The following is a 57671-nucleotide window of genomic DNA, read 5'->3' on the forward strand; positions in this document are numbered from 1 at the left end:
CTCCTCCTCCGAAAACCTCTCCCTCGGCGTAGGCGCCTACCTCATCCACGTCTGGGATCCTTCCTCCGAACGCCTCCTGCACTGCTGGCGCGCCTTCTTCTCCGACTCCCTGGTCTGGTCTCCTGACGGCTCCCTGCTCGCTTTCAGCGGACCCCAATCCCTCGAGATCCGCTCCGTCCTCACCGGCCAGCTCCTCCTCCAGCTCCCTCTCGCCACTCCCTGTGCCTGGTCTCCCGACGGCTCCCTGCTCGTCTCCTCCTCCGACTTCTCTGTCGATCTCTGGCCTGTCGGTCGATTCCTGGCGGCCTGGCAGGCTTCTCCTACCTGATCATCAAGCCTCCTCGCAAGAGAGGAGAGGCTGGTGGAGAGCCTCCCTCCCTGACCTGGATCTCCCTCTCCACCAGCCCGCGTTCTCCCTTAAACTACTCAAGCTGTACAGGAAGAATGATCATTTCCATGGGACAGCCTCCAGCAGCTGAGCGAGATTCAGTCGAAACAGCTGCCCACCCGGGCCTCGCACCATGCCCCTGAGCATTAACCGGATTAGTTGCCAATCTTACCCCTCAACGAAGCACATAAAAAAGGCCGGAAGCCAGAAAGGCAAAATGCAACCATAAGAGCAGACCTTTAATCGCTCTCCTGGACAGAGAGAAGAGGAGTAATCAGATATAGCAACGGAGATTCAAGCAGAGCGGGTAGCCATTTGTTCTCACTGCCAGAGACAATCCTGCAAGTTGGAGAGACAAGTCAGGAAAAGCACTCCACAGCATCCCACCTGGCAACTATTTCATTTATCGATCTGCTATGCTAAACTCACCAGAAGATAGATCAATGAGAATATTACCAGCAACGTCTAGGGAGGAACTTATTGATCTACCTCAAAGCGACAATGGCAATGGTAGAAGAGCAACACACAGTCTGTCCTGTCCAGATACGGACAGCGCACAACTAGAGGACACATCCATGAGCGACCTGATCATCTTTGACCCGGCGAGCCTGCAGCAGGTCTCGCAGCATATCTCCTCGCAGACAGAGGCTCTCAAGCGGCAGACCCCCAGCCTGCTAGATCAGATCGATGCTGTCAGCCAGCAGCTGCCCCAGCCGCTCTACGATCAAGCCTTCTGGCAGATCAAGCGCATACAAGCCTTTCTGGACCGCTCAATGGAGATTCGCGATCGCCTGAGCACCTTCCTGCAGTTAGCTGCCAAGGCGGCCGAGCAGCTTGATCAAGAGATGGCCCAGACCTTCGGAGACCACCCCACCTCCGGCTAACCCTGATCAGATCTGCGGAAGGAGTGCAGGATGAGTCGCATCGAGTTTCAGAATCCGGTCATGCTCTTCGCCGAAGAGCTGGCCCGCCCGCTAGAGGAAGTGGCCCATCACTGGCGCGCACTTGCCAGCCAGCACGCCGAGGCTAATGACCTTCTTCTTCAACAGAGCCAATCGTTAACAAGTGTTCTGGGCAATCGCGCCTCCGTCGCGTTCGGAGGAACAGTCGTCAAGCAACACCAGTACACAAAAAACATTACGGACTCAATCAGGCAGTTAGCCGATCTCCACGAGCAAGGCGCACAGCTCGTGCGCGATGCTGCTCACCTGACCGACTCCCTCATTGGCCCCTATCTCACCCTGGTAAACCACATCATGGATCGACTCACGCCGGACCTGATCGTCCGCGAAGGGGAGTCACCCATTCACGCCGTCTGTGAGGATTTGCGCCGAACCGTTCACGAGATAGAGCGGACTGGAGGCCAATTCTTCAGTGATATCTTCCACCTCCACTTCAGCGCTGCCCTCACCGATGTCCAGCAGGAGGCGTCCGAGCTAGGCCACCTGGTTGGCGACGCACTGGCTGCTCTGGCAGCCGTCGAGCCGGTGCTGGCTCGCTGGGCCGCTCAGACCCAGGAAGAGGTTTTTCGCATCTTTAACCAGGGCGACCGGCTCCTCAATAGCATCATCGACCAGGTCTTTGGCATCAGTGACATCATGGGATCGGTGGCCATTCTCTGTGATCCCAATGCCTTACCCCAGGAGCGAGCGATGGCCATCGGCATGATTGCCCTGACGGCAGTCCTGGATATCACCATGTTCATCCCCGGTGCCGATATCGGCTCCCTGGCGATGAAGGGGGTCTTCAAACTGGCAGAGAAAACTCTCCTGAAGGACCTGTTGGAGACAGGGGTGAAGGACCTCCTCGAGAAAGGTCTACAAGAAGGCCTCTCGAAGCTACTAGGCAAGGCAGGCCCGGAGAGCGAGCACCTGCTCGACAGGCTCTTCAGCGGAGCCGAGGGCAAGGAAGCCACCAGGGTTGAGGAAGAGCTGATCAAAGATGATGCTAATGGTATAATTCACCTTGAGGGCGATGGCCCTCCGGGTAGGGGGAATGGCCTTCCCATCGGAAATGATGATAACCCCGGCTGGAAGTCCGCCCGGATGAACCCGCAGCAGATTCGCTATACACAGAGCACAATCAGGAGTCGGGGCCCGGGCTATACCGTCATGGATAATATCCAGGCAATTCGCCAAGGAACCTTGAATCCAGACGACTTACCTCCCATCCACGTCTTCCAGAAGACTCCAGAGATGAATAACTGGGGTCCTCTCCGGGGTCCTCATCCCCGCCGCGGTCCCTTCACAGGCAACCCAACTAACCTGGAAGATGGCCAGTGGTATACTCTCGATAATCGTCGTCTCTATACCTTCAAGGAGGCGAATGTAGAGGAGATCACTGTGCTCGTCCCCGATCTCGATACCAGTGATCAAGCCTTGAAAGACATACACGACCAGCGTTGGAAGTTCACCACTCCTAATAGAGGACAATCCGTCGATCTAAGATAAAACAAGAGGAGTGAAGCCTATCCTGACAGGCATGGGGAGGTACACTATGCTCGTGCTCGCCGAAAATCTCGTTCCTGTCCCCATCGAACTGGCCTCCTGGCTGGGCCTGCAGCGCTCGCAGGCTCAGGGCTGGCATTACTTAACCTTCGACCCGCCGCTCTACGACGCCTGGGATGTGCTCGGTTACCGCACCTTTGACGGCTCTTCCCCTCTTTTCATAGAGTTGCGCCTCTTGCATATCGATCTTGAGTGGCTCCCTTCCCCGGCGTCACTCTCTACTACCAGTGGCAGCCATCCCTCCTCTTTCCAGGCTGAGCAAGAGGCCGATGGGTATCTACGGCTGAATCCCCCACGCCTGGCTCTGCTGACTGGCTTTTTGGAGCGACTGCTCGCAGACGGGTCGACAGCCCAGGGTGAAGCCGACCTGACCAGCTTCTCTCCTCTTGGACGCGATGAGCTGCGCTTCTGGCACTTGCATGCTTCTCTCCTCGCTTATGAGCCCGAGATTCCTGCCTCCGCTGGTCCTCTGACCGCCCGTCCCTACTGGTACCGCTATGACCCTGAGCCTGGGGTCCGCTCTCGGGAAAGCCTTCCAGAGGGCCAGCGTTTGGTTGCCATACCCTGGTGGTCTCCCAGCGATGCGACTGGCGATCTCGATCATCTCGTGTTCACGCGCGTCTATCCTGAAGACCTGGGCAAGCCCACTTTCGAGCTAGAAGACTCCTCCCAGGGACGAGGCACGCTCGGCTTCAGCCAGGCAGGTTTGCGCGCACTCCTCGAGCTGCTCCACGCTCGCCTGGAGCGGCTGGGGCTGGCCAGCCGCCCACCGGCTTTTAGCCCTCTCTCAGAGCCTGCCACAGCCTCTTTCTCGGGAGATGGTCGGGAGCTTGCCAGCCCTCGCCTGCTGGGAAGCGCTGATCTGACAGCGGCGCTTCGCAGCGGGAGGCTTACTCCTGATGACCTGTTGCCCATCCGTGTCTTTCGCAAGGTTCCAGAGATGGATGCCTGGGGTCCGCTTTCCCGCGGCGGCTTGCGCGGAGACCCTGCCTATCTCGACAATGGAGCATGGTATACACTCGACAACCGGCTGCTCGCCGCGCTCAAGCAGGCCGGCATAACCGACACACCTGTCCTGGCCGCTGATCCGAGCGAGCTGGGAGCGGCCGGCCTCCGCCGGGTGTTCAGAACGCTCAAGTGCGAGCGCTGGAAGTTTGGCCGTCCACAGTAGCATTATCAATCAGGGCAGCGCGGCGTGGCCAGGCTGTAACCTGCCGGGGCCGACTTCTCGGTCCCGGCAAGAAAGGAGCATAGTCACAGCATGAACCAGGAAGAACAACTTGATCCCCTTTCCTCCGATGATATTGCCTTCTTCAGATTAGACCGCTCGCAGGCCCAGGGCTGGCGCTATCTGATTTTTAGCTCATCCCTTTATCTGGCGCATATAATGGACTGGACGGCTGATGTAATCGGCTACCGTCTGCTGGGACCCGCCAGTCCGCTCTTCGTCGAGCTTCGGCTCCTGCATCTTGACGAGGACCTCTTTGACGACGATCCCTCAGATCCCACATCGCTCTTCCTTCCAGAACAGGAAGGAGCTGGCTATCTCGCGCTTTCTCCTCACCGCCTCATGCTCGTTGTAGACTTCCTGGAAGGTCTTCTGCAGGAATCCGTCGCTTCACTTCCTTCCGCCCCCCTGTTCCATCCTCTCAGCTCTGAGGATCTCAAAGCCTGGCGGCTTGATCCCCTCTTCTTCCCCAAAGACCAAAACGGACAGCCATCACCCCCTATCTGGTATCGCTATGAACCAGAAGAGTCTGTCCGTCCCCTCGAGACCCTCCCCGAAGGGGTGCGCATCGTCCAGCTGCCTTCCTACGGCCCTGGGAAGACGAGCTACCGCCATGGCTATGGCGACTTTAGCTTGCGCTTCACCCGTGTCTATGAGACAGATCTGCACGATCCCTCCTTTAAGCTGGCAGATTCTTGTTGGGGCCGGGGAACCCACGGCTTCAGTCGCGCGGGCCTGCGCCAGTTCGTTGGGCTACTCAAAGCCGGCCCGGCCCGCGCCTGAGCCGCCATCGCTCTCCCCTGGTCAGACGGAAAGCCTTCAGCTAAAGCAAGGAGCCGGCCAGTGAGAGCTGGCCAGCCAATCCGACTCGTCTCGTGGCCGGGTCGACCAGTCGCAGCGATCAGGCGCCTTGGCCCACTTTCACCTCTAACAGCGCCACTGCAGCGATCTCCTGCAGGCTTGCCTTGAGGGGCGCCTTGTCCTGCGAGCAAGCAGGCGAGGCGGAGAGCAGCCTCAGTCCCCTCACCCCAGGCACTAACGAAATTCTAACGTTCCTCCCACACTCTTCTAACACAGCCTATGGCATCATATGTACCGTGGGGAGGTGTACCACCGCAGAGCGAGCGAACCAGGCCACGCACAAGACGACGCGAGAGAGCAAGCATCCCGGGGATCTGCGTAGCTAACATGGAGGTGTGCCATGCCAGTTGAAACCCATAAGGAAACGCTGGGCTTTCAGGCGGAAGTCAAGCAATTGCTTGACATAATGATCCATTCGCTCTATAGCAATAAAGAGATTTTTCTACGCGAGCTGATCTCAAACGCATCAGATGCCATTGACCGCCTGCGTTTTGACGCGCTTTCCAATCCTGACCTCTACGAGCGCGATGCCGACTTCAAGATCCGCGTTTCGTACGACCGTGACGCCCGGACCATTACCGTCAGCGACAACGGCATCGGTATGTCGCGCGAAGAGGTCGTGCAGAATATCGGCACCATCGCCAAATCGGGCACGCGCGAATTCTTCCAGTCGCTGACCGGCGACCAGCGCAAAGATGCCATGCTCATCGGCCAGTTCGGCGTTGGCTTCTACTCCTCCTTCGTCGTAGCCGATCGCGTCACCCTGCTGACGCGGCGCGCCGGCCTGCCCGCCGACCAGGGCGTGCGCTGGGAATCGGACGGCCAGGGATCCTACACCATCGAGACCATCGAGAAGCCGACCCGTGGCACTGAGGTCATCTTGCATCTGCGCGAAGGCGAAGATGAACTTCTCAACGGCTACCGACTGCGCTCGATCATCCGTAAATACTCGGACCATATCCAGTTGCCGATCGTCATGAAGGTCGAAGGGAAAGACGAGGAGGAGGTTGTCAACAAAGCCTCGGCCCTGTGGGCTCGCCCCAAGAGCGAGATCAGCGAGCAGGAGTATAAGGACTTCTACAAATACATCTCGCACGACTTCGCCGATCCACTGGCCTGGGTCCACAGCCACATGGAAGGCACCCACGAGTATACGCTCCTGCTCTTCATCCCCTCGCAGGCGCCTTTCGATCTGTGGCTGCGCGAGCGTCACCACGGCGTCAAGCTCTACGTGCGCCGTGTCTACATTATGGACGATATCGAAAACAAGCTCCTGCCGCGCTACCTGCGCTTCGTACGCGGCATCATCGACTCGGATGACCTGCCGCTCAACGTCTCGCGCGAGATGCTGCAGCAGAACCGCCTGATCGACACCATGCGCGCTACGGCCACCAAAAAGATCCTTGGCCTGCTCAGCGACATGGCCGAGAAGGAGCCGGGCAAATACGCTATCTTCTGGCGCGAGTTCGGGCGCGTCCTCAAGGAGGGCCTGGTCGAAGACAAGGCCAACCGCGACCTCATCGCCCGCCTGCTGCGCTTCTCGTCAACCACCAGCGGCCCGGAGCAGAGCGTCTCGCTGGAGACCTACATCTCGCGCAAGAAGGAGGGCCAGGACAAGATCTACTACCTGCTCGCCGAAAGCTACGAGGCCGCCAAAGACAGCCCATTGCTGGAGATCTTTAAGCAAAAGGGCGTCGAAGTGCTGATCTGGACCGATCCCATCGACCACTTCGTGCAGCACGAACTGCAGGAGTACAGTGGCCTGCCCTTCCAGTCGATCGCCCGCGGCGAGGTCGACCTGAGCAAGCTAGAGGACAAACAGGAGCAGGAGGAGCGCCAAAAGAGCGCCGATGAGGCGCGCGACCTGCTGGAGCGCTTCAAGAAGGTGCTCAGCGACAGGGTCAAGGACGTGCGCACCACCACGCGTCTGACCACCTCGCCCGCTTGCCTGGTGGTCGATGAGGGCGGCATCGACCCGAACTTGAAGCGCCTGCTACAGGCCGCTGGCCAGGCCGTACCCGCCGATAAGCCGATCATGGAGATCAATCCGCAGCACCCGATCATCACACGCCTGCGCCACGAGCAGGACGAGGAGCGCTTCGCCGACTGGGCCTGGGTGCTCTTCGACCAGGCCGTCCTTAGCAGCGGCGACCAGCTAGAGAACCCGATCAGCTTCGTCAATCGCCTCAACAACCTGCTTACGCGCCTCGGCGCAGAATGAGGCCACCTTGCCCATCCGCCCCAGCGCCCCGGCGCCCACCATCTCCCAGCCCCGGCCCGCATGGTGGGCGCCCCGCGGCCTGGCCTCACGACTCCTTCTTGCCCCCTCTCCCTGCACCTCCCCCACAGTTCTGGCGTCGCAGCACGGCCACCCAAGCCCGAGCTGGTGCAGCAGCGCCTCCAGCTCGCTCCAGCAGAGCCGAAGCCAGCCGTGGGGGTTCAGTCCCGTTGGCATCATCGACGTACAGCTCACGCCCCTTCAGACTCACAGGCACCTTCTGCGCTCTACCGGCCAGCCGCAGGAGCACCCACCTCCGCTCCGGCCCGACGAGGGCCTTCCTCATCGGAAAAGGTCCCCCATGCCCGGCCTTCCGGCTCCTGCCTGGCCTGGAGCGCCTGGAAGCTGGTCTTCATGGTCCCCGCCCTCTCGGCGGCCCCGGGCAGCGCGACCCGGCAGGAGACCCCCCCCTTCTGCCGACAGCGCCCCTCAATGCCCCGAGCAACTCATGCTCGCTCTTGCTCGCCGCGCAGGATCGCACTCGCACTATCGCAGCGCCTGGAACAGAGGGGACAATCTGACGCAGGCCAGGCGCCTGGCGCCGCCCTCTCAGGGCCGGTATCGTCAGCACGCCATGTTCCCAACGTTAAGCGCCTGCAATAAAGCCCCATCAGCGCAGCGCCTCCGCCCCACTCTCTTCGGCGCTCCCTACGCACGCAGGCAGGAAGATACGGACCGCCTATCCTGGCCTGGCCATCCGCTGAGCCTCACCCCCTCTTCTCACTGCAGGTCAGAGAGGCCAGCATCGGCAGTACCGGAACCGTTACACCGCCCGGTTGTATTTACGGACAAGTGATGTTAAACTGAACACTGAACGGAGCCAGAAAACCGCTGAGCTGGTCAACAAAAGGAAGACATCGCTTGCTGCGCAAAGATCGCGTCTTTGAAATCTTGCGCGCCATGTGTGCGGAGGCCGCTGCCGCCCCCGAAGGCACGGCGCTCAGGCGCAAGCGAGGGTTCAGCGCCGAAGAAGTCGCGGAACGCGCCGCTATCGATCGCACCAACGCCAGCCGTGACCTCAACCAGTTAGCCCAGGAGGGGAAGGTCGAACGCATTCCGGGCCGCCCCGTCCTATTTGCCGTCAGGAGCCTCTCCCCGCGACCGTCATCGTCGTCGGTCGGGCCACAGCCGGCACGGGAGTCGCAGCAGGTAGAGGCCGTCCCTCGTCAGCCGGACCTGCCGAAGCTGCTCAGGCCCGAGGCACCCAACAAGCTGCCGGTAGTGGTGGCCTCCATGCAGAGCGGAGCCGTTGTCACCAGTTTTGAGACGCTGGTCGGCAGCGACGAAGGGCTGAAAGTTGCCATCCAGCAGGCCAAGGCGGCCATGCTCTACCCACCGCATGGGCTGCACACGCTCATCTGCGGTCCCAGCGGCGTGGGCAAGACCACCTTTGCCCGCCTGATGCACGCCTTTGCCATTGAATTCGGGGCCTTGCCTCCCAACGCCCCCTTTGTCTCCTTCAACTGCGCCGACTACGCCGGCAATCCCCAACTGCTGATGGCCCACCTCTTTGGTGTGGTGCGCGGCGCCTACACCGGAGCCGAGCGCGACCGTCCTGGCCTCGTCGAGCAGGCGAACGGCGGCATTCTCTTTCTTGACGAGGTCCATCGCCTTCCGCCCGAGGGGCAGGAGATGCTCTTCTACCTGATGGACCGCGAGCGCTTCCGTCGCCTGGGAGACGTCGAAGAGCGGCAGGCCAGCATTCTGCTCATCGCCGCCACCACCGAAGACCCCAACGTCACCCTGCTGCCCACCTTCCGTCGGCGCATCCCCATGCTCATCACCCTGCCTGGTCTGGCCGAGCGCACCATGCAGGAGCGCTACGCCCTCATCCGTGCCTTCTTCACCACGGAATGCAGCAGCATCGGAGCCAACATCCACGTTGAACCCCAGGTCATCCAGGCCCTGCTGCTCTATGAATGCCCCGGCAACATCGGCCAGCTACGCACCGACATCCAGCTCCTGTGCGCTCGCGCCTACCTCGACTATCGCACCCACAACCTGAGCGAGCTGCACGTCGACGTCAGCATCCTGCCCGACCATGTGCGCCGCGGCCTGCTGCGCACCGCCGAGCTGCAGCGCTCGCTAGAGCCGCTGCTCGATGTCCTCAAGGTCACCCACATCTTCACTCCGACCGGCCTCAGCCTCGACGTGCTGCCGCACTCGGCGCGCGACCTCTACGAGACCATCAGCCAGGAGGTGCGCGCCCTGCGCCGCAGCGGCCTGACCGACAGTGAGGTCAACCGCCTGCTGCAGCTCGAGATCCAGCACTACTTCCAGCGCTTTGCTGACGAAGTAACGCGCGCCCGCCAGGAGGCGGCTCCCCATCTGGTCGACGAGCAGGTGGCCGCCGCCTGCCGCGCCGTCGTCGACTACGCCGCCCAACGACTGGAGCGCGACCTGCCCGAGAAGCTGGCCCTTGTCCTGGCCATGCACGTCACCAGCACTCTGGAGCACCTGGCCCGTGGTCACCAGGTGCCCGCCTCGGTCATCGAATCCGTCGCCGATACCTATCCGCGCGAATATGAGGTAGCGCGCGCCGCCCTGAGCCAGCTACGCCATTCGCTCCAGGCTCCTCTGCCCGACAGCGAGGTCGATGTCCTGGCCGTGCTCCTCGCCCATGCCGACAGCCTCCTCAGCAGCGAGCAGCCGGGCGTCGGCATCGTGGTTGCCGCCCACGGGCGCGGCATCGCGGCAGGGCTGGCCGAGCTGGCCAATACCCTGGTCGGTGTCAGGACCGTGCGCTGGGTTGAGCTGTCGCTAGAGCAGTCTCCCGACGAGCTGGTGGCTCAGGTAGCGAGCTGGGTGCGTGTCGCCGATCAGGGAGCCGGCGTTCTACTGCTCGTCGACTTTGTCTCTCTGCTCTCGCTGAGCGAGCTGGTTGAGCAGCAGACCGGCGTTCGCGTGCGCACGGTCTCAGACGTCAGCGCGCCGTTAGTCATCGAGGCGGTACGCCGCGCCCAGCGCTCGCGCGACCTGAGCCTCGACCAACTGGCCGAGAGCCTGACCCTGACGCGCGCCATCAGCAGCCGCAGCGGGAGTCGCGAGCGCCACACCGAGCCGCTAGCCACCGCCAGCCTGGCCAGCTCCAGCCGCAGGGCTGGGCGCGTGATCCTCTCGGTCTGCCTCACCGGCCTCGGCAGCGCCGGCAAGATTGCTGAGCTGATCAGCGAAGCGCTGCCCGGCTTGCACGAGCAGGGCATCGATATCCTGTGCATGGACATTACCCTGTCCTACAAGACACGCGAGGACATCCAGCAGCTTGTTGGTAACCGCCAGGTGATCGCCGTTGTGGGCACCATTAATCCCCATCTGGACGACTATCCCTTTATCCCGCTGACCGATCTGCTCTTCGGCGACGGCCTGGCCCGCCTGCGCACCCTGCTGGGCGAGACGCTTATCGATCCAGCCCTGTTGCAGGCCGGACGCGAGCAGGGGCCAGCCTTCACGACGCCGCTGACTCTGCCCCTGGTCAGAGCGATGGGAGCGGACCAGGTCCCCCCAGAGACGCCTGCTGGTAACGGCGACGGCCATGGGGCTTCTCCCGGCCAGGTTCAGCTTTTCTCGCGCCGCGCCGACCTCGTGCGCCAGCTCACAGAGACGCTCAGCCAGCGCATGGTTTTCCTCAATCCTGCGCGCGTCATGCCGCTGCTCGACCGCATGATCGAGCTGATCGAAGTCGAGGTCGGAGAGAATTTTCCGATGGAGGTCCTGGCCGGGCTGATGCTTCACCTGGCCTGCATTCTGGAGCGAGGCATTCCCTATAAAGGGATGCTGGTCAGCGAGTCAGTACGCCGCCTGGTCGAACAGCAATTTGCGCGCGACCTCTCGATCTGCCGTCATGCTCTACAGTTGCTCGGCGAGCAGGTAGGGCGCTTCCTCCCCGACGAAGAAGCCTACAACATTGTCTGTATCCTGCGCCAGCTCGATATTTTCGCCGCTCGCTCCTGACTTCTGCCTTCATCCCCTCACCCAGTCAGCCTGGCAGGAGGGCGAACCTGCCGGGCGGCCAGTGTGCAGGGCGGGCCTGCGCCATCTCCCCTGGAGCTACGTATAATAAGGGCAAAAGGGAGTAGAGTGCCAGGCGTCCTTAGTTAAGCAAGCGAGAGAAGGGAGCCAGGGGCGTGCCCGTGGCCGGTGGACCAGGCAGGCGGAGCAGCCGGGTTCTCCGCCAGCAAGCAGCGATGCAGGCCAGGGTGGCCCAATGTGAGGCAGCGCCAGCCTCCCGTCAGCCCACCCACCGCCTCCAGCCAGCAGGCAGGCGAGCCGCCCCACGAGTGTGCTATCTGTGCTACACAGATTTCTGGCATAGTTCTTGCAAGTAGAGAAGAGTGACCCCGCAGCGCGGTGGTAGGTCTCCGGGTTGGCCGCCCGACCAGCCTGCTTGAAGAGAGGGAGCTGGAAGGAGAGAACCGGCTACCAGCGTGCGGCGGGAAGGAGCGAGCATGATCCGAGTCCTGATTGTCTGCAGCTGGGGCATGTCCACCAGCCTGCTGGTGGAAAGCATGCTCGAAGCGGCAGCGGCACGTAACTACACACTCAGCGTTGAGGCTTTGAGCGCCGGGGAATACATGGACCGGCTAGACGAGTGCGACGTAGTGCTCATCGCTCCGCAGATTCGCCATCTGCGCAAGAGCATCGAGAAGCTGGCGCAGGAAGCCGGCAAGCCTGTGGCATTGATCGAGCCATTTCACTATGCGACGATGAACGGCGAGGCCGTGCTGGAGCAAGTGCTCTTGCTCCTGCAAGAGATGCAGGAAGGTCAGGCACAGCCATGAACGCGATGATCGAGAAGAGCAGCGCCTGGTTCGAGCGCTATCTGGTACCGCCGCTGAGCGCGCTAGCCAGCAACATCTACCTGCAGGCGATTCGCGACGCCTTCATTATCTTCACGCTCCCGCTCATCATTGCGGGCAGCATCTTTCTGATCATCGCCAATCCACCCATTCCGGCCTTTGCCCAATTTCTGCAGGCCCATCCTGGCATTCAGAACGCCATTTTGGTGCCCTTCAACCTTTCCTTTGGGCTAATGGCCCTCTTCCTGGCCTTCGGCGTCGCCTACAGCGTCGCCCAGTATCGGCGCACCGAGCCGGTTCAGCCGGGCGTGCTGGCGATGGTGCTCTTCCTGGTGGCCAGCATCCCTGTGACCAACCTCAACAGCCTGACGCTGGGCACCATTCTGCCCTACCTCGGCGGTCAGGGTCTGCTCATCGCCATCCTGATCGGCATCCTCACCAGCGAGGTCATGCGCTGGTTCCGCAGCTCCCGCTTCACCATTCGCCTGCCGAAGAGCGTGCCCGCCAACGTCAAGCGCGCCTTCGAGGCCCTGGTGCCCGCCGTGCTTTTGATCACGGCCATCTGGCTGCTCGAATGGTTCGTCAGCTCGCATACGGTGACGACCACCGATAGCAGCGGGCATCGCGCGACGCTGCAGTTAACGCTGCCGATCCTGCTGATGAAGGTCTTTGAGCCGCTGGTGGTGGTGCAGGACAGCTATCCGGCAGCTCTACTGGAGATCATCCTGATGATGCTGCTCTGGTCGGTGGGTATCCACGGCATGAACATCGTGACGGCCATCGCGGCCCCGTTCTGGTTCAGCACGCTGGCCGCCAATGCCGCCGCCGGTCCGGCCCACGCCCACGGCATCGTTACCGAGCCGTTCTTCCATATTTTCGCTCACCTGGGCGGCTCAGGCGCCACCTGGCCGCTGGTGATCTACATGCTACGCTCGCGCTCGGCCCAGTTGCGCACCGTTGGCAAGGTGGCCCTGGGTCCGGCGATTTTCAATATCAACGAGCCGGTCACGTTCGGGGTTCCAATGGCGCTCAACCCGCTGATGATGATCCCCTTCGTGCTGGTTCCCGTCACCATCGTCACCATCAATTACCTGGCCTTCTCTTTCGGCCTGGTCCATGTGCCGATGGTGATGCAGCCCTTCACCGTTCCCGTCGGGATCAGCGGGTTCGTGGCTACCGGAGGCGACATTCGCGGCAGCCTCCTGCAGTTCTTCGACCTCGCTGTTTCCGCTGTACTCTACTATCCATTCTTTAAAGCCTGGGAACGCATCTTGATCGCCCGCGAGGAGGCGGCTGCTCGCAGCGAGAGCGAGCGCGCCGCTGCGCCCGCCGCCACCGCGGCCAGCGGAGCCCGGCGCAGCGCGCTGAGCCGCTAACGCCAGCGGCAGCAGCGCGCTTCCCAGCGTGGCGAGATGAAAGGAGGTCGGTTGTCTCTCTCCTGCGCTCTCGCTGGAGACGTATGAGCACACAAACGGACAAACGCATGAGCATCACCAATGTGCTCATGCCCACGGTTCGCCGCCGCCCTCGAGTGGTCCGGCAGGCAGGACCGTGGAAGCAGCCGACGCCGGCTCCATCCACCTACCCCCTTGGGGGTTGGGGGGAGTCATTTGCAGAGAGGCAGGCCGCTCAGGTCAGCAAGCACTCCGCCGGGCCGGACCTGTCTCGCGACCGGGGCAATGAATGCTACAGATCTCATGGCATTGAGTTCTCTACGAAAGGATAGGGTGCGAACAATGCAGTTATTTACACGGCAAGGTCGATTGGTAGCTGTGGCAATCGCTCTGCTGCTCTCTTTCGTGCTGGCCGCCTGTGGCAGCGGCGGCGGCGGGAGCAATACGACGACCGCCGGCGGCAACAATGGCAAGGGATGTATGAAGATCGGCATCCTGCTGCCGGAGACCGCCACCTCAGAGCGCTGGGATGCCAAGGATAAGCCGGCCCTGATTAACGGCATCAAGGCTGCCCTCCCCGGGGCGACCGTTGACTACAACAACGCCGAGGGCAATAAGGACGAGCAGCTCAATCAGGCCGAGGCCGACCTGACACGCGGCGACTGCATCCTGGTGGTAGGTGCTGTCGATAGCGATGCCGCAGCCGCCATCGTGCTTAAGGCCAAGCAGCAGGGGGTTCCGGTCATCGCCTACGACCGTCTGATCCAGTCCAAGGATCTCTCTTACTACGTCTCCTTTGACAACGTGCGCGTCGGCTACCTGCAGGGCCAGTACATCGTCCAGCATCATCATAAGGGCGACCGCGTGGTGATGATCAACGGCTCGCAGACCGACAACAATGCCATCCTCTTCCGCCAGGGCGCGCACCAGGCCCTTGATCCGCTCTTCCAGAGTGGCGAGTTGAAGCTGGTCTATGAGACCTACACGCCTGGCTGGGACAACGATACGGCACGCACCGAGATGGATCAGGCCCTGACGGCCAACCAGAACAACATCCAGATCGCCTATGTGGCTAACGACGGTATGGCCAACTCGGTCATCGCCGCCCTCAAGGCCCAGCATCTCGACAAGAAGGTCCTGGTCACTGGCCAGGATGCGACCGTCGCCGGCATCCAGAACATTCTGACCGGCGAGCAGGCCATGACGGTCTACAAGGCCATCACCAAGGAGGCCAACGCCACCGCTCAGCTTGTGGCGGCGATCAGCAAGGGCCAGGATACCTCTTCTCTGGTCAACGGCCAGACCAAGACCAAGGACGGCGGCAACATTCCGTCGGTTCTGGAGACCCCGGTTGCCGTCGATAAGTCCAACATCGCTTCAACGGTTCTGGCCGACGGCTTCGTCACCAAAGAGCAGATCTGTCAGGGCCTCCCGGCTGGCACCGGCGGCATCTGCTAGCGTTTCCCTTTCCCTGGTTGCCTGCCTGCCGCTGGTTCCGGCTGCCAGCGTCCTGCTATATAATAGCAGTACAGACGGAGACAGATCTGAATCACCGGCAGGCGAAACGGGCATGATCACCAGCTCATCGGCGAGCAGGGGTGTCTACCCCGCCCGGCAGTTGGCCACGCGGGCCATCCGGTCCCTTTGCCTCCTCGGTGCTCGCCGATGAGCCGCGTGTGTGACTAGTTCACTCATTGTGGAGGCCACATGGCAGATAGTTCTATCAGCACGCCGACAGTTTCTGCGGCGCCCGGCCAGACGGGCGTGGCCGAGCCACGTCTGCGCCTGACCGGTATCAGTAAAGCCTTCGGGGCCGTGCAGGCCCTCTCGAATGTCGACTTCGAGGTCTACGCCGGCGAGGTTGTCGGCCTGGTGGGCGACAATGGCGCCGGCAAATCGACGTTGGTCAAGATTATCTCGGGCGTCGAACAGGCCGACAGCGGCGAGATCTTCCTGGAGGGGGCGCCGGTCAAGATCACTGGCCCCAGCGTGGCGACCCGCCTGGGCATCGAGACGGTCTATCAGGACCTGGCCCTCTGCGATAATCTCGACGTGGTCGCCAATCTTTTCCTTGGACACGAGGAGCTGGATCTCTGGCCCGTCCTCTCGGAGGTTGAGATGGAGCGCCAGGCCCTGCGCGTGCTGAGCGTCCTCGATGTCAAGATTCCTTCGGTGCGCGTGCCGGTCTCGCTCCTCTCCGGCGGCCAGCGCCAGTCGATCGCGGTCGCCAAGACCATCCTGCGTCAGGCGCGCGTGGTGCTCCTGGATGAGCCGACGGCAGCTCTGGGTGTGGCCCAGACGCGCCAGGTGCTCAATCTGATTAAGCGCCTGCGCGAGCAGGGCCTGGCCGTGGTGGTGATTTCGCATAACCTGGCCGATGTCTTCGAGGTGGTGGACCGCGTGATTGTCCTGCGCCTGGGCCGACGCGTGGCTACCTTCGATGTGAAGTCGGCAACCCCCGAGCGCGTCGTAGCCGCTATCACCGGCGCGGAGTTTGGTGCTGAGGTGGACGCGAATGGCTCGAATGGAGGAGGTTCACAGTCATGAGCGAAGCTGTGAAGCAGAAACAGCAATCGGCTCCAGCAACCAGCGTTGAGGTGCCCTCCAGGCTGCCGCGCCCTACTGTCGGCCAGCTCCTGCGCACCGATCTGGGCTTCGTGCCCGTGCTGCTAACGCTGCTGGTCATCGCCGCTTACTTTGCGCTGACAACCGGCGGCCTCTTTTTGACGCCGCGCAATCTCTCGAATCTGGTCCTCCAGATTACTCAGATCGGCGTCCTGGCTCTGGGCAGTACCCTGGTGCTGCTGCTGGGCGAGATCGATCTGTCGGTGGCAGCGGTCAGCACGCTGTGCGCGGTGGTGATGGGGGTGCTGGTCGAGCGCCACGGCGTCTCAGCCGGCCTGGCCATTCTGGCCGCTCTTGTCACAGGGGCTTTGACTGGCCTGATCAATGGCTTGCTGGTGGCCTTTATCCGCATTCCTTCCTTTATCGTGACTCTGGCAGCCTCTATCGGCTACTCTGGCTTGCTGCTCTACTTGCTGGCTGGACAGAGCACGCTGATTATTCACGACCCGTTCATCGTTTCGCTGGCCAATAACTACTTGCCGGACGTGCTTGGCGTCGGCCTGCCAACGCTGGCACTGGTGCTCTATATTGCTTTCGTGGTCTTCAATTATGTGCGTCGCCAGCGCGCCGGCTTGCGCACGCAGCCGTTGTCGCGGCTCTTACTGCAGATCGCTATCGTGGCGGTGATTGTCGAGGGGGCGGTCGTCCTCTTCGAGTCCTACCTGGGCGTCCCCCAATCGGTGGTTTTCTTGACCAGCCTGATCCTGCTCTGCTGGCTTCTGCTGACGAAAACGCCCTTTGGTCGCTATGTCTACGCCGTCGGCGGGAACGCCGAGGCGGCGCGCCGCGCAGGTATCAATGTGCCGCTGATTCGGGTGGCGGTCTTTACGATGTGTTCGACGCTGGCGGCTATCGGCGGCGTGCTGGCGGCTTCGCGTGGCCTGGCCGTGGCCAGCCAGATTGACCCGACGCTGCTGCTGGATTCGATCGCGGCGGCGGTGATCGGTGGCGTGAGCCTCTTCGGCGGCAAAGGCTCGGTCTGGTCTCTCATCCTTGGGGCTTTGATCATCGGCAGCCTGGAGAATGGCCTCGATTTGAAGAGCCAGGGCACCGATGTGAAGGAGATGGTGGAGGGCATTGTGTTGGTGATCGCTGTGGCAGCCGACGCGCTGATCCGCCGGGCTCAGGCCCGCCGCGGACGCTAGGTCTGGCCGGCTACCTGTCGCTCGCGCTGGCAGCCCCCTCTGATGAAGGCTCAGCCCAGAGGTTCACAGTCAGGGGCACCGCCTGCGACGGTCGCCTGGCACCTGAGCCGCTCTCGACCCTGGTCCAGCGACTACGCACGCCACCTCGCTTACTATGCTCGCTCGCTCCGACTCCAAGGCGAGGGGCAGGGCGCTGGTCCTGGGCCGCCTGGGGCCGAAGGGGAGCGACCTCTCACTCGTTGCTCGCCGTGCTGATTGCAAGGGAAGGAGGAAAAGAAAGGCGTGCTGCAAGGCCACTGGCAGTCGGTTGCTGAGTCTGGCACGGAGTCTCTGGCCCCAGCTATGACCTTGCTTGCTCCGCTGCTGCAAGAGGATAGCGCGCGCGCGACGGAGGAGGAGGCTCTGCTGCGCGCTGCGCCTGAGTGGCGCCTCTGGCTCAGTGAGGGTCTGGCTCGCTGCAATCCGGCGCTGACGCCTGATGCGCTCAACCGGGCAGCGCCGCTGCTCTTGGCTCGCCTGCTGTTTCTTCGCCTCTGCGAGGAGCGCGGTCTGGAAGCCCCACAGAGCTTGCGCCGACTGAGCGAGCAGCCGATGATCTATCCGCGCTTGCTGCGACGCTTCGAGCAGGCGGCGCGGCGTTATCCCGCCGGCCTCTTCGGCGCCAGACCTCCCACTCCGCTGGTAGCCCCTCTCCCTGGCTCGCCTGGCCCACGCCACAGCGAGCAAGGGGACCCGCTTTCAGAGCTGATCGTGGACGATGCGGCGCTGCGCCAGTTGCTGCTGACTCTCTATCCTCCTCTGGCTCCCTGCGATTTCTCTCGCCTGTCATCTTCTGTGCTCACCCGCCTCTATGAGCACTTTCTGGAGAAAACGCTGACAATGGATGCCAACGGCCGCCTGGTTTTAAGCGAGGAGCGAGCAGCGAAGAAGGCCGATGGCATCTATTATACTCCTATACCGGTTGTAGATTATATTCTTGCGAATAGCGTTATTATTCTACTTGAACGCGAGAAAGAGATCTCTCGGGCGGCCCGCCTTCGCTTCCTTGATCCCTGCTGTGGCGCCGGTTCCTTTTTGACTCGCCTCTATCGTCTCTTGCTACACTGGTTCCGCGAGCGGTATCTTGCCAGCGGGGCGGAGCGTTTCCCGCAGGCCCTGCGCCGCGACCGCCAGGGTCGCTGGCGCCTGACTCTGGCTGAGGGTCGCCGCATTCTCTGTGAACAGATCTATGGTGTCGATCTCGACCGCTGCGCGGTGGAGGTGACCCGTCTCTCGCTCTTCCTGCTCCTGCTGGAGGAGTGCGAGGGCAGCCCACGCCAGCAGGCTCAGACTCCCAGGCTGCTGAGGCGTCTCGAGGAGACGATTCGCTGGGGCGACGCTCTGGGCAGCTCCTGCGGGCCGGAGAGCACCCTCTTCGACTGGCAGGCCGCCTTTCCGCAGGTTTTCCGCACGCGGGGGACATCAGAGGCTGAGGGCTTCGATGCGGTCATCGGCAATCCGCCCTACCTGTTCGGCGAGCAGCGCCCACAGACGGCGCGCCCCTATCTGGAGGCAGCGTTTACTCTGGCTCGTCGCCAGTACGACGCCTGCTGGCTCTTCATCGAGCAGGGTCTCAAGTTGACCCGCCCTGGCGGGCGCTTCGCTTTCGTGGTGCCCGATGCCTTGCTGGCACGAGATGAGGCTCGCCAGGCCCGTGCTACCCTTCTACGCGAGGGCCTGCTGCGCGTCTACCACTGCGGCCCCGTTTTCCGCGCCTGCGTCTCCGCCGCCGTCCTGGTCGTCGAGCGCGGTGCTCAGCCCGCCACCATCGCCTGCGATCTGCCAGCCCCGACGTCTGGCTCTGAAGCCGTCAAAGGCCCGGCGATTCATACGCGCGCCCTGTGCAGCCGACGGCGCTTTCTGGAGGACGCGGGCTATCGCTTGCTGGTGCACGTGAGCGACGAGGAGGCAGCCCTGCTGGCCCGCCTCGAGCGCGAGGGGGAGCCGCTGGGCCAGCTCGTGCGCATCTCGCGCGGCGAGGAGATCGGGAAGCGCCACGTGGCCGCGAGGGGTCCCTGGCCTATCCTGGCCGGCAACGACGTGACACGCTACTATATCGCCCCTCCAACGCGCTTCGTCTCTCACCTGACGAAGCCCGCCAGCCTTTACAAGGCCCCCAAAATCGTGGTGGTGAAGACGGGTCGGCGCTGCGTGGCCGCGCTGGAGAGCGCCGGCCTGGCCACGATGCAGTCGCTCTACAACCTGCATCTGCTCGATGAGAAACTTTCCTACGAGGTCTTGCTGGCTATCCTCAATAGTCGTCTGATCGATTACTATCTCTATAAGACATTCACAGCCTACAAGCGCCTTTTTCCGCAGCTCAACCAGACGACGCTGGCCACTATCCCTCTACCGCGCCAGTTGGCCGGGCGGCAGGAGCCGCTGGTGGCTGCCGTGCGCGCCATGATGGCTCTGCAGGCGCGGCTCGCGACCAGCTCCAGCCCGGAGGAGCGCCAGATCCTCGACCAGCAACGTCAGCAGCTAGATGCCCAACTCAATGCCCTCGTCTTCCATCTCTACGGCCTCAGCGAGGCTGAAACTCGGATGCTTGAAAGCACGGTATAAAATAAGAGGGTGACGTCGGCAGGGCGAGGGAAGAGCAGGGGAGAGGGGCCAGGAGTGGATCTATCTGCCTCGCTATCCGGCTGCCTCCATTGTTGCGCCTGACGCTCTCTCGCCAGCCTGGCCAGGCTGGTCAGTCCCCAAGACCGTCGCAGGGGAGGGGCGACCTGCCCACCGCCCAGGGAGAGAGTGGCCTGATCAAACGACGTTGAACTGTTGTGGCACAGCTTGCGGCAACTTGACAGAGGAGCAGATTTTCGCGTACAACGATAGGAGTCAGGGCTTTTTTTGCGCCTGTCAGTCAGGACGCAGGGCGGTCGGGTCGGTCAGAGCAACGAGCCGAAACAGCGCGTCATCATGGACACGAAGGAGGAGCCATGTTAGAAGAGCAGATCACGGAGATCCCCCCCGAGACAGAGGGAGGGAAGATCGATCCCAAGAAATGTTATGTGTGTGGGGCCAAGGCGACAGCTCTATGTGCGCGCTGCCAGATGCCCGTGTGCCCTGAACATCAGCAGTCGACTCGCGACTACATCACCAAGCTGACAACGATCCTCTGCGATGACTGCGCAGACTACTATGAGGCCCTGATCAAGCCTTGAGCCTACAGAACAGGCCACGCGCATCTGCGTAGCCTCGCCTGGTCTGACGGCTCATCTGCAGAGAGAAAAGCCAGTACGGCCATCGCGCGTCTGAATCGGGATCGGACTTGACTGACTGCGACCGGTCCGCGTCCAGCAGCGACGATCGCTGTGCGGCACCTGGGGAATGGCCACTGCGCCGCAGAGCAACGAATGCCTGGCAGCCTGTTCTCTGGCTTCATCGCGCCTCCCCTGATCTTGTGGAGCGAGCCGGACAGAGTCCCGTTTGTCGACTTTACTGGCCTGTCGCTATGCCCTGAACTGCGTCGCCAGCCGGAGAGCCTTTGCGCTCTCCTGGGAGGTGACCTATGCCGACCGGGAGAGGTGCTCTCTCCGATCCCGCTCGGTCAGGCTGGCGTGGCGCCCCTGCTGTCTCCCAGCGCCGGCGGGCAGGTAGGCAGACCTATAGCTAGCTCAGGCCCTGCGGGCGTCGGGCAGGAGTGAGAGCCAGCAAGCCTGCAGGCCAGAGGATGGATAAGCGGCGCTTGGCCCCCGGCCGCATCAGCCTGCTCTGGAACCAGCAAACACCAGCTCCGCTGCCCTCGCCCGCCAACCAGTCCGTCAGCAGATAATAGCCAGTTTCGCTTCTCTCGCGGCGAGAGGCACCGGGAGAGCGAGCAGACCACTGGCAGACGGGAAGCGCGGAAACAAGGCAACAGGTCCAGCACGCCGGGAAGGCGCGCCAACCGGACAGACAACCGCCCGCCGCTCGCGCCCCACCCCGCGCGCTGGACCTCGCCTTCTCCTCGGTCATGGCCGCCTGCAGTCAGGCCAGAGCGGAGCCTCAGCCAGACCTAGAGCGGAGGATTCTGGCAGCTCGGATTGAGGACTGCCTGTACCTTTGGATCGTTCATATTGGCCTTTGTCAGAATGGTGACACCTGTGTCTTCGCTCTGGACCGTCGCGTGTTGACGCAGGATGCGCACCATAGCGTTGACGCTGTCGTAGCCCATCCTGAAAGGATTCTGGACCACCAGCGCCGAAATCGTGCCCTGCTGGACCCCTTTGACCTCATCGGGAGCCGCATCCCAGCCGATGATCGTGATCTTGCCGGCCTTGCCAACTCGGCGCACGGCCTCTGCCGCCCCCAGCACGCTCGGTTCATTGGCGGCAAAGATCCCGTTCAGATCGGGATGGGCTGTCAGAATATCCTCAGCCACACTCAGAGCCTGGTTGTAGTCGCTACGGCTGGACTGATCGGCCACGAGCTGGATACCGGGATACCTGGCCAGCTCCTGTTTGAAGCCCTGGACGCGCTCATCGTTGGTAGCGCTGCCCGGCTGGAACTCGATCAAGGCAACCTTGCCATGCCCGTTGAGCTGCTGAGCCAGGAGATCGGCAGCCTTGCGCGCCGAAGCCACATTATCGGTGGCAAAGAGCGGCACGTTGGCCGGCTGGGGATAGGTTCCCGAGTCGATATTGACCACCGGAATGCTGGCTTTGAGCGCCTGCTGCGTCACCTGGTAAAGCGCCCGCGCATCGGTAGCGGCATAGATCAAGCCGTTGACGTGCTGTGTGATGTAGTTGGTCAGCAGGTCGATCTGCCCGGTCACATCCGTCTCGGCAGTCACGCCGTTCCAGATCACCGTCACCTGCTGCTGCTTTGAGGCTGCGCACTCCGCTCCCTTATGCACCTGCTCCCAGAAGTCGAAGCCGATGGCTTTGGGGATGACCGCGATCCTGAGCGGTCCAGAGGCAGTAGTGTTGTTATTACTGCCTGATGACTGTACAGTCACGCTGCCACAGGCGCTCACCAGGCCGGTCACCAGCAACAGCCAGAGAGGAAAGAAGATATCCCGCACCAATCTGCGCAGAACGTGTCGCATCAGAAGAGCCTCCTTTGCCTTTGACCGCGGCACACCGCGGCTCTCGCGTTTCCTCACTGAAGCGGCGAGCAGGAAAGCTTACAGCCAGCCTTCCTCCGCCCGGGTCATCGTCCTTGATCGACGCAGCCGTCCATGTTCGTGCAGGCAGCATGCGGCCCTGCATGCCAGCCAGAAGAGCTAGCGGGTAAATAAAGACCGCGAGGACCACTTCACCCCCTTTCGCTCACTTACTCACTCACTCACTGACCTACTCACAGGCCGGCGCGGTCGGTGCTCGCTCGCTGTGGCTAGCGGGCGCCGGCAGCGAAACGGCGGCGGCGGAACTGATCCCAGATCACCGCCAGCCAGATAATGACGCCGATAATGACGCTCTGCGTAAAGGTATCGATATTGAGCAACACCGCCCCATTGCGGATCACCGCCATCAAGAAAGCGCCGATCAGGGTGCCGAGGATGGTGCCCTGGCCCCCGAAGAGGCTACAGCCCCCAATGACGGCGGCGGCGATCACATCCAGCTCTAGCCCATCGCCGAAATTGGGCTGGCCCGAGGCCACGCGCGACATCGCCACCATACCGCCGAAGCCGGCCAGGAGCCCCTGGAGCACATAGACGGCCACCAGATAGGCGCCGACCCGGATGCCCGCCAGGCGGGCCGCCTCCTCATTGGAGCCAATAGCGTAGGTGTAGCGTCCCAGACGGGTTCGGCTCAAGAGCAGGTGGGCAGCCACAGCCAGAACCACCAGCGTGATCAGCGGGATAGGCACCCCATCGATCATGCCCTGACCCAGCAGGCGGAAGGAATCCGGGACCCCGAAGACCGCCGTTGCTCCCGTAATCAGATTGACGAGGCCGCGCGCCACGCTCATCATGCCCAGGGTGGCAATGAAGGGAGCCAGACGAGCGCGCGTGATCAGCAGGCCGTTGGCCAGGCCAGCCAGACCCCCAACCAGGGTGCCGCCGAGCACCGCCAGCGGCCAACTCAGACCCCAATCGACCATCATCTTGACGCCCAGCACGCCAGCCAGAGCCGCCACCGAGCCAACCGAGAGGTCAATGCCGGCGGTGATGATCACGAAGGTCATGCCCAGGGCAATGATGGCCGTCACAGCGGTCTGCGAGACAATATTGAAGAGATTGTAGAGGGTGAGAAAGACCGGCGACGCGAGGGAGAGCGCGACGCAGATGACGATCAGCGCGCCAGCAGCGGCGAACTGAGAAATAAGGTCGGAGATCTGGCTCGGCAGCAGCCGGCGCCATGAGAAAGCGGCCTGCTCGCGCTCGCGCTTGCGCGCCTCCAGCGCTGACTCCGCGCCCGGTTCGGCTACGGTCTTCCTGCTCAGATATTCCTTCATGAGATGGTCACCTCGCTGGCCCCAGTTGCCAGGGCACTGATGCGCTCTTCGCTGAACTGTTCTCGCGTCAGGGTGCCAACAATCCGCCCCTCGCGCATGACCGCGATGCGGTCGCACATATTGAGCAGCTCGGGGAGATAGGAGGAGATGAGCACGATGGCGCGCCCCTCGCTCGCCAGCTTGCCGATGAGGGCGAACATCTCGGCCTTCGCGCCGACATCGATGCCGCGCGCCGGCTCGTCGAAAAAGATGACTCTGGCCTGCGTCTCCAGCCAGCGCGCCACGACGACCTTCTGCTGATTGCCACCTGAGAGCAGGCGAACCTTGCGACGGACCGAGGGAGTGCGAATATTGAGACGCTGACAGGCTTGCAGGGCAACGCTCCGCTCGCGCCGCAAGAGCAGCATGCCCAGGCGAGCGGGCAGACTGGCGAGCGTAATATTCTGATCAATCCCCAGGTCAAGGGCCAACCCCTCGCGCTTGCGATCCTCGGTAACATAGACCAGCCCGGCGCGAATGGCGTCGGCGGGACGCCGAATGTGCAGCTCCTGACCGGCAAGGAGGATGCGCCCGCTCTCCAGCGGGTCAGCTCCACAGACCGCCCTAGCCAGTTCGCTGCGTCCCGCCCCGATGAGACCAGCCAAACCCAGGATTTCGCCAGCGCGGACCTCGAACGAGCAGTCGTAGAGCAAACCTCGCCGGCTGAGACCCTCGACCCGCAGCAAGACCTCCCCAGGATGGGTCTCGGGCCGCGGATAGAGGTTAGCGATGGCCCGCCCAACCATCAACTGAACAAGCTTCTGCTCGCTCACCTCGGCCCGCGGCAGGGTGGCCACAACACGCCCGTCCCGCATAACGGTGACGCGGTCAGCAATCTGAAAAATTTCGTCCAGGCGGTGTGAGATGTAGAGCACGGCCACACCCTGGGCAGTAAGCTGGCGAATGACTGCGAAGAGGCGGGCGATCTCTTGCTCGGTAAGAGTGGCCGTCGGTTCGTCGAGAATCAGCACGCGCGCGTTGAAGCTGATGGCGCGGGCGATCTCCACCAGTTGCTGCTCGGCTACCGAGAGCGTAGCCACCAGGCGCCGTGGGTCCAGGTCGAGACCAACCTGAGCCAGGAGATGACGGGCCTCAGCCAGCTCCCGGCCCCGGCGAATGAAGCCAAAGCGCAGCGGCTCGCGCCCGAGAAAGAGGTTTTCGGCAACGGAGAGGTGCGGCGCCAGGGCAAATTCCTGATGCACCATAGCGACGCCGAGGGCCCGCGCATAATGTGGTCCATGGAAGCTGAGCGGCTCCCCGTTAAGATAGACCTGGCCAACGTCAGGACGCTCTACCTGATAGAGGATCTTCATGAGCGTCGATTTGCCGGCTCCGTTCTCGCCAGCGACAACGTGGACTTCGCCGGGATAGATGTCGAGGTCAACCTCGGCGACAGCGGTGACCCCCGGAAAGCGCCTGGTGACCTTGCGCAGGCGAATGATCGGTGACTGCTCCGTCTCCATCGAAGTCGAAGGCATGACGACCTCCCTGCGAGTGTGGCAGTGGCCTCATCGCCTCACCCACCCTTCCTTGGGCCCTGCCTCCCTGATCTCTTCTTCCGCGTTTCGCTCCGCTCCCCTCGCTCTCCCCAAGGCCCTCTTTTGTCCAGCCGGAGTCGGTCGGCTGCCTTTGCCTGTGGACCAACCCAGCCACGGTCGGGCGCTCTGACCATGCGGGCTGGCTCCCCAGATCTTGTGTATCCCTCGCCTCCTCGCCTATCCCTCCAACTACGAGGGAAGATGGCTTCCCTCAGCAAAAATGTCGGCAAGCACACCTTCTTTGGAGTGGCGAATGTGAGCCGCCAGGAGGGCCGCGGCCTCCTCGAGCTTGCCGGCCAGCAAGGCCCGCAGGATCTGCTCATGATCGTTGAGCGCGATTTCGATCCGGCGGGGATAGAAGCTATCGCGCATTTGGAACATGCAGAGCTGGCTACGCAGCTCTGAGAGACAGTGGATGAGACGTCCGTTGCGAGAGGCGCGCGTGATCAGGAGGTGGAAGAGCAGATCAACCTTGAGAAAGCGCAGGAAAGGATTGTTCGCCAGCTCTGCGCGAATGGCCTCTAGCTCGTCGAGCTGGGCCTGCAGCTCTTCACGCCTCAGATGTGGCGCGGCCAGGCGCAGAGCAAGCACCTCCAGCGCCTCGCGCAGGTCGTAGATCTCGTGGATGTCCTGGGCGGTAAAAGTGCGCGTCCAGTAGCCCCGCCGCGGGTCGGAACGCACCAGCCCCTCCTGGACAAGCCGCTCCAGCGCCTGGCGGACAGGCGTCCGGCTGACGCCCAGTTGCTCCGCCAGGGCCACGTCGGAGAGCCGTTGCTCCTCGCTGCCGCCAAGCAAGATGACTCGCTTCCAGAGTTGTTCGTAGGCGTAGTCGGCGACGGTAGGGGTGGCGGTGCGCTCCTGCCCCCAGAGCAGGTCAAAGAGTTCGCCGACAAAGCGCTCGTCAACGACGTCGGCCACCGCTGCTCCCTGCCAATGGTTGGTCTCCGCTTCAGATTGCCTCATACCTGCTCGCTCCTATCTTGCTCGCTTGCTTGCTGGTCTCCGCAGGCCCTCCCCCGCTCAGATCCCGGCTCTCTTTTCCACCAGGAAGAGGTTCAGGCCCCAGACGCCCCGCGGCTCCAACGGCTCGCCCTCCTCACCCACCCCAACCCGTTCTGGCCCGGCTCGCTCCTCGCCCACCCGCGGTGCGCTTCTCTATTTTGGCGCGCCCGCTCAGCTTTGTAAAGAGTGTGCTGTATTCTGAATACAGAATATAGTATACCCAGAAGCCAGGCCCAGGTCAAGGAGCGGGTTACCGCCCGGCTGGCTCCCCCACCCCCGTGGCAGGGAGCAGCACGCTACGGAGCTTTGCTCAACGATGGTTCTGCCACACAACGGTTTGCAACCTCTGTTACGCCCTGAGCGTAAAAGGGGTGGCCTATCAGGCTTCCGCTCTGGCAACGAGGAGGTGTCTCCCGTGAACGTGGTGTTTACCCCGCTTCCCCTGGTCCTACTGGCCGTCATAGCAGGCGGCCTGGTCGTCTTCGGGAAGCTTACTCACGGTCTCCACCTTTAGCCAGTTCAGGATGAGGCCATCAGGGTCAGCACCGGCCTAAGCCACTTCTCCCTCCAGCCCCCTTTTGTGGTTCGCTGGAAGGGGCTTTTGTGGCCTGGCTCGCTTGACTTCTGGGCTGGCTGTACTGTATTCTGAATACAGAATATAGTATACCTTCAGGTGAAGCAGCGTCAAGACAAGCGCTGACCTCTGCGTGAGCAGCCAGCGCTGCTGGCCTGGCGGCGACCGGTAGGGAGCGCACAGGCGGGAAAGAGGGAGGGAGGAGGACGAGGAGCGGATCTGGGGAGGGGAGGCGAGCCGGTCCGGGTCTGGGCTGGTCTATGATGCGTCAGCCAGGTCTGCCTGGCAGAGGTCCAGTGTTCTGCCAGCCAGGTAAAAAGGAGTGGTGTATTGACAGTCACCATCGTTGATGTCCGGGCCTATGACATTCGTTTCCCCACTTCGCGCACGCTGGCCGGCTCCGATGCTATGAATGCCGATCCCGACTACTCGGCGGCCTACGTGATTCTACGAACCGATCATCCCGGCGGGCTGGAGGGGCACGGCTTTACTTTTACCATTGGGCGCGGCAACGAGGTGTGTGTGGCCGCCATTCGGGCCCTGGCGCCGCTGGTGCGCGGGCACGCGCTGGAGGAGTTCACCGCCGACATGCGCGCTTTTTGGCGCCACATGACAGGCGACAGTCAGTTGCGCTGGATTGGTCCCGAGAAGGGCGTCATCCATATGGCCACGGCGGCCCTGGTTAACGCCGTGTGGGACCTGTGGGCCAAGGTTGAGGGCAAGCCTCTCTGGAAGCTGCTGGTGGATATGTCGCCCGAGCAGTTGGTGGCCTGCATCGACTTTCGCTATCTCAGTGACGTGCTTTCGCCCGCCGAGGCTCTGGAGATGCTGGAGCGCCTGGCGCCAACGCGGGCCGCACGCGAGGCGGAACTGCTGCGGCTCGGCTATCCCGCCTATACGACTGGCGCCGGCTGGTCGGGCTACAGCGACGAGCAGCTACGGGTCCTCTGCCGCCAGGCCCTGGCCGAGGGGTGGCGCCATTTCAAGCTCAAGGTCGGCCTTGGCCTGGAGCGCGATCGCCAGCGAGCCCGCATTATGCGCGAGGAGATCGGTCCCGCGTGCACGTTGATGATGGATGCCAATCAGGTATGGGAGGTGGAGGAGGCTATTGCGGCCATGCAGGAGCTGGCGGAGTTCCAGCCCCTGTGGATCGAGGAGCCAACCAGTCCCGACGATATCCTTGGCCATGCCGCTATCGCGCGCGCTATTGCCCCCGTGCGAGTGGCAACGGGCGAGCACGTGCAGAACCGCATTATATTCAAGCAGCTCTTCCAGGCTCAGGCCATCGGCTTCTGCCAGATTGATGCCTGTCGCCTGGGCGGGGTCAACGAGGTGCTGGCCGTGCTGCTGCTGGCCGCCAAGTATGGGGTGCCGGTCTGTCCCCACGCTGGCGGCGTGGGCCTCTCCGAATACGTTCAGCATCTGGCAATCTTTGATTATATCGCCGTCAGTGGCTCGCTGGAGGGGCGTATGATCGAATATACGCCCCACCTGCACGAGCACTTTGTCCACCCGGTGGTGATGCGCCAGGCGCGCTACCTGCCACCGCTGGCCCCTGGCTATAGCGCGACGATGCACGCCGACTCGATCGCCGCCTATTCGTATCCCGATGGACCGGTCTGGGCGGCTCGCCAGGTCGAGGCCCAGGCCGACGCCGACAGGTTGAGGAACAATTGAGTGAGGCTCGCCAGCAACCGGTCCTGAGCTGGCGGCAGGCTTTCCACAGCCCTACCGCCCGCGCTACAATAACAGGAGGATTGCCAGCTATGCGCAGAGTCGGACAGATCATCGGTCTCAAGCCAGACGCCATCGAGACCTACGAGCGGCTGCACGCCGCCGTCTGGCCAGAGGTGCTGGCTACCATTCATGCCTGCAATATCCGCAACTATACGATTTTCCGTCACGGAAGGTTGCTCTTCGCCTATTACGAGTACATCGGCGACGACTATGAGGCCGATATGGCGAAGATGGCCGCCGACCCGAAAACTCAGGAGTGGTGGAAGCTGACTGATCCTCTGCAGGAGCCTGTGGAATCGCGTGCCCCTGGGGAGTGGTGGGCCCTGATGCGTGAGGTCTTCCATACGGACTAGAGCCTCTCTCGGCTCGGAGAAAGCGGACGGTTGTTCCCTCGGGAGGAGCTTCACGAGAAGCGCAGAGGAAAGGAGAAGCGAAAGTGGTCTTTCGTCTGGATGGGAAGGTGGCCTTGATTACAGGCGCAGGCTCGGGAATAGGGGAGCAGATTGCGCTGCTCTTCGCGCGCCAGGGGGCGCGCGTGATAGTGGCCGATCTGCGCCCGGAGGCTGCCCAGCGCGTGACGGAGGCCATCGTGGCCGCCGGCGGCCGGGCGCGCGCCTTGACCCTGGATGTGGGCGAGGAGGACCAGGTGCGGGCCGCTATGACAGGGGTGGCCGCCCACGAGGGCCGCCTGGATATTCTGGTCAACAACGCCGGCGTCAGTCACGTGGGGAACCTGCTGGAGACGTCGCTGGAGGACTGGGAACGGGTGATGCGCGTCAATGCCCGCGGCGTCTTTCTCTGTGCGCGCGAGGGGGTGCGCCAGATGTTGGCTCAGCAGCCGCCCGGCGGCGTGATTCTCAATATGGCCTCGGTGGCGGCTACCATCGGCGTGGAGCGCCGCCTGGCCTATAGCGCGAGCAAGGGGGCCGTGCTGGCCTTGACGCGCACTATCGCCGCCGATTACGTGAAGCAGGGCATTCGCTGCAACGCCATCTGCCCGGGCACGGTGCATACCCCCTTTGTGGAGGGCTACCTGGCGCGCGACTTCGCAGGCCGCGAGGACGAGGTGCGCCAGCAGCTTCATGCGCGCCAGCCGTTAGGGCGCATGGGACGGCCCGAGGAGATTGCGGCGGCGGCTCTCTACCTGGCTTCGGATGAGGCAGCTTTTGTGACCGGCTCTGCACTGGTGATCGACGGCGGCTGGACGGCTATCTGAGCTGAGCGGCAGCCCGGGCCGCTGGCCCGCAATGGTACCAGGGCTGCAACCCCGATGGCGCGTCCGTTTTGAGGCCGCTTCCGATGAGCAAGTAAATGCCAGAGGAGGTATGTGTGGCCATGTCTTCAGAAGCGGGGGCCACGACCCCACTGCCGCGGCGGGCCTTGGGCCAAACGGGACTACAGGTGACGCCGCTCTGTATCGGCTGTGCGCCTTTGGGCAATATGCCAGAGACCTTCGCCTACGAGGTCCCTACAGAGCGGGCCCTGGCGACGATCCGCGCTGTTTTCTCTAGCCCGATCAATTTTCTCGATACGGCGGCTGCCTACGGAGATGGCGAGAGCGAGCGCCGCATTGGAATAGTCCTGAGCGAGCTGGGGGGCCTGCCGGCCGGCTTCGTGCTGGCAACCAAGGCCGACCGCAATCTGCAGACGGGCGAGTTCAGCGGCCCGCAGATGCGCCGCAGCGTGGAGCGTAGCCTGCGCCTGCTGGGCTTGGAGCGGCTGCAACTGGTCTATCTGCACGATCCTGAGTATATTCCTGATCCTTCACAGGACCCGTTCGAGGTGATGATGGCGCCGGGCGGCCCTGTCGAGGTCTTGCTCCAGTTGAAGGAGGAGGGCCTGATCGAGCACCTGGGCATCGCCGGCGGTCCAATTCCTATGATGACCCGCTTCGTAGAGACCGGCCTCTTCGAGGCGGCGATCTCCCACAATCGCTATACTCTGCTCAACCGCGAGGCCGATCGCTTCTGGGATCTCTGCCGCAGCCGCGGGGTGGCAGCGGTCAATGCCGCGCCCTATGGCAGTGGACTGCTGGCTAAGGGGCCAGAAGCTTATCCGCGCTATATGTATGGCGCGGCCAGCGCGGAGCTGCTGGAGAAGGCCCGTCGGATGCAGGCCGCCTGTGCCCGCTACGGGGTTCCCCTGGCAGCGGCAGCCTTGCAGTTCTCGCTGCGCGATGACCGGATCGCCTCGACTATCGTCGGTGTGACGCGGCCCGAGCGCATCGGTGAGACGCTGGCTCTGGCCCAGCATCCCATCCCAGACGAGCTATGGCCGGAGCTGGAGGCCATCTATCAGGGCCAGATCGCCTGAGCCGCGCGGCAGAGCCAGCCCGGTAGCAGGTAGAAGGAGGGACGGACCGTCGGCGACGGAAGGGCACACAGAAAGGAGCGAGAGCCTCAATGAGCGATGTTTCTCCTGCTACGGGAGCAGATGAGCTGCTCCCCATCGTCGATGCCCATGTCCACTTCTGGGACCCGCAGCGCTTTCGCATGCCCTGGTTAGAGGCCGTACCCCAGCTCAAGCGATCCTTTGGTCCTGAAGACTACCGTCAGCAGACGCGCGGGCTGCCGATCGAGGCGCTGGTGTACGTTGAGGTGGTGGTGGCGCCCGAGGAGGCGTTGAGTGAGGCCGCCTGGGCTGTCGAGCTGGCGCAGCAGGAGCCGAGGCTACAGGCCATCGTGGCGGCAGCTCCTCTGGAGCAGGGTCTGGCGGTGGGCGAACATCTGAAGGCCCTGCGGGCGCTCTCCCCCCTGATTAAAGGGGTGCGCCGTAACATCGAGAACGAGGCCGAAGAGGACTTTTGTCTGCGCCCGGCCTTTGTCGATGGCGTGCGCCTGCTCGCCGACTACGACCTCTCTTGCGATCTCTGTCTGCGTCATCAGCAACTGGAGAGCGCCGTTGAGCTGGTGCGGCGCTGTCCCGATACGCGCTTCATTCTCGATCACCTGGGCAAGCCGCCGATTCGCGCCAGAGAGCGGGAACCGTGGCGGCAGCATATCCAGGCCCTGAGCGCCCTGCCAAACGTGGTCTGCAAGGTCAGCGGCATGGTCACGGAAGCCGACCACGAGCGCTGGAGCGCCTACGACCTGCTCCCCTACCTGGGGGCGGTCATGGCAGCCTTTGGTCCCGAACGCCTGCTTTTCGGCGGCGACTGGCCAGTAGTCCTGCTGGCTTCCAGCTACCGGCGCTGGTATGAAACGCTGTGGGCCATGGTCAGCGCCTACCCCCTGCACGAGCAGCGCCTCCTGTGGTCGGAGAACGCGCGCCGCGTCTACCGTCTTGGGGAAACAGGCCCGGGCCATCAGCCCGCCTGAAGAAGACGACGGGCGGAGGGCGAGGAGGAGCGAGCCTTGCAGCCATCCGACGATCGGCTTGATCGTGGGAGAGCTGAGGCTGCTCCTCGCTCGGGTGCGTCCAGCCAGGGACGCGCATGACTGGCGCTCAGGCAGCCTGACCGGGACGCAGGGCCTTGAAGCGGCGAGTTGTCTCGGTGATGGCCGTCTCGGTCGGCAGGCGCTCCATGCTGGAAGCGCCGAAGAAGCCGACGACCCCACGCGTGCGCGCCAGGACATAGGCGGCATCCTCCGGCTCGGCAATGGGACCTCCGTGGCAGAGAACCAGGATCTCGGGATTGACGGCCTTGGCGGCATCGTGCATGGCCTGGATGCGCTCGACGCACTCGTCCAGCGTCAGCGCTGTCCGGGCACCAATGGTTCCCTTGGTAGTCAACCCCATGTGCGGTACCAGCACATCGGCCCCGGCCTCAGCCATCGCCCGCGCCTGCTCGGGATCAAAAACGTAGGGCGCCGTCAGCAGGTCCAGCTCATGGGCCTGGCGGATCATCTCGACCTCAAGGGCGAAGCCCATACCGGTCTCTTCCAGGTTCTGGCGAAAGACGCCGTCGATGAGGCCGACAGTGGGGAAATTCTGCACACCGGCAAAGCCCATTTCTTTGAGCTGGCGCAGGAAGTAGGGCATGACGCGGAACGGATCGGTGCCACAGACACCGGCCAGGACGGGGGTATGCTCGACAATCGGCAGGACCTCGCCGGCCATCTCCACAACAATGGCGTTGGCATCGCCGTAGGGCAGCAAACCGGCCAGCGAGCCACGTCCAGCCATGCGATAGCGACCCGAGTTGTAGATGATGATCAGATCGACCCCGCCCGCCTCGGCACACTTGGCCGACAGACCGGTTCCCGCTCCGGCCCCGATGATGACTCCTCCCTTGCTGACAGTCTCCTTCAGTCGTGCAAGTGCCTCTGCTCGATTCATCGCACTGCTCCTCCTGACTTGGGCGCTTGATGGAATGACATAACTGGCGGCGGCTGATCGGTTGCGCCTGCTACTGGTTCCAGCACTAGCCGCCTCTTCTGATTGCCAAACATCTGATTTAGCCAGTGTGATTCTTCTCTCACTGAACCATCTTTTTCCCCTGTTGATCCTGTTGCTGCTGATGATGCTGCTGGATCAACTCGTCGAGACGGCGGGCCATGGCCTGGGCGAAGCGCGGATCGTTGATATCCATCTCCAGCTCATGAACCTCGACCTGCGGCTGCAGGTCGGCCTTGAGGGCGCTGATGAGGGCCTGGTCGGCAGCGGGATCGTAGAAGGGCTGGCCCTCGGTGTCGATGAGCGAGACGCCGCGCAGGGGGATAAAGAGGGCCGTAGGGCCGCGGGCCTGGTTGAGCTTACGGGCGATGATGTGGCCCAGGGCAGCGCACTCTTCGACAGTAGTGCGCATCAGGGTAACGGTCGGATTATGTTTGTAGAGAAGACGGGAGCGGAATTTCTCGGGGACCGTCTCCATTGGGCCGAAGTTGACCATATCGAGAGCGCCCAGCGAGACCACCTGCGGCAGTCCCGCCGCCCCGGCGGCCTCCAGGCGCTCAGGGCCGGCGCTCAGAACGCCGCCGACCAGCTCATCGGCCAGCTCCGTGGTGGTGATGTCGAGGACTCCGGCCAGGAAGCCGCCTTTCACGAGGGCTTCCAGCGACTGGCCGCCGGTGCCTGTAGCATGAAAGACCAGGACCTCGTAGCCGCGCTCCTCGAGGTAGCGGCGGGCCTCGGTGACGCAAGGCGTGGTGACGCCGAACATCGTGGCTCCGATGAGGGGCCGTGTGGCTGAGGTCGGTTGGAAGGCCGCATAGGCGCGGGCCATGCCAGCAATAGCGGCCGCGGCGTTGCTCAGGATGCGCTCCGAGAGGCGATTGATGCCGGCGATGTCGACTACCGAGTACATCATGGCAATGTCGACGGCGCCGACGTAGGGGCGAGTATCGCCGGAAGCAAGGGTCGAAACCATCAGCTTGGGGACGCCGATGGGCAAGGCCCGCATGGCCTGGGTGACCAGCGCGGAGCCGCCGGAGCCGCCCAGACCGAGCACTCCGTGCAGACGACCCTGGGCAAACAGCTCGCTGAGCACGGCGGTGGCACCACGGGCCATCGTCTCAATGGCGGCGCCGCGATCGCCGCGGGCCGCCAGCTCCTCCACGTCTGCTCCCGCGGCGCGCGCCACCTCCGCGCGACCGATATCCGGCTGCGCCAGCGGCGTCCCCTTCACTCCCGCATCGACAAGAAGGACATCGCAGCCCTCGGCCCGCAGGCGATCCCGCAGATAGGCATACTCCTGGCCTTTGGTGTCGAGCGTGCCGACAAGAACAACTGTTGCCATACGTCGTTGTCGTCCTTTCTTCTGCGTTCCTGCCAGTTCTTCCCGCTCTGCCAGGGCAAAGCAGAGTCTTGGGTGAGCGAGTAATCGAGCGAGCGATCAGGCAAGCAAGAAGTGAGCGCAGAGGCCAGCTGAGCCGCATCGCTCAATGGCTGCTCGCCCTACCAGGGTAAGTGTACGCCCGCCAGTCCTGGGGCGTCAAGCAAGCAAGGAAGCGGGCGAGGGCAGATGGGGAGGCGGCAGCAGGAAAGGGAGCAGAGAAAAGCCAGGCCCCCTCCTCCACCCGTTGGGAGAGGAAGGGGCCACGAACTTCAGGGAGTCTCCTCGAGGTATCCAGAGCGGAAGCGCTGAGACTATGGATAGCCTGCCTGCAATGGACGACTAGTACTCAGGAGCCGGCGTTGACTGCGCCTTCTCCTTCTCCGGGATATCGGTGACCAGGGCCTCGGTGGTCAGGATCATGGCAGCGATGCTGGCCGCGTTCTGCAGGGCCGAGCGGGTCACCTTGGCCGGATCGATGATGCCGGCGGCGACCATATCCTCGTAGCGATCGGTCAGCACGTTATAGCCGACATTCTCGTTCTTCTGCTCCTGCTGAGCACGGCGCACGCCTTCGACGATCACCGAGCCATCCTTACCGGCGTTGATGGCCAACTGGCGCATTGGCTCCTCCAGGGCGCGGCGCAGGATAGCCACGCCGGTCGCCGCATCGCCCTCCAGCTTCACGTTATCGAGGGCCTTGATGGCGTTGAGCAGGGCCACGCCGCCACCGGGAACGATCCCCTCCTCGACCGCGGCGCGTGTCGCCGACAGGGCATCCTCGACGCGGGTCTTGCGATACTTCAGCTCGACCTCGGTGCCAGCGCCGACCTTGATCAGGGCCACGCCGCCGGCCAGCTTGGCCAGGCGCTCCTGCAGCTTCTCGCGGTCGTAGTCGCTGGTGGTCTCCTCGATCTGGGCCTTGATCTGGCGGATGCGAGCCTGGATATCGGCGGGATTGCCGCGGCCCTCGACGATCGTCATATTATCCTTGGTCGCCACCACGCGGCGGGCCTGACCCAGGTCAGCCAGGGTCGCGCTATCGAGGCGGCGGCCCATCTCCTCGCTGATCACCTGGCCACCGGTCAGGATGGCCATATCGCGCAGCATCTCCTTGCGGCGATCGCCGAAGCCCGGGGCCTTGACGGCCAGGACGTTCAGAACGCCGCGCAGCTTATTGACCACCAGGGTCGCCAGGGCCTCGCCATCGACATCCTCGGCCACGATCACGATCTCGCGCTTGCCCTGCTGGGTCAGCTGCTCCAGAATGGGCAGGATATCCTGAACGGCGCTAATCTTCTTGTCCGTGATCAGGATATAAGGCTCGTCGATGACGGCCTCCATCTTCTCGGAGTTCGTTACGAAGTAGGGGGAGATGTAGCCGCGGTCGATCTGCATACCCTCGACATACTCGGTCTCGAAGTTGATGCCGCGGGACTCCTCGACCGTGATGACGCCGTCCTTGCCGACCTTCTCCATGACCTCGGCGATCAGGTTACCGATGGTCTCATCGGCGGCGGAGATGGTGGCCACCTGAGCGATCTCTTTCTTGCCCTCAACGGGGATGGCTTTGGAGCGGATATATTCGACAACGGCCTCGGTACCGCGGTCGATGCCAAGCTTGAGCTGCATCGGGTTGGCACCGGCGGCCAGGTTCTTCAAGCCCTCAGTCACGATGGCCTGAGCCAGGACGGTGGCCGTCGTCGTACCATCGCCGGCCACATCGTTGGTCTTGGTAGCCGCTTCCTTCAGAAGCTGGGCCCCCATGTTCTCAAAGGGGTCCTCCAACTGGATCTCCTTGGCTACCGTGACGCCATCATGGGTGACGCTGGGCGCGCCAAACTTCTTGTCCAGCGCAACGTTGCGCCCCTTGGGACCAAGGGTGACCTTTACGGCCTCAGCGAGTACATCGATACCCTTCTTCAAAGCGTGACGCGCCTGTTCGTCAAAGACCAGCTGCTTCGCCATCGCTGTACTCCACCTCGCTTTCAAACTATGCTGACGATGAGAGCCGTCTCTTCTCTTCCCTTCTCTGCCGCGCTCTCGCTTCCCTAAGAAGTATCCTCTTATTATGAACTTTTCGCCAGTAGGTAGGTAGAGAGAATGTACTTAAGAGCAAGAGAACAAAGACCAGCAAGAAAGAGGAAGAGGAGCGATGCGCCCTAGCTCAACACGGCCAGAATATCGCTCTCTTTGAGCACCAGATATTCTTCGTTGTCGAGCTTGAACTCGGTGCCGCCGTACTTGGCAAACAAAACGTGATCGCCCTCGCGCACCTCGATGGGCACCCGGTCCCCGTTATCGAGCAGGCGCCCGCTGCCGACGGCGATCACCGTACCTTCCTGCGGCTTCTCCTTGGCTGTATCGGGTATGACGATCCCGCTCTTGGTCACTTCCTCCTTCGGAAGCGGCTTGACCACGACGCGGTCGCCTACGGGACGGATCTTCGCCATACGCACACACTCCCTTCACTGTTGGCTGACTCTCGTCAGGGAAAGAAGTAGGCTCACAAAAGGACGGCTGCCGCAGCCGTGCCAGCCGCCAGGCCGGCCCTGCTCAGTCCGACCCGCCGCGGGGCAGTAACCACTGCTCACCGTCCCTTTGCTCGATCTCGACTCGACCGTTCGCTATGACTCTCTTTCTGGCTTGCTGTCCTGTCCTGGGTTCTTTCCGCCTATACTAGATGCCACATCCGCCGTTAGAACAACACAAGAGAAGCGTTAGAGTTCCGTAGGAATTGTGTTAGAGGAACGTTAGAATCCTGACCGCCTGGCCCTCTCCTCCCAGCCATGATATACTTTGTTGACTGGCCAAAGCGGGAGAAAGAAAGAAAGAAAGAACGACCGAGCCTCTTAGCATGGAGGAGAAAGGGGGAATCGCGCGATGTCTGCCGGGCCAGAGGAGTCCCCGACTCCGTTGAGCCATCTCGATGCCGGTGGCCATGTGCGCATGGTCGATGTGAGTGGGAAAGCGGAGACGCTGCGCGAGGCTACCGCTCGCGCCCGGGTCCGTCTGCAGCCGCGGACGCTGGCCCTCATCGAGCAGAACCAGATCGCCAAGGGCAATGTGCTGGAGGTGGCGCGCATCGCGGCTATCATGGCCGCTAAGGCCACGCCGCACTTGATTCCGCTCTGCCATCCGCTGCCGCTGACGCATGTGGGCGTGAACTTTGAGCTGCAGCCCGAGCAGGGGCTGATTCTGATCGAGGCCAGTGCGCGCACAACTTACAAGACCGGGGTGGAGGTGGAAGCTCTGACGGCGGCCACCGTGGCCGCTTTGACCATCTACGATATGTGTAAGGCCGTCGATCAGACGATTACCCTGGAGCAGGCCCACGTTGCGCGCAAGAGCGGCGGCCAGCATGGCCTGGTCGAGTTCTCTCCAGAGGCGCCCGCTTCTTGAGCCATGGCCCAACCCCGCAGCGGGAAGATGAGGGACCAGCCTGGTCGGCCGTCTTCCTCCACCCGCAGGCTCTGAGGTGAGGCGACCGGACCGGACAGGCCGGACCAGGCCGGCCGGCAAAGCGCTCAGGCCAGGACGCGCTGACGTTGGCGATAGCGAACGGAGAGGACACCCTCGGGCAGGGCCTCGATGTCGATGGCTTCGCCGTAGTCAGGCTCGCCGGGATCGTGGCCGTCAAAGAGGTAGTGGCGCAGAAAGGCGCGCAGCAGCGGCGAGTGGGAGATGCAGAGGTAGTGCCTCGGCTGGCGCCGTGGGCCGTCGGCCAGGCTGCGCACAAAGGTCCATAGACGCCGCGCGGCGCCGGGCGCGTCTTCTCCCGGGGGATCAGGCAGGTTGACCCAGTAGCCGATGCGGTCGGGGACGCTCCAGAAGCCTCGCCAGAAGGGATGGCGGGCGATCTCTTCCTCGCCGAGGCCGCACCAGGCGGGCAACTGCTCCACCAGGGCGGCGGCGCTGCTGACCATCTCGACGCGTGTGCCGGCAACGTAGAGATCGGGAGTGCGCAGGGCCTCGTTGCGCTGCGGCTCATGGATGACGAGGCCGGGCAGCGCGCGCCCGCCGATGCCACTCAGGCGGCTCAGAACCTCATAGAGCACCTGGGCAGTTTCACGGGCACGTCGGGGCGCAGCGTGCAGGATGAAGACCTCTTCTCCAGGCCGCAGGCGCCCGGCCAGCCCTTCAGCCAGGCGCGCGATCTCCTGCCTGCCCTCTTCGGTCACAGGCACGTCGCCACGATGGGAGGCGACGCGCCCATGACGCAAGAGCTGGATCACCAGCGACGCGGACCGTTCGCTCATGCTGGCTCCTCCGGAACCAGGGCGAAGGCGCGCGCTGGGGCGCTATCGATGCCGGCGAAGTGGTAAAAGGGGGCAAAGAACTGGCAGCGCGGCGGAAGCTGCCCCAGGTTGACCAGCCCCTCGATGAGGGGGATACCCGCGCCGAGAATGGTGCGATGGACGACGAACTGGTCGGCGGTCCAGCCCTGCTCACGGGCCGCCGGCTCCTCGAAGAAGTCGCAGCCGATGCTCTTGGGCCGCCTGGCAACGAGCCAGTGGGCCGCCGCTTCGGTCAGCGCCGGCGAGCGCGGGAAGTAGATGGGCGTGCCAATGGCCCGCTGAGCCCAGTCGCTGCGCAGGAGCAGGATGTCGCCAGGTCGGATCTCTTCGCCCCGGGCGTGCAGTCGCTCCAGGGCACGCTCAAGCTGCGGCACGTCGATGAGCATGCGCTCATCGACCGGGGTCAGGTCGAGAACGACGGCACTGCCGATGACGCGTTCAAGGGCAACCTGCTCGATGGCCTCCCCTCGCTCGAAACAGTGGAGGGCCGACTCGACGTGACAGCCGGTGTGCAGGCTCATGGTCACCTGGCCGGACTGCCAGTAGGGGCGCTCGCCCTCAGCCCCTTCTCCAACTTTGGTGCGCACCTCAAAGTGAACCCCGATATTGGTGGAAGGCGGTCCTTTGAAGCCTTCGGGAACCGCCGGTGTGAGATCGATGATCCTGGTCATAGCTTTGCTTCGCCTTCGTTCTGCTCAACACGTGATTCCTTTAACGGCGGGACTATCCTATCGGTCGCCCGGCCGGCTGGCGGCGCTGGCCGCCGCAGGTCAGTTTCCCCAGGGCCAGGCCTGGCCGCGGGAGCGCGGGATGCCGCCGACCGAGCTCCTCTAGAGGAGAGAGCGCTTTCGCTCTACAGCGTCCAGAAGAAGTGGCGCTCGCGGCTCTCCAGATTAGGAATGGCCTCCCCTTTGACGTACTGTTCGAAATGAGGCGTGGCCATGTGGGCTTCGTAGGCCGCCTCATCAACGTACTGCTCGTAGATAAAGAAGAGGCGTGGATCGTCCGGCGAGCGATGCGGCTGATAGAAGAGACAGCCAGGTTCCTGAAGCGAGAGCGGAGTCATGGTCTCCAGAACACGGCGGATGGTCTCTTCCTGCCCGGGCTTGGCCCGCCAGTAGGCAGCAACGATGTAGGCCATAGTGGCTTACGCTCCTCTCTGCTTTTTACCGATGCGATTGCGCAGCACTCCAATGCCTTCGATCTCCAGCTCGACCACATCGCCCTCGCGCAGCCAGCGATCGAGTTCCAGGCCGGAGCCGCCAGCGGCGGTCCCCGAGCCAAAGACCTCACCAGGGTAGAGGGTCTGGGCCTGCGAGGCGTAGGCGATCATATCGGCAAAGGTGTGATGCATGTGGCCGGAGTTGTCTTCGCCCCAGATCTCGCCGTTGACGCGCACGACCATGCGCAGGTTGCTGGGGTCGATCTCATCGGCGGTGACGATGCAGGGACCGAGGACGTTGGAGCCGTCCCAGTCCTTGGCCTTGCCCGGTCCCATGTTGACGGGCAGCTCGCGCGTCTGGACGTCGCGGGCCGAAACATCGTTCCAGATGGTGTAGCCAAAGATGTAGTGCATGGCTTCCTCTTTGGGGATGTCCTTGCCGCGCCGTCCAATGATGGCCGCTAGCTCTAGCTCGTGATCGAGGCGCTCGGTGTAGGCCGGCCAGGGAATCTCCTCGTCGGGTCCGATGACGGTCTCAGGCAGCCCTTTGTAGTAGGCCGGCACGCTGTACCATTCGGGGGCAATGGGCCGCCCAAGACGGCTCATGGCATTTTTGAGATGGCCCTCGAAGGCCAGAAAGTCGCGTAGGGAACGGGGGCGCAGCGGCGCCAACAGACGCGCCCCTCCGACGGGCTGGCGCCTGGCAATGGGGGCCCCGGCCTCAATGAAGGCTACCATGTCCCCCTCGAAGCCAACGTCCAGCACGCTCTCCCCCTCCAGCAGACCGACGCGCGGCCCCTGGCCCGCGTCGTAGGTGACAAATTTCATGGCAGAGCCTCTCTCTTCCTTCTTCTGTCACTCTCTATGAGCAGAGCATCAGGCCGCTGCCTGGCCCGGTCAAGGGGGGCAGCTCGCCCTTGCTTGCTCTCAATGCGCCCACTTGTTAGCCGCTTGCGGAGCCAGCAGGCGGGGGCCAGCAGGCAAGAGTATCCGCCTCCCACCTCGCCTGACTCACCCGGCGCGCTCCTCGGCCAGCAGCGCCGCCGCCCTCCGGGCCGCCTGGATGATCTTGAGATAGCAGCCACAGCGGCAGAGGTTGCCGCCAAGGGCCCGCCTGATCTGCTCCTCGTCTGGCTGCGGCTCCTCTTCCAGCAGGGCCTTGACGGTCAGGATCATGCCAGGAGTGCAGTAGCCGCACTGGAAGGCTTGAACCTCCTCAAAGGCCCGCTGGACGGCGTGCTGACCGCCGAGGCCCTCAACAGTGGTGATCTCGCAGCCCTCGGCCAGCGGCGCCAGAAGGATGCAGGTCGAGATGGGCTGGCCATCGAGCAGGGCCGTACAGGCACCGCAGAGGCCCAGCCCGCAGGTCTCGCGTACGCTGCGCAGACCCAGCTCGCGGCGCAGGACCTCCAGCAGCATTTCGTCCGGCTCCGCCTGCACCGTTACGGGTTGGCCATTCAGCCTGAAATGAATCTCCATTGCTGCCTCGCTCTCTCGTCAGACTGGTCAAACTGGCGCGGCGCTGCGGCGCTCGCTGGCCTCTAAGACGCGCTCGGGCGTGAGCGGCAGGTCGCGCACGTGGATGCCGAGCGAGAAGAGGGCATTGCCAATCGCGGCAGGCACCGGCGGCAAGGCCGTCTCGCCCAACCCGTGGATCTCGGCGCCGGGACGCTCGATCAGGTCGTAGGTGATCTGTGGCAGGTCGTCCGCCGCGGGAATATTGTAGTCGGAGAGGTTGGCGTTGGTGACCTGGCCGTCGGCAAAGGTGATCTCTTCGAAGAGGGCGCTGCCCAGACCCATGATCATCGAGCCTTCGTTTTGTAGCTGGGCCGCCGGTGGGTTGACAACTCGCCCGGCGTAGATGGCGGTGTGCAAATGGATGACCTCCAGCTTGCCGGTCTCCTCGTCGACGCGCACCTCGGCGGCAGCCGCACCCTGGTGCCAGTGGGTCGAGGCGATACCCTGGCCCGTATCGGGATCAAGGCCACCCTCGTTGACGCACTCGCCGTATCCCAGCTCCCCGTTCTCCTTGAGCTGGCGCACGGCCTCCACCAGGGCCCGCCCCATCATGTAGGTCGAGCGGCTGGAGGTGGTGCGCGTATCGTAGGGCACGATGTCGGTATCCGGTATAGGGAAGTGGACGCGCTCAACGGGCACGCCGAGCTGCTCGGCAGCCAGCATGCGTATGGCGCGCCAGGCTCCCTGGCCCATTTCGGCAGTGGCGCAGTGCACAGTGTAGCTGCCGTCGTCGTTGGCTTCGACGACAATCGAGGCCCGGCTGGGGGTTTGCATGCCCTTGAGTAAGACCGCCAGCCCCTTGCCGCGTCGCTCTCTCTGCCAGTTGATCCGCTCAGCTACGGCCCGCAGACAGTCGGCAAAGTGGACGTCGTGCATGACCTCGCCCGTGCAGTAGCGGTCTCCGTCGACCAGAACGTTTTTGAGGCGCAGCTCCAGCGGGTCAAGGCCGAGGCGCTCGGCCAGCAGATCCATCGTGCGCTCTGAGGCCCAGACGGCTTGCGTGGCCCCATAGCCGCGGAAGGCGCCGTTGGACGGCAGGTTGGTGTAGATGCAGTAGGAATCGACCCAGACATGGGGAATGCGATAGGGACCGGGCGAGGCGAAGCCCATCTTCTGGGCCACACCGGGTCCGCAATCGGCGTAGGCGCCGGTATTGACCCAGCAGGTGACTTGCTTGGCGACCAGAGTGCCGTCGCGCCTGGCTCCGAGCCGGACGTGGATCGTGGCCGGGTGGCGATTGAGGGTCAGCCACTCCTCGTCACGCCGCAGGACGAGCTTGACGGGGCGCCCTGCCTTGCGCGCCAGGCAGGCCACGATGGCTTCGTAGCGCACGAAGGTTTTGGCCCCAAAAGCTCCGCCCATTGGAGGGGCGATGATGCGAATGCGCTCTTGGGGCAGACCAAAGATGCCGGCCAGGTCCATGCGCAGGTTAAAGGGCGTCTGCGTCCCCGTCCAGACCTCTAGCCGTCCGTCAGGAGTCCAGCACGCCAGGCAGGCATGTGGCTCCATCGGAACGTGTTGGGCGCTGGGCGTGCGATAGGTCTCTTCGACGATGACCTCGGCTTCAGCAAAGCCCTGCTCGATGTCGCCGTGCCGGATGCGGAAGTGGTGGCAGACGTTGCGCTGCGGCTCGGGGCGCATGCCGAAGTAGGCGGCATCGTTATCGGAAATGGCCAGATCCTCATGCAAAAGGGGCGCTCCCGGCTGGATGGCTTCGACAGCGTCGAAGACGGCGGGCAGCTCCTCGTAGTCGACTTCGATCAGCTCGGCGGCCTCGCGGGCGGCGCGCGGTGAGGCGGCGGCTACGGCGGCCACAGGATCCCCAATGTAAAGGGCGCGCTCAACGGCCAGCACCTGTTGATCTTTGATCTGGCAACCGTAAAAACCCAGGGAGCGCACGTCATCAGGGGTCAGCACCACGACATCGGCAGGCAGGGCCGAGGTATCTACACGCAAGACGCGCGCATGGGCATAGGGAGAGCGTACGATGCAGGCGTAGAGCATGTCGGGCAGCTCGACGTCCTGGGCGTAGCGAATGGCTCCGGTGACGCGCGGATCAGGCTCGCGATGATGGCTGTTCTGAGCGCTCTCAGGCATGGCGCTGACTTCCTCCTCCCATCACGCTAAGGCGGTTGAGGTCTTCGAGAGCGCGGCGCACTTCGACGGCAATGACGCGCCGGCGGTAGGCGGCGGAGCCGCGGGCGTCGCTCAGTGGCTCGATGGCGGCGGCGTAGCGCTCACCGATCTCGCGGGCCAGCTCCGGGGCGATGGTGGGCTGGCCGGCGGCCAGGGCACAGATCTCGGGAAAGTACTGGGGTCGCTCGGCCACAGCGCCCACGGCCACTCGCAGCTTTCCCTCACGGCGCACAGCGGCCACCGCCACACAGGGGCGGTCTTCGCTCGAGCGGGAGCGGAATTTGCGATAGACGGCCCCTTCGACGCCGCCGGGAACCTGGATCTCGGTCAGCAGCTCATCGGGGCGCAGGCTGGTTTCATAGTGGCCGACGATCAGCTCTTCGACGGGAATGAGACGCACACCCTGAGGAGAGCGCGCGACGACACGGGCCTCCAGAGCGTGCAGCAAGGCCGGCGGGTCGGAGGCGTAGTCGGCGTCGGCCAGGACGCCGCCAACGGTGGCCTGGTTGCGGACGCGCGGACTGGCCACCAGGCTGAAGGTGGTTGCCAGGACGGGCCAGCCCCGCTGGACGAGCGGCGAGCGCTCGAGAGTCCGGTGAGTGGTCATGGCACCGATTCGCAAGAGCGGGGTCCCGGCCCCAGTGGCATCCTCGACCCTGAGATAGGCCAGCTCCCGCACCTGGCGTAGGGCCAGCAGGGCCTCGGGCTGGAGGAGGCCCTGGTTCATGAGGATGCCGACAAAAGTTCCTCCGGCCACGACGATCGCTTCCTCAGCATAGCGGGCGCGCAGTTCGACGGCCTCCTCCAGGGAGGTCGGGGCAAACCACGCAGGAATGTGTCTGGCCATAGGGCTTCCAGCTTCTTTCTAGCAAGCTTTCTCGCTCGTTCCCTGACTGGCGAGGATCGATCCGGCTCCTCCCTTCGCTCTCCTCTTTCCCGTGCCCGGCCCCGTCCGCTGGTCGGGCCTTCTTCCCACTCCGCTCGGCCTGGCGACCTGTCTCCCAACCAGGAGCCAGACCGGCTCGCGTCGGCCCAGCCGGTGAAGAGGGCCGGGCAGGCAGGGAAAAAAGAGGAAGGAGCCGCACAGCTATCGCTCGCTCAGAGGGTGGTTATCGGACGCGATTGCAGCAGGTAGAGCTGCCCGCCTTCGATGGCCCACTCAATATCTTGCGGTTGGCCGAACATTTCCATCAGCTGCAGGCCCAGCCCGGTCAGGCGGCGAATCTCTTCCTCCGTCAGGACGCGCTGGGCAACGATCTGCTCGCGTTTGACGTTGCCAGCACGATCGACCACGTAGTGATCGGGGGTAACCTCGCCTGAGACGATCTGTTCGCCCAGTCCAAAGACGGCCTCGATAATCAGGCGGTCGCGCCGCCGGTTGACGGGGTCGACGGTAAAGAGCACGCCGGCCTTCTCAGGCTGTAGCATCTTTTGCACGACAACAGCCATCCTCAGGTCATGCAGCGAGCCTTTGCGAGCGCGGTAGAACAGGGCGCGCTCGCTAAAGAAGGAGGCCCAGCAGTCGACAACGCGGCGACAGACCTCATCGGGGCCGCTGACGTTGAGATAGGTTTCTTGCTGGCCGGCATAGCTGGCGGCCTCGGAGTCCTCGGCGCAGGCCGAGGAGCGCACGGCCACCCTGCCATGGTCCGGAGCCAGGCGCTCATAGGCGGCCACGATGGCCTCCCGCGGTGGCTCGGCCTGGCGCACCAGCGCCTGAGCTTCGGCGTGGCGCTGCTCCAGCACCAGGGCCAGCAGTCGCTCGCGGTCGACCGCCTGCTCAAGGACGAAGGCCGGGATAACAAAGCCCGGCGGCACCGGCAGACCGCGGGCGGTCATGGCGGCCAGGCTGGCTCCCTTGCCCCCGGCCTGGTGAACATCAGAGCAGGCAGCCTCATCAAACCAGAGAATGGCCTGTTGTTGGGTCGCACGTCCCTGGCTCATGCCTCACCCTCATCCTCGATGATACCGACGGCGCGCACAGGGGCCCCGGTCGTGCCCACCCATTTGATGGGGAAGACGGCCACCTTGAAATTGCAGGGCGGGAGCTGATCGAGGTTGACCAGATTCTCCAAGTGCCAGTAGTCCTCTTCCTTCATGACCAGATGGGCTTCCCAGAATTGCTTGCGCTCGAACATGGCCCAGACAGGCGGGTCAAAGGTCGGGGCATCAGTTCCCATCATGCGCACGCCCTGAGAGATCAGGTAGCGGGTGGCCTCAGCGGTCATACCGCAGTGATCGGTGAGATAGCGTGGCTCGTTGTTGTAGGCCGAGGCACCGGTCTGGATGAGCACGATGTCGCGCGGCTTGAGGGTGTAGTGGATCCTGGCCAGGGCCTCCTCGATGTCGGCGCGCGTGATGCCGTAGCCATAAGGCTTGTCGCGGAAGTCGAGCACAACGCCGTCCGAGTAGCAGTATTCCAGGGGAATACCCTCGGGACCAGGAGCGTCGGGGCCGCGGACGTGCTTGAGAGCGTCGCAGTGGGTGCCGATATGGTCGCCCTGGATGACAAGATAGGAGGCCGTCAGCCAGGTGGCCCCGTACTGGGCAGCGCCAATGCCCTCGGCGAATTCCTGCCAGGTCTCGTACATCAGAAGGGCCGGCGGCACGACCCGCGGAAAGGTCATCATGCCCTTGTGCACCGGCATCGAGAGATCGACAAGGCGAGTCATGCATGTTCTCCTTTCAAAACCAGTTCCCCGAAGAATTCTACGTGCTGGCGCAGCAGACGACCGGCCAGCTCACCGTCACCGGCACGCAGCGCTTCCAGAATGGGACGGTGCATCTCGGCCAACTGGTGCAGTTCGATCTCGGTCTTGACGACACTGATGAGCGTGCGGGCCTCGATGCGCAGCGAGCGCCAGACTTCCTGCAGGACGCGGTTTCCACTGGCTTCCACAATGAGGCGATGAAAGGCGACATCGTGACAGACCTGGCTGTAGCGGTCGCCCTCGTCGGCGGCGCGCTGCATGGCGGCGATCTCTTCTTCTAAGGCCCCGACATCGCCGGCCAGGCGAGTCGCCGCCGCCCGCGCCGCCACCTCCTCGATGGCGGCGCGTACGGGATAGACCTCGGCCAGCTCTTGCTGGGTCACTGCGCGAACACGCGCCCCACGATAGGGCACCGATTCGACGAAGCCCAGAGCCTCCAGCTCGCGCAGCGATTCGCGCACCGGGGCCTGGCTGGTGCCGAACTCCTGGGCGATCTGAAGCTCGATGAGCCGGTCGCCTGGACGGTAATCCCCTTGCAGGATGCGCGTCAGCAGAATCTCTTTGATCTGCTGGCGCAGGCTCTTGCGCGTCAGGGTCAAGAAAGAACCTCCACCACGCCGGTAGCTCCGTTGACACGGATGCGGTCGCCGGTCTTGATGCGCTGGGTGGCGTCGGAGGTCCCTACGACGGCAGGAATGCCAAACTCGCGCGAGACGACCGCCGGGTGCGAGGTGACCCCGCCAGCATCGGTCACAAGACCAACGATGCGCGTGAAGAGGACAACCCAGGCAGGGTTGGTCATGCGGCAAACCAGGATCTCCCCTTCGCGCACCTGGTCAAATTGCTCCAGCGAGGTCACGATGCGCGCCGGCCCCTCGACCACGCCCGGCGAGGCCGCCAGACCGCGAATCTCGTCGCTCTTCTGCGCCGGCTGCTTGTAGAATTTCTCGGGGAAACCCCAGAGAGCGTTGTAGGGGAAAGCCAGGGCCGTCCTGGTCGCCGTGCCGACCCATTCGCGCGGGCGAATGCTGTAGGCTCGCTCGCGCTCGTCGCGCCGCTGCGAGACCAGCTCGCGCGCCGGTACAGCTCCGGGATTGGTCATGAGCAGGCGCAGCTCGTTGTAGCGTAAATACATGACGTCTTCGGGATCGTCGAGCAATCGGGCCTGGACAAGCTTCTTGCCGATAGCGATGAGCACCAGACGCAGGCGGGCGTTGGTCCCCTGGTCGATATAGAAGTGATGGTCGGGCGTGAGCGGGTTCATGCGTAGCGAGAGGTCAAGAGCCTGCTGCAGGCGCTGGCGTCCTTCCCCAGGTGGGACGTCGTCCATAAGCTCGTGAATGGCACGGTCAAGGTCTTCGCGCACACCCTGGATGGTGCGCGGGTAGTCATAGTCCGTTTCCAGGTAGCCGCGCAGGATCTCGAGGATCGGGGTAGCCTGCTCCTTCCAGGTGGGGAAGGCGAATTCGTGCGACCAGATCGATTTGTAGCCAAATTCTTGCTGGTACGGCTCGATGCGCTCGCGAATGAGCTGCTGGCCGCGCGAGGATTGCTGCAGGGCGCGCCAGATGTCAGCAGCCGTCTCGCCTCGCTTGAAGAGCTGGCGCAGATCGTCGTCGGCCTTGATCTCCTCTTTAATACGCCAGAGGGCCTCGATAGAGTCCCAGTTACGGTCGGCCAGCGAGCTTTGTAGCCTCCCCATCAGGTTAGGATCGACTTCGCCCTTGATCTCCTGAATGAGAGCGTTCAGGTTGAGAGTCGAGGAGAATTGCGCGAAGTTGAGCATCCAGTGAATCTTCCAGTGACGGTCATGGATGTCAATGGCGTCTTCCAGGAGAACTGCCAGTTCGACAAGGCTGGCGTGCTCGGTGTCGTAGTTGTCGAGGTAGGCGAAGTTGCGCTCCATTTCGGGCCGCAGCCGGGTCCGCCACCAGTCGAGGAAGTTCTGGGCATAGTGGGGGAGCACGGCGTTCATGTAGGCGCCGATTTTCTGGGGATAGTCGGGGTCGCGCGGTACCCGCGGGACGTAGCGCGATTGGTATTCGGTGGCTTCGGCCCGCAGGGAGGAGTCGGCGGGCACAGCGGCGGTGTAGACGTAGCCATTGATGTTTTTGGCGATCCAGTCGCAGGCGAAGGGGGTGCCGAAGCGCCGGAACATGTGATCGCAGGTGAGCCACCAGCCGCCGATGTCGAAGAACATGGGCGAGACGGGATTAGGAATATGCAGGTCGTCGTAGATCCAGAACAGTTCCTGCTCGCCCTCTTCCCAGGTGATGGGAAAGCTCTCGTCGCCGTAGAATGTGCCGAGGACTTCGTCGTTGTTGCTCATAACGATGCCTTCCTCTCTGAAACCAGCCCGATCCTTCCTCCCACTCGCTCGCTCTCGCTCTCCGCCCGGAAAGCGCATCGGAGCGGTCAGGAGCAGATCGGGCCTGAGCGTTCCTTGCGCCGAACGCTGGCCGACGTCGTGTGGCGCGCGCACACGACAGGGCAAATAGGCAAGGTGAGCAGTTCCAGGCCGGCATGTCCGTCCATGCCACTGCTCTCTATCAAGAATAAATTATCGATAAACGAAAGTCAAGCTGGGCCAGAAACATCCCGAAGAAAGCAGGCTGCCGGGGGACACTGGTGAGCAGCACGCCGCGTGGCGTGCTTCCTGGGCTGTGGATCAGGCAATCAGAAGCGGAGCTGTTCGCCTGGGTTGGAGAAGCATAAAGACCTGCCGCCTGCTGGCGCTCCGCAATGGGGCTGACGCTGCCGTCTCTCTGGTGGTATCGTTATCGTGCCCCTCACGAGGCCAACGGCGCTGACGCGGGCAGCAACGGCTTCCCCTCACCTCGCACGGGGGGAAGCGAGCGGGTCCACCCGGCCCGGGCTGCTCGCCTGTCCGGCGGTACGGGCCAGTGGGCTGCGGTCAACCCGCCCGCAACAAGCCTGGGCCGGCCAGGCTGCCGGCTGCGGGCAAGCCCCTGGCTTGAGCCGCGGGTTGTTGACGTTTCCTAAAGGGGCAACAGGCCCACCACCATCAGCTCCCCCCTCCCTCCCTGGCTAAGACCGGCCTGTATTGGCTACCTCTCAGGGTTCTCGACCAGCCCAGGTGCCCGTCAGCCAACCAGGATGCTGCCAGGCCGACAGACCCACTGATCTCTCAGCAGGCCCTGGCAGGATCCACGGCCAGCCTTCCCGCTACCTGTCCTGGCTCCCACCTGGGGATGGCCCTTCCTCCTCAGCGGCCAGGCGCCGATCGACCTGCTCCAGGCAGGCCCTGATCAGCTCCAGAGCCTGCGCTTCGCCCAGCAACAGGCCCAGCTCGGCCTGGCAGGCTGTCACAGCACTCAGATGGGCCTCCAGCAAGGCCCGGCGACTGTAGTCGCAGGCGGCATGGGCCAGCCCGCGGCGCGCCGCCTCGTACTCCTCAGCCAGGCGCCGCAGAAGCGAGGCCACAGGCTCAGGCTGCGAATATGGCTCTTCCCGGGACACGCCAGTTTGATAGTCACTCACCATCTGTCCCTCTCGTTTCCCCAGGCCCGCCACGCCGGTCAGCGGGTCGGTGATTAAACAATAATTCATAATTTGGTGAGAGATCATAAATCAATCTCTCTCGACAATTATAAGTCAGCCATGGCATACTAACAATACCCAGAGTATGTCACTGGAGAAAGAAGCACCATAACTACCGTCTTTTCAATTGAAAAGATAGAGGTTATACTGCTTACAGTGAAGGGAGGAGGCTCAGACAGATGATCGCTGGCTCGTACTGGTGGTCTCGCTATGGCGACTTCCCGCCGGGCGACTTCAACCAGCCACACCACGGCGCGGTCATCGCCTGCTACCGCAAGCGACGTGGCTGGACGCAGCAAGACTTAGCCATCGCCGCCGGCGTCGAGTGGCGCACGGTGCGCGAATGGGAGGCGATCGCCATGCTCAACGACACCGCGCGCCGGATCTTCCTGGCGAAGCTCCTGCGCATTCCTCCGGCCCTGCTTGGCCTTGACTGGCGCCTGCTCGGCTACCAGGATATCCACGGGACGCCCACCGTCCAGCAATCCCTGAGCGAGCTGGCCGCCGAAGACGCTTACTATCACTATGAAGATATCCTGGCCCTGGCCTGGCAAGCCCGCCGTCAAGGCACTCTCGCCGGCTACCTCTATCGCCTGAATCGCTGTCTGCAGCGTCTGGAGCTGGCCACGCAGCAAGCCCCATCTCACGACCGCGAAGCCTGGCAGGCCCTGCTTTGCCGTTACTATCGCCTGGCCGCGGAAATCGAGCGCGACCAGGGAGCCAGCGATCCCAGCGCCCGTCAGCGCGTCCTCTCCTACTACGCCACGGCCCTGCGCCTGGCCGAAGAGCTGGAGGACCCGCAGCTAGCCGGTGCCACCTGGATGAGCCTGACCGAAGCGCAGCTTGAGTACGGCAACCTCACAGAGGCCAGGCGGGCCGCTGAGGGCGCGCTGCAGTACGTTGAGCGCGTCTCGCCGGTCCTGCGGGGCAACATCTATCTGGTGAGCGCTGTCGCTCACGCCCCTTTCGCCGTCGAGGATGAGCCGCTGCGCAGCCAGTGTCGGCGCTGGCAAGAGCAGGCCGCCGCCCTGGCCTATCGCCGTCCCCCCGAGGACGACGGTTCTTTCCTGAAACTGAACCTGGCCGGCGTCCATCACGAGCGCGCCAAAACCCTACTGGTCTTTGGACAACAGCAGGGCGATCGCACCCTGCTCCAGCAAGCCCGCGAGGAGCTGGCCCTGGCCTGGCAGGCCCTGACCCCGGACCTGGTCCTCTGGCAGCTCTATTTCTCGCTCACCGAGGCCCAGTTGCACCTGGCCGCCGACGAGCTTGAGGCCAGCGCCCACAGCGCCAAGGAGGCTCTCCGGCTGGCTCAGTTCATGCAGTCGCGCCAGGGACGGGAGCAGGTGCAGCAGGTCTATGAACGCTTACAACAGCGGGATGGCAACAATCCCCACATTCTGCATCTGGGGGTCGAACTGGGGCTATTCTAACAGACAGAGGAGACTCGCCGGCCGGCCGGCCCGTCCACTGCAAGCAGCACCAGGGCCAGGTGAGAGGAGGAGTGGCAGCCCGGCAGCCCAGGGCAAGCAGCCTACGAAGTACCCGACGAGCGAGACCCTCTCCTTCCGCCGGCACCCCCGGTTTTGGTGCTGCATGCGGTGCTCTCTGCGCACCGGGCGCCCTGACCTTTCCTCTCGCCGCAGTGTCGCGGACGGAGGTGCAGGGCGCCCGCATCTTCGTGCGAGGGCCGGGCTAGAGCGAGGGCAGCGGCGGGGCCAGCGTCAGTAGCTGCCACTCGCCCTGCCCATTCTGCTCGACAATGGCCCGATAGCTGCGCAGGACGAAGAGCTGAAAGCGGAAGGCCATGATGACCGTCGCCCCCGTCGGCAAGCGGCGCCCAGGGGGCGGCTCTAACAAGCACTGATAATCGATGAACTGCGGCGGTGGGAAGCGCACAGCCACCGGCGCGCTCTCCTCCAGCTCCTCGGGAGTGGTGCCTACCAGGGCCTGGCGCGCGTGGGCGCGAGCGTAGAGGCCGCCGCCATAGGCCAGAGCCTGACCCGAAGGAAGCTGGGCTGAGACCTCGCTGACGTAGACGACCGCTGGCTCCTCCTCGCTGCCGCCCAGGCTCTGCTCGGGCGTCGTGCCAGTCAAGGCATGGCCCGGCTCGCCGTGGGTCGCCCCATAGCGCGCCAGCAACGGCAGCACGCTCAGCGAGGTATTGCCGGGTGCATTGACCTGCTCAATGGCGAAGCCGGCGGCCCGCAGCCGCTCGGCAGAGGCGACCAGGGCCTCCAGGTTGGCTGTGGGACGATAGGAGGCCGCCTCTTCGTCCCAGGTGAAACAGGGATAGCTAGTGACCCCGCTCACGCGCAGGCCGGGCAGGTGCGCAATGGCCGTCGCCGCCGCCAGGACCTCCTCTGGCGCGAAACCGCCCTCCTGACCCGGGAAGCAATCGCCGCCGTTGATGCGCAAGAGCACCGGCTGCACCCGTCCCTGAGCCTGAGCGGCTCGCCCGACCACCGCCGCCGCCTCCAGGTCCAACAGCGTCCAGACCTCGGGACAGGCCCGCGCCATGAGAGTTGGCACGAGACGCACGGGCACCGGCACCAGATGGCCCACATGCTGCACCGCGGCCCCCTGAGCCAGCAGAGCCTCGGCCCCCATCCAGTCGACAGCCACCGCCCCGGCAATGGAGGAGCGGATGGCCGTCACGAGCTGGACATCGTAGGCAATCTGCTTGGCCATGTAGTAGAGCTTCAGCCCAAGCGCCGCCGCTCGCGCCGCCAGGCGCTCCGCATTGCGCCGCACCGCGCCGCGGTCAAAGACAAAGGTATTGGGGGGAATCGCCCCGCTGCGGTGCAGTTGGGCCGCGAAGCGCAGCAGCCCGGGATTGCGCTTGCGCACAGCGTCGAGAAACATACGGTCATACCTCGCTCAGAGCCTCTTCCAGGATGGCCAGCACGGTCTCGGGGCCGGCCCGCATGGGATTGATGCGTAGCCAGTGCCACGCCTCCTCCTCTCCCAGGCTGGCCGCCATCGTACCCGAGACCCGGTAAAAGAGAGGCGCCAGCTCGTAGCGAGCCATCGCTCCGACCGGAAAGGGGGCAGCGCCACGTTCAGCCGCGCGCGCAATCACCTGAGCGGCCCGCGGCTGGCGCAGGCGCAGGAGGATGACCGGCGACTGCAGGTTGGCCACATGCGCTTCGTCCACTGCGCGCGCACAGGCCGGCGGCGGGGCTGCCCGCAGCCGGGCGACCACCTCCTCGGCGCAGCTCTGAGTGAGAGCGTTGGCGACAAAGGCCAGAGCCAGGCCCAGCAGCACTTCCTGCGCCTGAAAGCCTTGCACGCGACTCCCTCCCGAGTACATGTCGGCCCGGATCGCGCGCGCGAGCTGACGGGAACAGAGCACCACGCCAACCCCCTCGGGACCGAGCAGCTTGTAGGCCGAGAAGGCACTGACATCGGCCCCCAGCTCAACGCCGATGCGCGGTGTATTGGCCACAGCGTAGTTATCGTCTACGACGATCGGCAGCTCGGGCCTGATGGCCCGCGCCTCGGCAATGACTGCTGCCAGATCATAGTGATCATGTGGAGACTGGCGCGTATGCTGCAGGTAGATAGCCCGCAGCTCTTTGTCGCCCGTCAGCACCTGGCGCAAGCGCGCGCTGTCGTGCAGATCGACGGGCACCGCCACGTAGCCAGCAGCCCGGAAGGTGACCGCCGTGGTGGCATAGAGGGGCGCCGCATGCACCAGAACACGACTGAGAGGCGACAAGAGGGCAACAAGGGCAGCCCGAATAGCTCCCGTGCCAGCTCCGGTGACCAGCACGGCCTCTTCGCAGCCGAAGAAGGCCGCCAGCGTTTGCTCGACACGGCGCGTGAAACGGCTGCCCGCTCCATCGGTCCCGACACCCAGCTCGCCGCGCGTCAGCCAGTCCTGGCCCGGGAAATGCTGACGCAGCACCTCGATCAGGCGAAACTGCAGGCGGCGAGCTTCTTCTAGCGTCAAAGGCGGCAGGCGGGCCCCCGGGTGCACCACGCTCATACCCACCTCCCTCCCCGCGCTGCTGCCAGGAAGCGCCGCGGATTGTCAGAGACCAGCCTCTGGATGGTGGCCACCGGCAGGCCCGCCGCCTCCAGACGCGGCAGAAACTCGCGCACCAGATAGGCGTAGCCTTGCCCGCCGAGACGACGCAGGTAGCTGTTGCGCGAGATATCGCAGGAGAGCAAGAGCCTCTCCCCCAGACCGGCCTCGCAGAGGGCCAGGATCCAGGCGATGCGCCGCTCATCGGGAGCATAGCGCCGCTTGCCGATGGTATCGAAACCGAGGTAGGCCCCCTGACGCGCCACCGCCAGCACCTCCTCCAGAGTCGGCGCCAAATCGAGATGCCCGATCAGCACCCGCTCCGGCTCCAGCCCTTCTTCGCCGCAGAGCAGTTGAAGCTGCCTCAGCCCCCCCTGGCCCAAATGGGCGTGAGTCGCCACCACTACCTCCTGGCGCCTGGCGACCCGGGCCACGGCCCGCAGGACCTTCTCCTCATCGGGGTGGAGCACGCTTCCGGAGCCGCCAATCTCGCCCAAGACCAGCGGACGCACCTCGCTGCCATCGAGGCCGGTCGCCAGCTCTTCCTCGAGCAGGGCCACAACCTCATCCAGGCTGAGAGAGGCCAGCTCCGGCGGATGGAAGCGTTGATGATAAAAACCGGTGCTTGGAATGATCTGCACGCCGCTGGCAAGCTGCAACTGACGCAGGCGTCCCACGTCACGCCCCATCCCGCGGCAGGTCTGCTCGATCAGCGCCGCCACGCCAAGGCTTCTCAGCTCGACCAGCTCCTCGGCAATCAGATCCAGGCGGTCCAGCTTGCCCTCCGGGTCCTCGGGCGTTGTCAGATCCAGCCAGAGGTGCTCATGGGCATAAATGAGACCATCAGCCAGCGGCTGCAGCCCGGCAGCCGTCGGCACCAGCAGCCGCCCAGGCGGCTTTTCAGGGGCACTGGCCACAGACAAGTACAGCTCCTTTCCAGTCCAGCCAGAATGATCAAGTTCAAAGCCCAGACCCTCAGCCCTGCGCGAGGAAGGCGGCGGCAGCCAGCCACGGGCGAGCCAGGCTCAGTCATGGCAGGCTCCACCCACCTTCCTCCCTCCTCAGGCAGACAGGCCACCTACTTGATCGGGATCGGCGTAAAGAGATGGGCATAGGCCAGCAGATTCAGAGCAATACCAGCAATGATGACTCCCACCGGCCCAGCCGCCATGCGCACCACTGGGCGCCCCAGAACCTCATTGAGGGCGTAGAGGCCGCCCACGATGGCAATTCCCAGGCCGGCGGCCATAGCGTTGCCCGCCGCCAGCGAGCCGAAGAGAATAGCCACCTCCAGTGTCAGGTTAATGGCGTTGCGAATGTTATCGGAGGCATCGCGAATGGTGTGTAGGGCCGCAATGCCCCTGGCGATATAGCTCAGGATAAAGACCTCGATGCCAAAGAGCAAAGCCCCCGCAATGGCCGCCAGGATCGGGTTCGGCAACAGGTAGGCCACCGGATAGATCAAGGTGAAGCCCACGATCTGGAAAGCCCCAGAGGCCACCGCCGTCGTCACAATCAGAGGGATGAAGCCGAGGGCGCGATAAAAGTCGATCTGGGCTGCATTGGCAAACTGGCCCTTGGCAATGATGTAGCTGGTCGCCTCGCCGCCGGCAAACATATGTGTATTCACGAGGACCCCGAGCAGGAGACCCATGATCATAAAATAGGGAGCATGGCGACGCAGGCGAGCGGCATTGGCCGCAAAGATCGACGAGGTCTCATCATCGGCGGTGCTCGCCAGCGTGCTGGCTGAGGCCGGGGGATCGTCCTCCTCAGCCGCCTCCGGGGAGGCCGGCGCCGGCTGAGCCTGCAGCCGCGCGGCGCGCGCGCGCCTTACCTCCTCAGCCACGGCGAAGGCCACCAGCAGAATGACGCCGATGGCCATCGTCGTCGCCCCCGGGAACACCGAGGGCAGCCACTTCATGGTCACCAGCATAACAAAGACGCTCACAACGAAGGTAATGATCCCACGCAGACGCCCGAACTGCATCGTCACCGCCACCGCCGGGAAGAAGGAGAAGAGATAGAGGATGGGCGTCGACATCTGCTGCATGGCTGTCAGGAAGTTGACCGGCAGGCTATTAGCCGCCGTGGTCGCAGCGCTCAGACCGAAGACGACGACGGCTCCCCAGGCCGCCCCGAGGATGGGAGCAATCCACTTGCGCGGCGAGAGAATGCCGAGGATGTCCGACGGCAAAAAAAGGACCCAGGGATTGAGAACCCCAGAGGAGAAGGCGACAGGCACGCCAAGACCAAAGATGAAGCCCGCCGAGAGGCCGAAGGCGATGGCCGTCATCTGGGGACGCGCCAGCTCTCCACGATAGAAGTCGAGCAGGAAGGGCCGCACACCGTCGTTGAAGACGGCCAGGGCCATCTGCGAGAGGAGCGCGGCAAAGGCCGTTGCCAGAATGGTGAAGACAATGACCAGGGGCGTCAGATGCAGACTCATAGCGGACCTTTCCTTTCACGACGTCCCCCTGCCCGGATTGAACCGCGCCTTCCGCCCGACCCTAAAACCAGGCGGACGCTGCCGGGCGCCAGCACGGCAGGACAGGGCGTCGTCTAGTATCCTGTGCTGCGCTTTCGGGGAGCCAACTACCACCCTAGCGCGTGGCTGGCTATGTTCGCTTGATAGCTGGTCGGCTGACCGGGGCCAGGCACCGACAAGTTATGTGCGCGGTGGCTGGTAAGTCTGAATAGCCTCGACCAGCACGGGGACTATGGCGTTGATCTGGTCGACGGAGACGCCAAAGGCGCGAATCCCTGCCGCGAGCAGCTTCTGCACATCTTCGACGCTGACACGCGCTTGCCGCCCAAAGGTGTGACAGCGCTGCCGCCCAAGAAAGGCCATCAGGGCGCCCAGAGAGCCACCCGCCCCGGTGTGGCAGGTGCCGATATAGTAGGCGTCGCTGCGGCGCTTGAGAAGCTGACCAGCCTCCAGATCGTTGCTAACGACAACGGTGAGAGTGGGGTCGCGGCGCTGTTCGAGCAGGCGCTTGAGATCGGCCTTGCCAACGCCGCCAATATAGATGGTTGCCATCGTTCGCGCACCTCCTGCCTCTCTGATGGCCGCCTGACAGGCAGGCCCGTGCCAGGCTTTACTGTCGTCCGGTCATGTTGTTGATCGGCTGAGTCAGTTGCTGGTTAAGACTGGCCGTCCTCACCTCCCTCGCTGCTCGGCCCTTTACTCGGGTCAGCGATCCGCCCGCTGATCTGGCGAGATGCGCGCCCGAGGCCGGCGTCCAGGCTAGGCTTCCTCACCACGGAGCACCAAAGCCCCAAGGTGGAGCAGGAGAAAATCTTCTTCCTCGGCGGGCAGGCTGAGACCAAGCTGCTGGTGGGCCTGCTCGCGAATCTGGCGGGCCCAGTCCTCCAGGTGGGGCAGCGCCTTGAGGCTGCTGGCCTCCTCATGAACCAGCGGACTCCAGGCTGAGCCGAGGTCCTCGCCGCGCCGCACACGCTCCAGAGCGAGGAGCAGATGGCTGGCCAGCGGTCCCATGTGCTCTTCGTCTCCCGGACACTGGGCGGCCTGCTCTAGCCAGGCCAGCACCTGGCGCACAAAGGTGACGATCGGCGGGGCGGCCAGACGCTCGCTTTCAAAAACGGTCAGGCGCTGCTCCAGATCGGGCTTCATCTCCTGCTCCTTCCTACTTGCCTGTCTATCTGGCTGCAAGAGAACTGCCGCCTCCTCAGCGGCTGGCTCCTAGACCTGCTCCGCGCGGACCAGCCTTAATAGCGGGGCAGGCGCCGCTGACTGAGAACCTCCTGCTGGGCGCTGGTGATCTCCTCGGGCGCGAAGATGCTGGTGAGCACCTGATAGACGGGGGCTTCGCGGAGGGCCACAATGGCGGCCTGCGTGGCCAGGACGCGCAGACGCTCCTCTCCCTGCAGGGGCAAGAGTCGCAGGTCGGGTGGCAGGCTGCCAACACCTTCGCGGTTCCAGATAATGGCGTCAAACTGCCCCTCACGCAGTAAGTCGAGAACTTGCAGGCGCCTGGCTGGAACGCTCT

49 protein-coding genes (1 of these 49 running past the window's edge) are annotated in these 57671 nt (G+C 63.7%); 22 read left to right on the top strand and 27 right to left on the bottom strand.

Features of this window, described 5'->3' with window-relative positions; all coding sequences use genetic code 11:
* The 14 genes from ACFMO7_RS07255 to ACFMO7_RS07320 form a co-directional block, all read left to right on the top strand.
* The coding region (locus ACFMO7_RS07255) for a hypothetical protein (RefSeq protein ID WP_376794855.1) at positions 1-328 on the top strand (328 nt) is incomplete at its 5' end.
* Between the two features lie 635 nt (positions 329-963).
* The gene (locus tag ACFMO7_RS07260) at positions 964-1272 is read left to right on the top strand and encodes a hypothetical protein (RefSeq protein WP_376794856.1); all 309 of its coding nucleotides are present in this window, start codon (positions 964-966) and stop codon (positions 1270-1272) included.
* A gap of 30 nt (positions 1273-1302) precedes the next feature.
* Entirely contained in the window at positions 1303-2838 is a 1536-nt protein-coding gene (locus tag ACFMO7_RS07265) for a hypothetical protein (protein WP_376794857.1), read from the top strand.
* Between the two features lie 46 nt (positions 2839-2884).
* Positions 2885-4066, top strand: a complete 1182-nt coding sequence (locus ACFMO7_RS07270; protein ID WP_376794858.1) for a hypothetical protein — start codon at positions 2885-2887, stop codon at positions 4064-4066.
* Between the two features lie 90 nt (positions 4067-4156).
* A complete protein-coding gene (locus ACFMO7_RS07275; protein ID WP_376794859.1) occupies positions 4157-4906 on the top strand; it encodes a hypothetical protein in 750 nt (249 codons plus the stop codon).
* Positions 4907-5324: 418 nt separating this feature from the next.
* Positions 5325-7205 carry a molecular chaperone HtpG gene (htpG, locus tag ACFMO7_RS07280; protein WP_376794860.1) on the top strand — a complete coding sequence of 627 codons (1881 nt, stop codon included), beginning with the start codon at positions 5325-5327 and terminating at the stop codon, positions 7203-7205.
* Positions 7206-8123: 918 nt separating this feature from the next.
* Positions 8124-11213: a sigma 54-interacting transcriptional regulator gene (locus ACFMO7_RS07285; protein WP_376794861.1), complete on the top strand. Its 3090-nt coding sequence runs from the start codon at positions 8124-8126 to the stop codon at positions 11211-11213.
* A 494-nt stretch (positions 11214-11707) separates the two neighbouring features.
* On the top strand, positions 11708-12040 hold the full coding sequence (locus ACFMO7_RS07290; protein ID WP_376794862.1) for a PTS sugar transporter subunit IIB: 333 nt from the start codon (positions 11708-11710) through the stop codon (positions 12038-12040).
* The gene (locus tag ACFMO7_RS07295; protein ID WP_376794863.1) at positions 12037-13434 is read left to right on the top strand and encodes a PTS sugar transporter subunit IIC; all 1398 of its coding nucleotides are present in this window, start codon (positions 12037-12039) and stop codon (positions 13432-13434) included. The genes ACFMO7_RS07290 and ACFMO7_RS07295 overlap by 4 nt, the downstream gene beginning before the upstream one ends.
* A gap of 360 nt (positions 13435-13794) precedes the next feature.
* Complete coding sequence (locus ACFMO7_RS07300; protein ID WP_376794864.1) at positions 13795-14910, top strand: sugar ABC transporter substrate-binding protein; 1116 nt, start codon at positions 13795-13797, stop codon at positions 14908-14910.
* 249 nt (positions 14911-15159) lie between these two features.
* Entirely contained in the window at positions 15160-15999 is an 840-nt protein-coding gene (locus tag ACFMO7_RS07305) for an ATP-binding cassette domain-containing protein (protein WP_376794865.1), read from the top strand.
* Positions 15996-17222: a sugar ABC transporter permease gene (locus ACFMO7_RS07310; RefSeq protein ID WP_376794866.1), complete on the top strand. Its 1227-nt coding sequence runs from the start codon at positions 15996-15998 to the stop codon at positions 17220-17222. Before ACFMO7_RS07305 ends, ACFMO7_RS07310 begins: the two co-directional genes overlap by 4 nt.
* A gap of 282 nt (positions 17223-17504) precedes the next feature.
* A complete protein-coding gene (locus ACFMO7_RS07315; RefSeq protein ID WP_376794867.1) occupies positions 17505-19826 on the top strand; it encodes an Eco57I restriction-modification methylase domain-containing protein in 2322 nt (773 codons plus the stop codon).
* 374 nt (positions 19827-20200) lie between these two features.
* A complete protein-coding gene (locus ACFMO7_RS07320; RefSeq protein ID WP_376794868.1) occupies positions 20201-20425 on the top strand; it encodes a hypothetical protein in 225 nt (74 codons plus the stop codon).
* 833 nt (positions 20426-21258) lie between these two features.
* Here ACFMO7_RS07320 and ACFMO7_RS07325 read toward each other — a convergent pair.
* From ACFMO7_RS07325 to ACFMO7_RS07340, 4 genes are all read right to left on the bottom strand, one after another.
* The gene (locus ACFMO7_RS07325) at positions 21259-22290 is read right to left on the bottom strand and encodes an ABC transporter substrate-binding protein (RefSeq protein WP_376794869.1); all 1032 of its coding nucleotides are present in this window, start codon (positions 22288-22290) and stop codon (positions 21259-21261) included.
* Positions 22291-22577: 287 nt separating this feature from the next.
* Positions 22578-23642, bottom strand: coding sequence for an ABC transporter permease (locus ACFMO7_RS07330; protein WP_376794870.1), 1065 nt, complete (start codon positions 23640-23642; stop codon positions 22578-22580).
* Positions 23639-25159, bottom strand: a complete 1521-nt coding sequence (locus ACFMO7_RS07335; RefSeq protein ID WP_376794871.1) for a sugar ABC transporter ATP-binding protein — start codon at positions 25157-25159, stop codon at positions 23639-23641. The genes ACFMO7_RS07330 and ACFMO7_RS07335 overlap by 4 nt, the downstream gene beginning before the upstream one ends.
* 249 nt (positions 25160-25408) lie before the next feature.
* Positions 25409-26182 carry a GntR family transcriptional regulator gene (locus tag ACFMO7_RS07340; RefSeq protein WP_376794872.1) on the bottom strand — a complete coding sequence of 258 codons (774 nt, stop codon included), beginning with the start codon at positions 26180-26182 and terminating at the stop codon, positions 25409-25411.
* Between the two features lie 943 nt (positions 26183-27125).
* On the opposite strand from ACFMO7_RS07340, the gene ACFMO7_RS07345 reads away from it, so the two are divergent.
* The 5 genes from ACFMO7_RS07345 to ACFMO7_RS07365 all read left to right on the top strand — a co-directional run bounded on the left by ACFMO7_RS07345 (position 27126) and on the right by ACFMO7_RS07365 (position 31849).
* Positions 27126-28472 (top strand): L-fuconate dehydratase, encoded by a 1347-nt coding sequence (locus tag ACFMO7_RS07345; protein WP_376794873.1) that lies wholly within the window; start codon positions 27126-27128, stop codon positions 28470-28472.
* Between the two features lie 89 nt (positions 28473-28561).
* The gene (locus ACFMO7_RS07350; RefSeq protein ID WP_376794874.1) at positions 28562-28885 is read left to right on the top strand and encodes an L-rhamnose mutarotase; all 324 of its coding nucleotides are present in this window, start codon (positions 28562-28564) and stop codon (positions 28883-28885) included.
* Positions 28886-28968: 83 nt separating this feature from the next.
* Positions 28969-29748, top strand: coding sequence for an SDR family NAD(P)-dependent oxidoreductase (locus ACFMO7_RS07355; protein ID WP_376794875.1), 780 nt, complete (start codon positions 28969-28971; stop codon positions 29746-29748).
* A 119-nt stretch (positions 29749-29867) separates the two neighbouring features.
* Positions 29868-30845, top strand: coding sequence for an aldo/keto reductase (locus ACFMO7_RS07360; protein WP_376794876.1), 978 nt, complete (start codon positions 29868-29870; stop codon positions 30843-30845).
* An 89-nt stretch (positions 30846-30934) separates the two neighbouring features.
* Positions 30935-31849: an amidohydrolase family protein gene (locus tag ACFMO7_RS07365; protein ID WP_376794877.1), complete on the top strand. Its 915-nt coding sequence runs from the start codon at positions 30935-30937 to the stop codon at positions 31847-31849.
* 127 nt (positions 31850-31976) lie between these two features.
* Here ACFMO7_RS07365 and ACFMO7_RS07370 read toward each other — a convergent pair whose 3' ends face one another.
* The 4 genes from ACFMO7_RS07370 to groES all read right to left on the bottom strand — a co-directional run bounded on the left by ACFMO7_RS07370 (position 31977) and on the right by groES (position 36698).
* Positions 31977-32810: a phosphoenolpyruvate hydrolase family protein gene (locus ACFMO7_RS07370; RefSeq protein ID WP_376794878.1), complete on the bottom strand. Its 834-nt coding sequence runs from the start codon at positions 32808-32810 to the stop codon at positions 31977-31979.
* Positions 32811-32949: 139 nt separating this feature from the next.
* Positions 32950-34209, bottom strand: coding sequence for a Tm-1-like ATP-binding domain-containing protein (locus ACFMO7_RS07375; RefSeq protein WP_376794879.1), 1260 nt, complete (start codon positions 34207-34209; stop codon positions 32950-32952).
* A gap of 378 nt (positions 34210-34587) precedes the next feature.
* Complete coding sequence (gene groL, locus ACFMO7_RS07380) at positions 34588-36213, bottom strand: chaperonin GroEL (RefSeq protein ID WP_376794880.1); 1626 nt, start codon at positions 36211-36213, stop codon at positions 34588-34590.
* Between the two features lie 194 nt (positions 36214-36407).
* Positions 36408-36698: a co-chaperone GroES gene (gene groES / locus ACFMO7_RS07385; RefSeq protein ID WP_069805481.1), complete on the bottom strand. Its 291-nt coding sequence runs from the start codon at positions 36696-36698 to the stop codon at positions 36408-36410.
* Positions 36699-37128: 430 nt separating this feature from the next.
* Between groES and moaC the strand changes: the two genes are divergently transcribed.
* Entirely contained in the window at positions 37129-37647 is a 519-nt protein-coding gene (moaC, locus tag ACFMO7_RS07390; protein ID WP_376794881.1) for a cyclic pyranopterin monophosphate synthase MoaC, read from the top strand.
* Positions 37648-37772: 125 nt separating this feature from the next.
* On the opposite strand, the gene ACFMO7_RS07395 is transcribed toward moaC, so the two are convergent.
* The 11 genes from ACFMO7_RS07395 to ACFMO7_RS07445 all read right to left on the bottom strand — a co-directional run bounded on the left by ACFMO7_RS07395 (position 37773) and on the right by ACFMO7_RS07445 (position 48399).
* Positions 37773-38504, bottom strand: a complete 732-nt coding sequence (locus tag ACFMO7_RS07395; protein WP_376794882.1) for a histidine phosphatase family protein — start codon at positions 38502-38504, stop codon at positions 37773-37775.
* Positions 38501-39214 carry a cyclase family protein gene (locus tag ACFMO7_RS07400; RefSeq protein WP_376794883.1) on the bottom strand — a complete coding sequence of 238 codons (714 nt, stop codon included), beginning with the start codon at positions 39212-39214 and terminating at the stop codon, positions 38501-38503. Before ACFMO7_RS07400 ends, ACFMO7_RS07395 begins: the two co-directional genes overlap by 4 nt.
* Positions 39215-39396: 182 nt before the next feature.
* The gene (locus tag ACFMO7_RS07405; RefSeq protein WP_376794884.1) at positions 39397-39684 is read right to left on the bottom strand and encodes a putative quinol monooxygenase; all 288 of its coding nucleotides are present in this window, start codon (positions 39682-39684) and stop codon (positions 39397-39399) included.
* Between the two features lie 6 nt (positions 39685-39690).
* On the bottom strand, positions 39691-40533 hold the full coding sequence (locus tag ACFMO7_RS07410) for a fumarylacetoacetate hydrolase family protein (protein WP_376794885.1): 843 nt from the start codon (positions 40531-40533) through the stop codon (positions 39691-39693).
* A gap of 183 nt (positions 40534-40716) precedes the next feature.
* A complete protein-coding gene (locus tag ACFMO7_RS07415) occupies positions 40717-41184 on the bottom strand; it encodes a (2Fe-2S)-binding protein (protein ID WP_376794886.1) in 468 nt (155 codons plus the stop codon).
* A 27-nt stretch (positions 41185-41211) separates the two neighbouring features.
* Positions 41212-43320 carry a xanthine dehydrogenase family protein molybdopterin-binding subunit gene (locus ACFMO7_RS07420; RefSeq protein ID WP_376794887.1) on the bottom strand — a complete coding sequence of 703 codons (2109 nt, stop codon included), beginning with the start codon at positions 43318-43320 and terminating at the stop codon, positions 41212-41214.
* The gene (locus ACFMO7_RS07425; protein WP_376794888.1) at positions 43313-44206 is read right to left on the bottom strand and encodes an FAD binding domain-containing protein; all 894 of its coding nucleotides are present in this window, start codon (positions 44204-44206) and stop codon (positions 43313-43315) included. Before ACFMO7_RS07425 ends, ACFMO7_RS07420 begins: the two co-directional genes overlap by 8 nt.
* Before the next feature lie 251 nt (positions 44207-44457).
* Positions 44458-45303 (bottom strand): PEP/pyruvate-binding domain-containing protein, encoded by an 846-nt coding sequence (locus ACFMO7_RS07430; protein ID WP_376794889.1) that lies wholly within the window; start codon positions 45301-45303, stop codon positions 44458-44460.
* Complete coding sequence (locus ACFMO7_RS07435) at positions 45300-46031, bottom strand: cyclase family protein (protein WP_376794890.1); 732 nt, start codon at positions 46029-46031, stop codon at positions 45300-45302. Before ACFMO7_RS07435 ends, ACFMO7_RS07430 begins: the two co-directional genes overlap by 4 nt.
* Complete coding sequence (locus ACFMO7_RS07440) at positions 46028-46669, bottom strand: GntR family transcriptional regulator (protein WP_376794891.1); 642 nt, start codon at positions 46667-46669, stop codon at positions 46028-46030. Before ACFMO7_RS07440 ends, ACFMO7_RS07435 begins: the two co-directional genes overlap by 4 nt.
* Positions 46666-48399 carry a PEP-utilizing enzyme gene (locus ACFMO7_RS07445; protein ID WP_376794892.1) on the bottom strand — a complete coding sequence of 578 codons (1734 nt, stop codon included), beginning with the start codon at positions 48397-48399 and terminating at the stop codon, positions 46666-46668. The genes ACFMO7_RS07440 and ACFMO7_RS07445 overlap by 4 nt, the downstream gene beginning before the upstream one ends.
* Positions 48400-48812: 413 nt before the next feature.
* On the opposite strand from ACFMO7_RS07445, the gene ACFMO7_RS07450 reads away from it, so the two are divergent.
* Entirely contained in the window at positions 48813-49073 is a 261-nt protein-coding gene (locus tag ACFMO7_RS07450) for a hypothetical protein (RefSeq protein WP_376794893.1), read from the top strand.
* Between the two features lie 183 nt (positions 49074-49256).
* On the opposite strand, the gene ACFMO7_RS07455 is transcribed toward ACFMO7_RS07450, so the two are convergent.
* Positions 49257-49658 carry a hypothetical protein gene (locus ACFMO7_RS07455; RefSeq protein ID WP_376794894.1) on the bottom strand — a complete coding sequence of 134 codons (402 nt, stop codon included), beginning with the start codon at positions 49656-49658 and terminating at the stop codon, positions 49257-49259.
* A 152-nt stretch (positions 49659-49810) separates the two neighbouring features.
* Between ACFMO7_RS07455 and ACFMO7_RS07460 the strand changes: the two genes are divergently transcribed.
* Positions 49811-51064 (top strand): hypothetical protein, encoded by a 1254-nt coding sequence (locus ACFMO7_RS07460; RefSeq protein ID WP_376794895.1) that lies wholly within the window; start codon positions 49811-49813, stop codon positions 51062-51064.
* Between the two features lie 262 nt (positions 51065-51326).
* Here the strand turns inward: ACFMO7_RS07460 and ACFMO7_RS07465 are convergent, their stop codons facing one another.
* From ACFMO7_RS07465 to yhfZ, 7 genes are all read right to left on the bottom strand, one after another.
* Entirely contained in the window at positions 51327-52496 is a 1170-nt protein-coding gene (locus ACFMO7_RS07465; RefSeq protein ID WP_376794896.1) for an alanine racemase, read from the bottom strand.
* Between the two features lie 4 nt (positions 52497-52500).
* Positions 52501-53622: an aminotransferase class V-fold PLP-dependent enzyme gene (locus tag ACFMO7_RS07470; RefSeq protein ID WP_376794897.1), complete on the bottom strand. Its 1122-nt coding sequence runs from the start codon at positions 53620-53622 to the stop codon at positions 52501-52503.
* On the bottom strand, positions 53619-54578 hold the full coding sequence (locus ACFMO7_RS07475) for a phosphotriesterase (protein WP_376794930.1): 960 nt from the start codon (positions 54576-54578) through the stop codon (positions 53619-53621). The genes ACFMO7_RS07470 and ACFMO7_RS07475 overlap by 4 nt, the downstream gene beginning before the upstream one ends.
* Before the next feature lie 161 nt (positions 54579-54739).
* Positions 54740-56110, bottom strand: coding sequence for a YhfT family protein (locus ACFMO7_RS07480; RefSeq protein WP_376794898.1), 1371 nt, complete (start codon positions 56108-56110; stop codon positions 54740-54742).
* Positions 56111-56329: 219 nt separating this feature from the next.
* On the bottom strand, positions 56330-56701 hold the full coding sequence (locus tag ACFMO7_RS07485; protein WP_376794899.1) for a DUF2620 family protein: 372 nt from the start codon (positions 56699-56701) through the stop codon (positions 56330-56332).
* A gap of 207 nt (positions 56702-56908) precedes the next feature.
* On the bottom strand, positions 56909-57295 hold the full coding sequence (locus ACFMO7_RS07490; protein WP_376794900.1) for a hypothetical protein: 387 nt from the start codon (positions 57293-57295) through the stop codon (positions 56909-56911).
* A 95-nt stretch (positions 57296-57390) separates the two neighbouring features.
* Positions 57391-57671, bottom strand: the final stretch of a protein-coding gene (yhfZ, locus tag ACFMO7_RS07495) for a GntR family transcriptional regulator YhfZ (RefSeq protein ID WP_376794901.1). 643 nt of this gene lie beyond the right edge of the window; 281 of the gene's 924 nt are visible here — the last part of the coding sequence; its start codon lies beyond the right edge, outside the window; its stop codon occupies positions 57391-57393.

This window comes from Thermogemmatispora sp. (genome assembly GCF_042408735.1).
Lineage (GTDB): Bacteria > Chloroflexota > Ktedonobacteria > Ktedonobacterales > Ktedonobacteraceae > Thermogemmatispora.

What these genes read in the sequence shown, in the direction of transcription:
- ACFMO7_RS07260 (WP_376794856.1), top strand. Translation starts at nt 964, where the DNA reads ATGAGCGACCTGATCATCTTTGACCCGGCGAGCCTGCAGCAGGTCTCG.
- ACFMO7_RS07265 (WP_376794857.1), top strand. Translation starts at nt 1,303, where the DNA reads ATGAGTCGCATCGAGTTTCAGAATCCGGTCATGCTCTTCGCCGAAGAG.
- ACFMO7_RS07270 (WP_376794858.1), top strand. Translation starts at nt 2,885, where the DNA reads ATGCTCGTGCTCGCCGAAAATCTCGTTCCTGTCCCCATCGAACTGGCC.
- ACFMO7_RS07275 (WP_376794859.1), top strand. Translation starts at nt 4,157, where the DNA reads ATGAACCAGGAAGAACAACTTGATCCCCTTTCCTCCGATGATATTGCC.
- htpG (WP_376794860.1), top strand. Translation starts at nt 5,325, where the DNA reads ATGCCAGTTGAAACCCATAAGGAAACGCTGGGCTTTCAGGCGGAAGTC.
- ACFMO7_RS07290 (WP_376794862.1), top strand. Translation starts at nt 11,708, where the DNA reads ATGATCCGAGTCCTGATTGTCTGCAGCTGGGGCATGTCCACCAGCCTG.
- ACFMO7_RS07295 (WP_376794863.1), top strand. Translation starts at nt 12,037, where the DNA reads ATGAACGCGATGATCGAGAAGAGCAGCGCCTGGTTCGAGCGCTATCTG.
- ACFMO7_RS07300 (WP_376794864.1), top strand. Translation starts at nt 13,795, where the DNA reads ATGCAGTTATTTACACGGCAAGGTCGATTGGTAGCTGTGGCAATCGCT.
- ACFMO7_RS07305 (WP_376794865.1), top strand. Translation starts at nt 15,160, where the DNA reads ATGGCAGATAGTTCTATCAGCACGCCGACAGTTTCTGCGGCGCCCGGC.
- ACFMO7_RS07310 (WP_376794866.1), top strand. Translation starts at nt 15,996, where the DNA reads ATGAGCGAAGCTGTGAAGCAGAAACAGCAATCGGCTCCAGCAACCAGC.
- ACFMO7_RS07320 (WP_376794868.1), top strand. Translation starts at nt 20,201, where the DNA reads ATGTTAGAAGAGCAGATCACGGAGATCCCCCCCGAGACAGAGGGAGGG.
- ACFMO7_RS07325 (WP_376794869.1), bottom strand. Translation starts at nt 22,290, where the DNA reads ATGCGACACGTTCTGCGCAGATTGGTGCGGGATATCTTCTTTCCTCTC.
- ACFMO7_RS07330 (WP_376794870.1), bottom strand. Translation starts at nt 23,642, where the DNA reads ATGAAGGAATATCTGAGCAGGAAGACCGTAGCCGAACCGGGCGCGGAG.
- ACFMO7_RS07335 (WP_376794871.1), bottom strand. Translation starts at nt 25,159, where the DNA reads ATGCCTTCGACTTCGATGGAGACGGAGCAGTCACCGATCATTCGCCTG.
- ACFMO7_RS07340 (WP_376794872.1), bottom strand. Translation starts at nt 26,182, where the DNA reads ATGAGGCAATCTGAAGCGGAGACCAACCATTGGCAGGGAGCAGCGGTG.
- ACFMO7_RS07350 (WP_376794874.1), top strand. Translation starts at nt 28,562, where the DNA reads ATGCGCAGAGTCGGACAGATCATCGGTCTCAAGCCAGACGCCATCGAG.
- ACFMO7_RS07360 (WP_376794876.1), top strand. Translation starts at nt 29,868, where the DNA reads ATGTCTTCAGAAGCGGGGGCCACGACCCCACTGCCGCGGCGGGCCTTG.
- ACFMO7_RS07365 (WP_376794877.1), top strand. Translation starts at nt 30,935, where the DNA reads ATGAGCGATGTTTCTCCTGCTACGGGAGCAGATGAGCTGCTCCCCATC.
- ACFMO7_RS07370 (WP_376794878.1), bottom strand. Translation starts at nt 32,810, where the DNA reads ATGAATCGAGCAGAGGCACTTGCACGACTGAAGGAGACTGTCAGCAAG.
- ACFMO7_RS07375 (WP_376794879.1), bottom strand. Translation starts at nt 34,209, where the DNA reads ATGGCAACAGTTGTTCTTGTCGGCACGCTCGACACCAAAGGCCAGGAG.
- groL (WP_376794880.1), bottom strand. Translation starts at nt 36,213, where the DNA reads ATGGCGAAGCAGCTGGTCTTTGACGAACAGGCGCGTCACGCTTTGAAG.
- groES (WP_069805481.1), bottom strand. Translation starts at nt 36,698, where the DNA reads ATGGCGAAGATCCGTCCCGTAGGCGACCGCGTCGTGGTCAAGCCGCTT.
- moaC (WP_376794881.1), top strand. Translation starts at nt 37,129, where the DNA reads ATGTCTGCCGGGCCAGAGGAGTCCCCGACTCCGTTGAGCCATCTCGAT.
- ACFMO7_RS07395 (WP_376794882.1), bottom strand. Translation starts at nt 38,504, where the DNA reads ATGAGCGAACGGTCCGCGTCGCTGGTGATCCAGCTCTTGCGTCATGGG.
- ACFMO7_RS07400 (WP_376794883.1), bottom strand. Translation starts at nt 39,214, where the DNA reads ATGACCAGGATCATCGATCTCACACCGGCGGTTCCCGAAGGCTTCAAA.
- ACFMO7_RS07405 (WP_376794884.1), bottom strand. Translation starts at nt 39,684, where the DNA reads ATGGCCTACATCGTTGCTGCCTACTGGCGGGCCAAGCCCGGGCAGGAA.
- ACFMO7_RS07410 (WP_376794885.1), bottom strand. Translation starts at nt 40,533, where the DNA reads ATGAAATTTGTCACCTACGACGCGGGCCAGGGGCCGCGCGTCGGTCTG.
- ACFMO7_RS07415 (WP_376794886.1), bottom strand. Translation starts at nt 41,184, where the DNA reads ATGGAGATTCATTTCAGGCTGAATGGCCAACCCGTAACGGTGCAGGCG.
- ACFMO7_RS07420 (WP_376794887.1), bottom strand. Translation starts at nt 43,320, where the DNA reads ATGCCTGAGAGCGCTCAGAACAGCCATCATCGCGAGCCTGATCCGCGC.
- ACFMO7_RS07425 (WP_376794888.1), bottom strand. Translation starts at nt 44,206, where the DNA reads ATGGCCAGACACATTCCTGCGTGGTTTGCCCCGACCTCCCTGGAGGAG.
- ACFMO7_RS07430 (WP_376794889.1), bottom strand. Translation starts at nt 45,303, where the DNA reads ATGAGCCAGGGACGTGCGACCCAACAACAGGCCATTCTCTGGTTTGAT.
- ACFMO7_RS07435 (WP_376794890.1), bottom strand. Translation starts at nt 46,031, where the DNA reads ATGACTCGCCTTGTCGATCTCTCGATGCCGGTGCACAAGGGCATGATG.
- ACFMO7_RS07445 (WP_376794892.1), bottom strand. Translation starts at nt 48,399, where the DNA reads ATGAGCAACAACGACGAAGTCCTCGGCACATTCTACGGCGACGAGAGC.
- ACFMO7_RS07450 (WP_376794893.1), top strand. Translation starts at nt 48,813, where the DNA reads ATGGGGCTGACGCTGCCGTCTCTCTGGTGGTATCGTTATCGTGCCCCT.
- ACFMO7_RS07455 (WP_376794894.1), bottom strand. Translation starts at nt 49,658, where the DNA reads ATGATCTCTCACCAAATTATGAATTATTGTTTAATCACCGACCCGCTG.
- ACFMO7_RS07460 (WP_376794895.1), top strand. Translation starts at nt 49,811, where the DNA reads ATGATCGCTGGCTCGTACTGGTGGTCTCGCTATGGCGACTTCCCGCCG.
- ACFMO7_RS07465 (WP_376794896.1), bottom strand. Translation starts at nt 52,496, where the DNA reads ATGTTTCTCGACGCTGTGCGCAAGCGCAATCCCGGGCTGCTGCGCTTC.
- ACFMO7_RS07470 (WP_376794897.1), bottom strand. Translation starts at nt 53,622, where the DNA reads ATGAGCGTGGTGCACCCGGGGGCCCGCCTGCCGCCTTTGACGCTAGAA.
- ACFMO7_RS07480 (WP_376794898.1), bottom strand. Translation starts at nt 56,110, where the DNA reads ATGAGTCTGCATCTGACGCCCCTGGTCATTGTCTTCACCATTCTGGCA.
- ACFMO7_RS07485 (WP_376794899.1), bottom strand. Translation starts at nt 56,701, where the DNA reads ATGGCAACCATCTATATTGGCGGCGTTGGCAAGGCCGATCTCAAGCGC.
- ACFMO7_RS07490 (WP_376794900.1), bottom strand. Translation starts at nt 57,295, where the DNA reads ATGAAGCCCGATCTGGAGCAGCGCCTGACCGTTTTTGAAAGCGAGCGT.